This is a genomic window from Frankia sp. AgB1.9, assembly GCF_016786355.1.
GTDB lineage: Bacteria > Actinomycetota > Actinomycetes > Frankiales > Frankiaceae > Pseudofrankia.
Genome location: NZ_JADWYX010000052.1, coordinates 1 through 57,671 on the forward strand (window position 1 = coordinate 1; position 57,671 = coordinate 57,671).

Sequence of the window (57,671 nt, forward strand, 5' to 3'; positions counted from 1 at the left end):
GGGGGGCCAATCCACTCCCCCCCCGCGGGGGGGGCCCCCGCCGCCCCCGCCGCGCCGCCCCCCCCCCCACGAAGAAGGGGACCCGATGGCTGCGGAAGAGCTGAGCGCCCTGCTGAAAGGCGCCGACCCCGCGATGATCGTGGTGACCGCCGCGGCCGACGGGGAACGCGCTGGCTGTCTGGTCGGATTCCACGCCCAGTCGAGCATTACGCCGCCCCGATACTGCGTGTGGCTGTCGAAGGCGAACCACACCTACCGGATCGGGCTACGTTCGACGCATTTCGGGCTGCATTTCCTCGACGCCGACGACCACGCGACGGCGAAGGCGTTCGGATCGCTCACCGGCGACGAGACCGACAAGTTCGCCGGGCGAACCGTGCTCGCCGGGCCCGGAGACGTTCCGCTGCTGGCCGATCTCCCCCACCGCCTGGTGGGCCGGCGGCTGACCGTCCTGGACGACGGCGGGGACCACGTCTGCTTCACCCTGGAGCCTGTCGCCACGTCCACCAGCGGGCCGTTCACCCCGCTGCGGCAGTCCGAGGCCCGGGACATCGCGCCCGGCCACGACAACACCGAACGACCGGCCCCGCCGACCGAGCGGGCCGGCCCACCGGCCTGACCCGCACAGCTGCCGGGCTCCGGCCTCGGGTTCCGTGACGACCTCGCGGGCGGAACCCGAGACCGGAGCCCGGCAGTCGTCGTCGCGGGCCCTACCCGTGCAGCTCGACGACGACCAGGCACGTGTCGTCGTCGGTGTCCGGCGTGCAGTGCGCCAGCAGGAAGTCGGCCCGCCGCCCGACGTCGGGCTGCGGCACCGCGGCGAGCCGCAGCAGGTCGCGCAGCGACTCGTCGAGGCCGGCCCGCCGTCGTTCCACCAGTCCGTCGGTATAGAGCAGCAGCGCGTCACCGGCGGTCAGCTGGATCTCCGCCTCGTCATAGGAGACGTCGGGAATCACGCCCAGCAACAGGCCGCTCGGGGGCGGCAGCGCCTGGGCTCGACCGGCTCGGATCAGCACCGGGGGCAGATGGCCCGCGTGCGCCCAGCGCAGGGTGCGGTCGCCCGGCTGAAAGAGGCCGCAGATGACGGTGGCGGTGAGGTCGTCGGCGAGGTGGCAGGCCACGTTGTTCAGCCAGCTCAGCAGCTGCCCCGGGCTCGCCCCGGTGATGGCCAGGCCGCGCAGGCTGTTGCGCAGCGTCGTCATCGCCGCGACCGACCGGATGCTGTGCCCGGCGACGTCGCCGACGGCCAGCAGGATCTGCCCGTCCGGCAGCTCGACGGCGTCGTACCAGTCGCCGCCGACGAGGCTCTCCTGCTCGGCCGGCCGGTAGCGGACCGCGGCGGCGAGGCCGCTGCCGGTCAGCAGTGGCGGGGCGTCCGGGATGATCGCGCGCTGCAGCGCCAGCGCGAGCTGGTGCTGGTCGTCGGCGCGCGCCTCGGAGTCGGCGAGCTGGCTACGGGTGGCGTGCAGGACGAGCTCGGTCCGGTACTGGTCGGTGAGGTCCTGGTAGACGCCGCGAACCGCGACCAGGGTGCCGGAGGGGTCGAGGACCGGCTCCGCGAACGTGCGCCAGTGCCGCAGCCCGCCGTCGGGCAGCAGGATCCGGAACGAGGCGGACGCCGCCCGGCCGACCAGGAGCAGCGCCTCCCGCAGGTGGGCGAACGCGTCCTGGTCCTCGGCCAGGACGAGCGGGTGCAGATCCTCCAGCGCGATTGGCGGCGCCGAGCGCGGCACCCGGAACAGGTCGTAGGTGTTGTCCGTCCACCGGATGGCGCCGGTACCGACGTCCTCCTCCCAGCCGCCGAACCCACCGAGCCGTTGGACGTGCGCGCCCAGCGTCGCGGGCGCGTCCGCCCCGTCGGTGAACCGCCAGCTGATCGCGACCGAGTCGGCGTGCCGGGTGAGCCGGATGTCCGTCTCGCGGCTGACGATGACATCGCCGACGAGGCAGAGCAGCACCGTTCGATCGGCCGCGTACGGCGTGCCGGTGCGCAGCACGTCGACCGCGTGGCCGAACAGGCCGTCGTCCGCGCCCATCAGCGGGTAGAGGTCCAGCAGCCGGGCCCCGCGCACCTCGTCGGGCGACAGCCCGATGGGGTCGACGAAGTCGCGGTTGACGTAGCTGACCGTGAAGTCGACGATCTCGCCCTGGTCGTCGCGTACCGCCCGGGCGAGCAGGACCGAGCCGGCGAGCCCGTCCAGCAGCGCCGGCAGCCAGGCGTCCAGCCCGCGCCCACCGCTGGCTCCCGGGCCGCCGCCGGCCTCGTCGTCGTGCAGGCGCAGGGCTCGCCGGCAGAGGTCGGCGAGCGCCACGAGCTCGCGCAGCAGCCGTGCGCCGTCGGAATCCATCGGCGTTGCCCAGCAGATCTCGACCGCCCCGACCAGGGTGCCCGCGGCCAGCAGGGGCAGGGCGGCCCTGGCGCCGGTCCAGGCACCCAGGGCCGCCGGCGGCTGCCGTCCGGCGGCGTCCTCGGGCGGCGTTCCGGTCGGCCACCAGACCGGATTCCCGTGGGCCACCGCCCTGGTGGCCGCGCAGTCCAGCTGCGGCGGCACCCGCTGCCAGCGGCTGGCGTCGAGGGCCGTGAGGCCGTGCTGGCCGACCAGGGTGAGGGCGCCGTCGGGTTCGAGCGTCCACAGCGCGAGGGCGCACGCCTGGTGCGCGGCGAGGCCCTCCCGCAGGACGGCCTGGGCGATCGCGTCGCCGTCCGCGGCGTTGCCGGCCGCGGTCGCCGCGCGCCAGAGCCGATGCCCCAGTCGGTCCTCGACGGGGGAGGCAAGGGAGTCGGGCCGCGGTTCCGGCTCGCCGAGCAGCTCGGCGGCGAAGTCGACCTCAATGACGCCGGCGGTGCGCGCCAGCAAGCGGAACTGGTCGGCGGCCTCGGTCGGGCTCAGCCGGAGCCGCTCCGCGAGGACACCGACGGCCAGGTCCACGATCCGCGCGCCGGCGGCCGCGGACTCCAGCTCCAGGATGCGCTGCCGCTGCCGGATGACGATGTCGAGGAGCCGGTTGCGGCGCTCAGGCGACTGTTCCGGCTCCTGCGGCGTCCGGGCCACCTTCTCCTCTTACCTGGCGGACCGTGGAGCCACCTGGCACCCCGTCGGTACTCGCGAACTGTCTTCCCACCGAGCTTCCGACGAGCTTCCGAACAGGTGCCGGCCTGGCGCCGCTTACCCTACTGGGATGGTATTAGCGGCATGCTGGCCGCCGGCACGCCCCCGCTGTCGCCGCACGGCGACGGCGGCGCGACCTGCTTCCGGAGGACGTCGGTGACCGACACCCTGGTTCCCACGACCGCATCCCGTGCCAGGCCCGATGACAGCGCGTTGCGCCAGCTGCTCGCCGGTCTGACGGCGGTACGCGGCGGCGACTTCGGCACCCGGCTGCCGCAGGTGGGCGACGAGCTGATGGACGAGATCGCCCTCGTCTTCAACGGCATGATCGGCCAGCTCGGGCTCTTCACCTCCGAGGTCACCCGGGTGGCCCGCGAGGTCGGCAGCGAGGGCAAGCTCGGCGGCCAGGCCGAGGTACCAGGCGTGTCGGGCTCCTGGAAGGACCTCACCGACAACGTCAACGCCATGGCCGGCAACCTCACCGGCCAGGTCCGCGACATCGCCCAGGTCGCCACCGCCGTCGCCCGCGGCGACCTCTCCCAGAAAATCACCGTCCAGGCCCGCGGCGAGATCCTCGAACTCAAGAACACCATCAACACGATGGTCGACCAGCTCTCCTCCTTCGCCGACGAAGTCACCCGCGTCGCCCGCGAAGTCGGCACCGAGGGCCAGCTCGGCGGCCAGGCCGAGGTACCAGGCGTGTCGGGCTCCTGGAAGGACCTCACCGACAACGTCAACGCCATGGCCGGCAACCTCACCGGCCAGGTCCGCGACATCGCCCAGGTCGCCACCGCCGTCGCCCGCGGCGACCTCTCCCAGAAAATCACCGTCCAGGCCCGCGGCGAGATCCTCGAACTCAAGAACACCATCAACACGATGGTCGACCAGCTCTCCTCCTTCGCCGACGAAGTCACCCGCGTCGCCCGCGAAGTCGGCACCGACGGCCGGCTCGGCGGCCAGGCCGACGTGAAGGGTGTCTCCGGCACCTGGCGTGACCTGACCGAGTCGGTCAACGTCATGGCCGGCAACCTGACCGACCAGGTGCGCTCGATCGCCCAGGTCACCACGGCGGTGGCCCAGGGCGACCTGTCGCAGAAGATCCGCGTCGACGCCCGCGGCGAGATCCTGGAGCTCAAGGAGACCATCAACACGATGGTCGACCAGCTCTCGGCCTTCGCCGACGAGGTGACCCGCGTCGCCCGCGAGGTCGGCACCCAGGGCAACCTGGGCGGACAGGCCAACGTGCGCGGGGTGTCCGGCATCTGGAAGGACCTGACCGACAACGTCAACGTGATGGCGTCGAACCTGACCGCGCAGGTGCGCTCGATCGCCCAGGTCGCCACCGGCGTCGCCCGCGGCGACCTCTCCCAGAAGATCACGGTCGAGGCCAAGGGCGAGGTCGCGGCGCTGACGTCGACCATCAACACGATGGTGGACACGCTGGGCGCCTTCGCCGACGAGGTGACCCGGGTGGCTCGTGAGGTCGGCACCGACGGCCGGCTCGGCGGCCAGGCCAGCGTCAAGGGCGTGTCGGGCACCTGGAAGGACCTGACCGACAACGTCAACTTCATGGCCAACAACCTGACCAGCCAGGTCCGCAACATCGCCCAGGTGACCACCGCGGTGGCCCAGGGCGACCTGACCCGCAAGATCGACGTCGACGCCCGCGGCGAGATCCTGGAGCTCAAGGAGACCATCAACACGATGGTCGACCAGCTCTCCTCCTTCGCCGCCGAGGTGACCCGGGTGGCCCGCGAGGTCGGCACCGACGGCGCCCTCGGTGGCCAGGCCGAGGTCGAGGGCGTGTCCGGCACCTGGAAGCGGCTGACCCAGAACGTCAACGAGCTCGCCGGGAACCTGACCCGCCAGGTCCGCGCCATCGCGGCCGTGACCAGCGCCGTCGCGACCGGCGACCTCACCCGGTCGATCACCGTCGACGCGCAGGGCGAGGTGGCCGAGCTCAAGGACAACATCAACGCGATGGTGCTGTCGCTGCGGGACACGACCCGGATGAACCAGGAACAGGACTGGCTGAAGACCAACCTGGCCCACATCGCCGGCCTGATGCAGGGCCACCGCGACCTGGCCACCGTCGCGCAGCTCGTCATCGACGAGCTGGCCCCGATGGTCGGTGGTCAGCACGGCACGTTCTTCCTGGTCGACTCCTCGGTCGACACACCCGCCTTCGACCTCATCGCGAGCTACGGCTACCAGCCGGCGGCGACGACGCCCCGCCGCTTCGGCCTCGGCGAGTCCCTGATCGGCCAGGCGGCCAGGACCCGGCGCACCATCGTCGTCGAGAAGACCCCGCCCGACTACATCACGATCGGTTCGAGCGTCGGCCGGGCCGCGCCCGCCGCCCTGGTCGTGCTGCCGATCCTGTTCGAGGACCAGGCGCTGGGCGTCATCGAGCTGGCGTCGTTCAACCCCTTCACCGCAGTGCACCACGCCTTCCTCGACCAGCTCACCGAGACGATCGGCGTGAACGTCAACACGATCGTCGCGAACGCCCGCACCGACGCCCTGCTGGAGGAGTCCCAGCGGCTCGCCGGCGAGCTGCGGGCCCGGTCGGAGGAGCTGCAGTCCCGCCAGGAGGACCTGCAGCGCTCGAACGACGAGCTGGAGGTCAAGGCCGACCTGCTCGCCCAGCAGAACCACGACATCGAGGTCAAGAACCGCGAGATCGAACAGGCCCGCCAGGAGCTGGAGGAACGGGCCCGCCAGCTCGCGCTCGCCTCGAAGTACAAGTCCGAGTTCCTGGCCAACATGTCCCACGAGCTGCGCACGCCGCTGAACAGCCTGCTGATCCTGGCCGGCCTGCTGGCCCGCAACCCGAAGGGCAACCTGACCGCCAAGCAGGTCGAGTACGCCCACGTCATCCACTCGGCCGGCTCGGACCTGCTCCAGCTCATCAACGACATCCTCGACCTGTCCAAGGTCGAGGCCGGCAAGATGGACCTGCACGTCGAGCCGGTGGCGCTCGCCGCCGTGGTGGACGACCTGCGGGCCACGTTCGCCCCCGTCACCACCGAGAAGGGCCTGCGGCTCAAGGTCGAGATCGGGCCCGACGTGCCCGACCGGCTGCTCACCGACCGCCACCGCCTGGCCCAGATCATGCGCAACCTGCTCTCGAACGCGGTGAAGTTCACCGAGCAGGGCCGGGTCGAGCTGACGATCACGATGACGACGCCCGCCTCGGGCCGGCCGGGCGGCGAGCACGTCCTGTTCGCCGTCACCGACACCGGGATCGGCATCGCCGAGGAGAACCTCGACCGGATCTTCGGCGCCTTCCAGCAGGGCGACGGCACCACCAGCCGCCGCTACGGCGGCACCGGCCTGGGGCTGTCCATCTGCCGCGAGGTCGCCACCCTGCTCGGCGGCGAGATCCGCGCACGCAGCGTCTACGGCAGCGGAAGCACCTTCACCCTGGATCTGCCCACGAACCCGCCGGCCGAGCTGACCAGCCCCGAGCTGCCGCGCGACACGGTGGGCTCTGGCCTGGCGGACGCCATCTCGGCCGGTGCCAGCGGGGCGGGCGCCGTCGCCGCGAATGCCGTCGCGACCACCCTGGCCGCGGCCGTCGAGACGGTCGCCGCCGTGCCCGCCGCGGACCCGGCCCAGGACGCCGTCGAACGCGCGACTACCGACGCGACCCCCACCCAGCGCAGCCGCGCGACCGCCGAACGAGACTGGGCGAACGCCGAGCGAGACCGAGCGCCCGTGGCACGGGACCGGACGACCGCACAACCGTCCGGCCCGCGCGCCGATCGGCCGAACGACGGCCCGCCGCGCACCGGCCGGCCGGGCGTTCCTGTTTCCTCTCCGGCTCTGCTGGGAACGGCAGGTCCGGCTCTGCTGGGAACGGCAGGTCCGGCTCTGCCGGGAACGGCCGGGGAGCCGGCGGGCGCACCGGACGAGGAGGACATCCTGGTCGGGCGCTCGGTTCTCGTGGTGGACGACGACGTCCGCAACGTCTTCGCCATCACCAGCATCCTGGAGTTCTACGGCGCGTCCGTGGACCATGCCCCGGACGGCCGGAAGGGGATCGAGAAGCTACTGGCCAACCCGTCGACCGACCTGGTCCTGATGGACGTGATGATGCCGGAGATGGACGGCTACACCACCATGGCCGCGATCCGGGCCATGACGCGGTTCACCGAACTACCGATCATCGCCGTCACTGCGAAGGCCATGCCCGACGACCGCCAGAAGTGCTTGGACGCCGGCGCGAACGAGTACGTCACCAAGCCGGTCGACGTCGACGAACTCCTCGCCCGAGTCCAGGACGTCCTGACCCCGCCCGCCGCCGACACCTGGCTGACCACCCGCTGACGGCCGACCGCAGGTCCCTGGCCAGAACCTGACCATCTGATCGCCCGGCCATCACCTCCCCGCCATCGCCGCCCCGGCTGATCCGAGGCGCCGACTTGCCTGCGCAGACGCCGATCATCCGGCTAGCTGGGCAAGCTGCCACCCGTTGATCGAGAACTGCGCAGGAAAAAGGCGACAAATTGGGGCGTCGAACGCCCGCCTGCCTACGCAACAAGTGATCAAGGGGTCCCGAGGCTTCCTTGATCGCTGGCTGCGCAGGGGAACTTGCAGCCAGCGGGGCCGGGCGTAGGACCGACCCGGCGGCCGGCCGCGTTCCGCGGAACGCAAAGATCGACACGCGACACCCGTTGGCTCGCATCTCACCGGCGCGCATCTCACCCGCCCACGTTCCGCGGAACGCGGAGATCGACACGCGACACCCACCGGCCGGCGACCTCCGTTCAGTCCAACGCTAGGGCCACGCTTACGCATTGTTGGCGGCCGCGGCGTAGGACTCTCGGTCTGGTCGCGACGACAGGTGGCTCGGAACCTCGGCCAGCGCTCCGCTGGGCGGCGCGCTGGCGCCCTCGACTAGCTGGGCCGTGTCCCGTGGATCTCCAGTTCGGTCGGCGCGGCCAGATTCCATACCCAACTGGCGATCTTCGGCCGTTTCCGTTCACCGGAACCACCATGATCGCGAACCCGGTATGGATAAATGAGACATACAGGACCCGGGGTGCCGGATTGAATACCTGGTCCGCGATCATCGCGCCGACGAGGACCACCACCGGTCGGTGATCGCCAGTCTGGTATGGAATTCGACCCGACAAGCCGCCGCGAGGAACGAGCTTCGGTGCTTCCCATCGATCCTCGGTCAGCCATCTTGATCCACGGGAAAGTCCCGAGTCCCCCTCTCGCCCTGGCGCCCTCGCGACGGCCTCATTGCCCGGCACTCTCGTCTTACGCCCTCACTCTGGCGCTCGCGCCGATACCTCGATCGCCGGAGTGCTGATCGTGGGGCTGCCGTAGGGGCGGGTGAGGATCTCCATGCCGTGGCCGGCCGGATCGAGGAAGTAGAGTCCGCGTCCGCCGTGGTGGTGGTTGATCTCGCCCGGGTGCTTCAGGCCTGGGTCGGCGTAGTAGGCGATCCCGTCCCGCTGAATCCGGGCGTACGCCGCGTCGAACTCGTCGTCGGCGACAAGGAAGGCGTAATGCTGCCGAGCGATCGACTCGGCCGGGACACTGGCGAAGTCGAGCGCCACGCCGTTGCTGGTAGAAACCGGAATGAACGGGCCCCATTCGGCCCCGACCTCGAGGCCGAGAATCTCCGCCAGGAACTCGGCGGATTCCCGATTGTTCCGGGCATGAACGATCGTGTGGTTCAATTCGACTGACATCTGCGGAATGCCTCCGTAAGGCATATCGCGGACGCCTCCATGCCTCACCCAGCCGGTGACCGACACGCGGCGCCGTGCCCACAATCTACCCAAGCACCGCCGACGTCGTCGAGCGACCTCAATACGGCTTCGCGTCCCAGCGGCCCGCCGGTTGCCGGTTGCCGGTTGCCGGTCAATGCTGGCCGAGCCGGCTGGCCGTCCGAATCTCCGCCTCGACACCTTCGGGTAGGTGATCCCGGTGGACTATCCGTTCAGTCCTACACCTGCGCGCGCGTCGCCGTTCTCGGCGAGCACTGTGTAGGACTCGCGAGCGGGTCTCAACTCTGGCTGGCCTGTTCGGCCGCGGCGATGAGGCTGGACTCTACGAGGTCGAAGGGCGCCCAGTCGCGTTCGGCGCGGGCGAGGGCGACGGCGCCCTCGCTGGCCGCGATGGTGAGCGCCGCCAGCTGATGAGCCCGGTCCTCCGTCATTCCGCCCTCGGTGAGCAGCGCGGCGAGGTGACCGCGCCAGGCCCGGAACACCTGGCCGGCCTGGGCGAGCAGGTCCGCGTCGTCGGCCGCGACCGTCACCGCGAGCACCGCGCAGCCGGCCCGCAGCTCGGTCGCCGCCAGCAGCTGGCGCCACAGGGCCAGGAACTGCCGGACGACGACCGGGGCCGGCTGCCCACGCACGGGCTCCATCGCCGCGAGGGCATACTCGCCCGCCACGGTCAGCGCGGCGCCGACGAGCTCCGTCTTGCCGCCCGGGAAGTGGTGGTACGTCGAACCCCGAGGCGCCCCGGTCGCGGCGAGAACCTCGGCGAACGACGTCCCCTCCAGGCCTTTCGTGGCGAGCAGCCGAACCGCGCCGGCCACCATCCGTGCCCGCACATCGCCCCTGGCCATGCCCACACCTCCCAAACTATGCAGACCTACATAGTTTGTCGTTACTATGCAGACCACCATAGTTGGTAGTGATCGACGAGGAGCCCGCCGTGCCGATGATCGACGTGTACGCCACCGCCGGAACGTTCCCCGAGCCGCACAAGCTCGCCACCCTGCTCGCCCGGACCCTGATGGAGGTCGAGCAGGTGCCGGACATCCCGCTGTTCCGGGCCAACACCGCCGCCTTCATCCACGAGCTGCCCGCCGGAGCCATCTCGAACGTCGAGGGCGACCAGAACTACGTCCGCGTCCAGATCCTCACCAATGCCGGCGCCCTCGACCGGGACAAGCAGCTGGCCGCAGTACGCCGGCTGACCGACGCCATCGCCGAGACCGCCGGCGACCCCGGCCTCACCGAGCGGACCTGGGTGCTGCTCACCGAGGCCCCCGAAGGAGCCTGGGGCATCGCCGGCCACGCCAACACCAACGCCGAGCTGGTCACCCTGGCCCGCAAGCAGCTCGGCCGCTGAAGCCTCCACCCGGCGCCCGCCGGCCCAAGATCGCTGTTTTGGCCCTCGGGTGGTCGTGATCAGCGCATTTCCGCAACCACCAGAGGGCCAAGACTGCGATCTTGGCGTTCGACGGCCATGGATCGCGGGCCGGCGACGAGGGCTGCCGGAATCGAGCTTGCGGGCGGTCTGTGGCTCGTGGCGGAGATCCGGCGGGGCGGCCAGGGGGCGACCCCGGCTTGGTCATACCCGGGTGGACGGGGTGAGCTCGGTCAGTACCGCGCGGATGTACTCGAGCGCCTCGTGGTCGTCGAGGTCCGGCTCGGGCGGCCGGCTGCCCGCCGCGTCGATCGTCTGCCGGGCCTGCGCCACCAGCGTCGCCCAGTAGGGGGCGACCCGGTCCAGGTGCAGCAGGACCCGGTTCGCCTCGGCCAGCCGGTCGACCGTGGTCATCATGTTGACGAACTCGACGGCGGTGACGCAGATCGCCTGCATGTTGCCGCTGTCGAGCAGCTCGTCCACGTGCTCGCGCAGGATGTCGTACGCGCGGGCCCGGTCGCCCCGCCGGAAGTACGCGCGGGCCTCGACGCACCGGTTCGGCGAATGGGTGCGCGCGGGGACCTCGACCTCGACGGCCGCGCCCAGCAGCTCCTCGGCGTGGGCCGGCCGATTCTGGAGCAGCGCCGCGTACCCGAGCAGCAGCAGGGCCATGTTCAGCAACGTGGGCGGGCCGACGACGCGATAGCGCTCGACCAGCGCGCCGACCGTCGCGTCGCCCTCGGCGAACCGGCCGCCGAACACGTGCGACGCGCCGACGTCCAGCTCCAGATGCTCGGCCAGGTCATCGTCCCCCCGCCCGCGGAACCACGCGATCAACGACGGGGTCAGGATCCCGAGCGCCGGGAAGTCCTGGCGTACGGAGGCCAGCCCGTGCTGGACCGCCACGCCAACGATCCCGCCGGCCGGCGCGCCGGTGGACCCGGAGCCAACGGAGCTGGGCTCGGCGACGACGGGGACGGTTCGTGAGAGCAGCCGGTCGAAGGCGGCCGGATCCTGGGCGAGCTTGTACCGTTGTCCAGCCCAGACCAGCCCGAAGACGACGACGTCGACGTCCTCGGCCCGGGTCAGCGCGAGCAGCCGCTCGACCCAGTCACCCAGCTCGCCGCGGTTGCGGCGCGGGATCTCGGTGACGAGCGGCCGGACCAGCGCGTACGCGAGACGCCGGTCCGCGTGCCGGATGACCCAGTCGAAGGCCGACCGCAGGTTCGGCCACAGCTCGTCGAGATCGACGACACCCGCGACCTCGTCCTGACCCAGCAGCAGTCGGTGGATCGCGTCGACCCGGCTGGCGCACCAGGCCGCGTGCCGGTCGGCCAGGACGTCGGTCTCGCCAGCCTCGCCGAGCCGCTCGACGGCGAAGTGCCGGATCGGTTCGAGCAGCCGGAACCGCCGCCGCGCCGCGCCGGGCTCGGCGACGACCATCGACCGCGCGACCAGCCCAGCCAGCGCCTCGTCGACGTCGCCCGCATCGGCTGTCGCGTCGCCCGGCGTCGGAGCCGGACCGAACGGGGCCGGGCCGGCCGCGACGGCCGTGGCCGCGGGCAGGTCGAAGGCCCCGATGAAGACGGCGAGACGGCGCAGCAGCGTCCGCTCGGCCGGGGTTAGCAGGTCGTACGACCACTGGATGGTCGCCCGCATCGCGTGGTGCCGGCCCGTACCGGCCTGCCCACCGTCGACGGTGACCAGCAGCCGCAGCTGGTCGTCGAGCCGGGCCAGCACGTCCGCGGGGTGCAGCGTCGTCGTCCGCGCGGCGGCCAGCTCGATCGCGAGCGGCACACCCTCCAGCCGGCGGCAGATCTCGGTGACGGGATCGGGCGTCACCATCCCGGGCGGTTCGGCCCGCGCCGCGCCGTTCGGGCCCGCCGGGTCAGGCGGCACCGCCAGGGCCGCCGCGCGTTCCCGGAAGAGCTCCACTCCGGGACCATCCGGCTCCAGCGGCCCGACGGGGACGACCCACTCGTGGCCGCCACGCAGGCCGAGCCGCTCCCGCGACGTGACCAGCACCCGGGTGTGCGGGCAGCCGTCCGCGACCGCCTGCGCGAGCGCGGCGGCGCCGGCCAGCACGTGCTCGCAGTTGTCGAGGATCAGCAACATCCGCCGGTACCGCAGCGCGGCGACGACGGAGCTGGTCAGGTCGCGCCCAGCGCTTTCCTTGACGCCCAGCGTCGAGGCGACAGCGCGTGGGACGTCCGCGGCCGAGCCGGCCTGGACGAGGTCGACCAGCCAGGCGCCGTCCGCGTCGTCCTCCCGACCGGCCGCGGCGACGGCGAGGCAGGTCTTCCCGATCCCGCCCGGTCCGACCAGCGTGACCACCGGCCACGAGGACAGCGCCAGCCGGACGGCCGCCAGGTCCGCGTCCCGGCCGATCAGCCGTCCGAGCCGCAGCGGCAGGTTCCCCGGCCGGCCGGGGGCGGGTGCCGGGATGGCCAGCCGGGTGTCCTGGCCGAGGACCATCGCCTCCAGCGCGCGCAGCCGTGGGCCGGGCTCGACGCCGAGCTGCTCCACGAGGTGGCGGCGCGCGGTCTGGTAGGCGCCCAGCGCGTCGCCCTGCCGCCCGGTCCGGTACAACGCCGTCATCCGCAGCGCCCAGAGCTCCTCGCGGGCCGGGTGGCTCGCGGTCAGCTCGGCCAGCCGCCCGAGGGCCCCGGCCGGGTCGGTTTCGATCCGCCCGGCGAGGTCCGTCTCGACGGCGACGAGCCATCGTTCCGCCAGCCCGTCGGCGATGGCGGCCAGACCCGGCGTCACCCGCAGGCCGGCCAGCGGCGCGCCGACCCACTGCGCGAGCGCGGCGGCCGTGTCACCGGTCTCGACCAGCCGGGCGAACCGCAGGGCGTCGACGGCGTCGGCCGCCACCTCGAGCCGGTAGGCGGCGCCGACCGTCGTGATCGCCGCCGGGCCGAGCGCGCGCCGCAGCCGGGCGACGTACGAATGCAGGGTCCGCTCGGCGGTGCGCGGCCGGTCCGCACCCCACACGAGGTCGACGAGCCGGGCCACGGACAGTGCCGTCCCCGGCGACAGCGCGAGCGCGGCGAGCAGCGCCTGGCACCGCGGCGGGCCCACCTCCACCGGCTGGCCGTCATCGGTGCTGGCGCCGACGCCACCGAGCAGACGGACCCTGACCCCAGACCCGGTCGCGCCGCCGTGGGCCATCGCGCCGTGGGTCACCAGCGCGTCCACCGCCTTGTCACCCACGATCGCCTCACCCGGTACGGGCGGTTTTCGGCTCAACCATAACGCAACAGATCTTCGACCGAGGCCCGACGCCGGCCAGGGACCGTGGTCACCGGAGACCGAAACCAGGAGGCGCGATCGTGACAGGGCCCAGGTCGTGAAGGCCATCGTCCAGGACCGGTTCGGCCCGCCGGACGTGCTGCGGCTGGCGGACGTCGACGTTCCCCGGGTCGGTGCCGGCGACGTGCTGGTACGGGTGCGCGCGGCCGCGCTGAATCCGTACGACTGGCACATGCTGCGCGGCGACCCGTACGTCGCCCGGCTGATGGGCGGCGTCGGCGTGCGGCGGCCGAGGTCCCGGGTGGCCGGTCTCGACGCAGCGGGAACGGTCGAGGCGGTCGGCGCGGGCGTCGACGGGGTCGCGGTCGGCGACGACGTGCTGGCCTTCTGCCCGGGTGCGCTCGCCGAGTACGCGCTCGTCGGACCCCCTGGCGCGTGGGCGCCGAAACCGCCGAACCTGACGTTCGAGCAGGCGGCCGCGGTGCCGCTGGCGGCGCTGACCGCGCTGCGGGCGGTGCGGGACGCGGCGGGGCTGCGCGCCGGGCAGCGGCTGCTCGTCAACGGGGCCGCCGGCGGCATCGGTACCTTCGCCGTCCAGCTCGCGGCCGGCCTCGGCGTCGAGGTCACCGGGGTGTGCGGCTCCCGCAACGTCGAGCTGGTGCGTTCGCTGGGCGCGGCGCACGTCGTGGACTACCAGGCGCGGGACGTCCTCGCCTCACCCGAGCGGTACGACGCGATCCTCGACAACGTCGGCAACCTGCCGGCGCGCCGGCTGCGCCGGTTGCTGGCCGCGGGCGGGATCCTCCTGCTCAACGGCGGCGGCTCCCCGGGCAAGGTGTTCGGCGCCGTCGGGCGGTTCGCGGGTGGCGCCGCGCTCGGCCTCGTCGTCCGCCAGCGGATCCGGCCGCTCGTCGCCAAGCCGAACGGGGCCGACCTGCGCACCCTCGCCGGCCTGCTCGAAGCCGGCAGGCTCACCCCTGTCCTCGACCGCGTCTGGTCGCTGCCCGAGGCCGCGGACGCGCTGCGCCAGGTCGAGGCCGGCCACGTCCGCGGGAAGGTCGTCGTCACCATCGGCTGACCCGGCGACCGCCCTGGCCACGGTTCGTCAGGGCCAGGGCGGTCGGACCGGCTGAAGGAGCGGGCTACCAGATGCGGACCCGGTCGGCCGGCTCCAGCCAGAGCCCGTCGCCGGGGGCGGTGTCGAACACGTCGTGGAACTCGTCGAGGTTGCGCACGATGTTCGCGCGCAGCTCCGGCGGGCTGTGCGGGTCGGTGGTGAGGTACTGCCGCTCCAGCTCCAGCCGGCGCTTGGTCCGCCACACGTAGGCCCAGTTCATGAACAGCCGACGCCGGTCCTCGCGGGCCGCGGTGCCGCCCTGGGAGATGACGTACGCCACGTGGGCGATGGTCAGGCCGCCGAGGTCGCCGATGTTCTCGCCGACGGTGAGGGCGCCGTTGACCTTCTCCCCCGGCAGGTTGCGCGGCTCGAACCCGTTGTACTGCTCGACCAGGGTCTTCGACTTCACCTCGAAGGCGGCCTTGTCTGCCGGGGTCCACCAGTCGTTCAGGTTGCCTGCGCCGTCGTACTGCGCACCCTGGTCGTCGAAGCCGTGCCCGACCTCGTGGCCGATGACCGCGCCGATGCCGCCGTAGTTCTCGGCCGGGTGGGCGTCGGGGCTGAAGAACGGCCTCTGCAGGATGCCGGCCGGGAAGCAGATCTCGTTCGTGCCCGGGTTGTAGTAGGCGTTCACCGTCTGCGGCAGCATGAACCACTCGTCGCGGTCGACCGGGGCGCCGATCTTGGCCAGGTCCCGGTCGGTCTCGAACGCGGAGGCGGCCTGGGCGTTGCCCATCAGGTCGTCCCGGCGGACCGCGAGCTTCGAGTAGTCCCGGAACCGCTCCGGATAGCCGATCTTGGGCCGGAACGTCTCGAGCTTCTCGTACGCGCGTTCCTTGGTCTCGTCCGTCATCCAGTCCAGCCGGGAGATCGACGAACGGTAGGCCGCGAGCAGGTTCGCGACCAGGTCGTCCATCTGCGCCTTGGCGCGCGGCGGGAAGTGGCGGGCGACGTACTCCTTGCCGACGGCCTCACCGATCGAGCCCTCGACGAACGACACCGCGCGCTTCCACCGGGCCCGCAGCTCGGGGGTGCCGGACAGGGTGCGGCCGTAGAAGTCGAAGTGCGCCTCGACGAACGGGTCCGACAGGTAGGGAGCGGCCGAGCGCAGCACGTGGCTGACCAGCCAGTCGCGCCACACCTCGATCGGCGTGTCGGTCAGCACCGTCGAGAGATGCTCGAAGTACGACGGCTGGCGCACGCACGCCTCGGCCAGCGTCGCCCCCGGGCCGGTCAGCGAGCCGCCGAGGTTCGTCACGTAGACGTCCCAGTCGAAGGCCGGGCACAGCGCCGCCAGCTCTCCGGCCGTCTTCAGGTTGTAGGTCTTCTGGACGTCCCTGGTGTCGGCCCGCTCCCAGTGGCCCTTCGCGAGCAGCGTGTCCAGCGCGAGGACCCGCTGCGCGGCACCCGCCGGGTCGGGATGCTCGGCCAGCCCCAGCACGCGGGTCAGGTAGTCGACGTACTTCGCGCGGATCTCGGCGAACTTCTCGTCGCGGTAGTACGACTCGTCCGGCAGCCCGAGACCGCCCTGGAGCAGGTGGAACAGGTACCGGTCGGAGTTGCGGTCGTCGGTGTCGACGTAGGAGCCGAACAGCCCGCTGCCGCCGATCCGCTCGAACGTCCCGAGGAACGCGGCGAGGTCGCGGACGTCGAGCAGCCCGCGGGCTGCCTCCAGCAGCGTCCGCGCGGGATCCAGCCCGAGCGCCTGGATCGCCTCGGTGTCCAGGAAGGAGTTGTAGAGGTCGGCGATCTTCCGCGCGTCCTCGGCCTGCGTGGCCGGGTCCTGCGCGGCTAGGTCGGTGATGATGTCGCGGACCTGCTGCTCGGCGGCATCGGCCAGCTGGACGAACGGGCCCCAGCTCGAGCGGTCCGACGGGATCTCCGCCTCGACGAGCCACCGGCCGTTCACGTGGCCGAAGAGGTCGTCCTGCGGTCGTACGTCGAGGTCCATGCCCTCGCGGGCGTCGTCGAGGATGCTCACAGAACGGAAGTCTCCAGTCGATTAGGCCGTCAGGGAAGCGTCACGCGAAGAACTGTCCGGTCAGGAAAGGGTCTCAGCGCGTGCGGCGGCCGGCGCTGAGAGCTTCGACGGTCTTCGTGATCCGGGTCTGGCGGGTTTCGGGCTTCTTCGCCTCGACCACCCAGCGGACCCATTCCTTGCGATGGGTGAACGCGAGCGCGTCGAAGGTCGCCTGCGCGGGGGGCACCTCGGCGATCGCCGCCGCCAGGTCGTCCGGCACCTCGACGACGCGAGGGGCGACGTCCAGAACCAGCTCCACCTCGACCTCGTCGCCCGCGGCGACCTTGGCGGCGCGCCGGTTCTCGGCGGACAGCGGAACGAGGTACCGGCCGCCCATGGGGGCGACGGTGGTCTGGTACGAGTGCGGCCCGATCGTCACGGTGACCTTCGGCCGCTTGCCGCTGTTGAGCTCCGCGACCACGTCCGCTGGCACCTCGATGCCCGTCGCGGTGGCGCCGTGGAGCTCGACCGTCGTCCGGAATCTCACCTGCCCAGTATGGCCGTCCCGCGGTCACCCGGTGCCCAGGTCGCCGTCCGGGCACCGGATGCCGGCGGGCTCGGTTCACTCAGCTGCCGTGGCCGCCGGACTGCCCGGTTGAGGGACCACGACGCAGCAATCCGCGGGCCAAACGTCGTAGGGGCCTCGGGGACGAGCCCCGAGACCCCTACGCGATTCGGCCTGACGCGGACGCGTCAGGTGGCGGGCGAGACGGTCTTACCGGCGACCAGCTCGCCGCAGACCGGATCCGCGCCCTTGACGAGCGTGAACTTGCCGGCTTCGAGCTTCGTGACCCACGTGCAGTTGTCCGGGCCGGCCACGACGTTCGTCCGGTCGTTGATGTCGACCTTGTGGCCGCCGAAGAGGCCCATCGCGTCCCAGTCATGGATGTTCGACAGGGCACTGATCAGCGACGCCTGAGTCGGAGTCGCGCCGGCGGCCTTCAGGGCCCGGACCAGCAGGCCGACCGAGGCATAGCCGTTGTAGGACGCGTACGTCGGCGCGGTGGTGATCTTCGCGCTCGCGAAGTCGGCCGCGAGCTGCTTCGTCGCGGCGGTCTTCATCTCGACGGGCTCGTAGCCGAGCGTGAAATAGACACCCTCGGCCTGGTTCAGCGCGCCCGGGCCAGCCTGCAGCAGGTCACCGCCGTACCCGGTCGGCAGGAACGCGGCCTTGAGGCTCACCCCCTGGTCACGCAGGCCCTTGATAAGGGAGAACGCGGTGCTCGGGTCCACGGCGGGGTAGATCCCGTCGATGCCGGCCGCCTTCATCGCCAGCACTTCGGGGCCCACGTCGGTGCTACCGAAGGGGAACTTGGCGTTCAGGTAACCGGCCTTGACGCCCGACACCTGCGCCGACAGCGCGGAGGAGCTGGCCGACTCCGAGGAGACCGGCGAGGCGCCGTATCCGAGCGCGGCCAGGTTGGTGACGCCCAGCTGGCCGAGGAGCTTGCCGAAGGTCGTGGCCACCTTCGTCTGCTGGAGCGCGCCGGTAACCCCGAACATGTTCTTCGAGGTGGTCCACTCCGGCCCGTCGGAGGCACCGCCGATGACGGGCACGTTGTGCGCGGTCAGGTAGTTCGAGGTCGTCAGGAGAAGGGCCGACTGGGCCAGCACCGCCAGCACGTGGTCCCGGGTGACGAGCTTCTGAGCGGCCGTGAGGGCCGTCGTCGGGTTCGTCGCGGTATCCGCGACGACAATTTTGATCGTGTAGCCGTTGCGGGACGCAAGGTACGTCCCCGCCTTGACACCGTCGACGAACGTCTTGCTTCCCGACGCCGCCGGGCCGGTGAGGTCGGCGAGTACGCCGATCGTCACTGTTCTGTTGGCTGTGCTCTGCGTGCCTGTGCCGCCCCCGCCGATCGATGAGCCGCAGCCAGCGGCCAGCAGCACCGTCGCGGTCGCCAAGGCGCCCAACGCGATGCGTCGCGTACGGATCATTGCCTCCCAATCCATTTTGATTGCAAGCGTCGACAATGGATGTGACCGCGCCGTGCTAGGGCGCCTCAACCCATGGCCTTGGGTTCTCCCCGCTTGCCGGTCTGTCTCGCACCGCGAGCTGTCGGTTGTCGGCAAGAATTGCGTCCGAACGCCGCTGGAAGGCCCGTTTGATGCAAGACGGCCGGGTTGAATTCAACATCGACAGCCGATTGCATGTTAGCCAGGGCACCGGGTCCCGTAGCGGCAGGGTCCGTTGAGCCGCAGGAGCCCGGCCGGGTGACCGGCCCGCCGCTTCCCTCGCCGTCCAGGCCATGGACCAGCGGCGCCGTCCGAATCCGCGGCGGCGTGTCGCCGGCCACAGGAATCCGTTGACGGCTCCCGAACGGCCGCGGCTTTGTGTTCCCGACCACAGGAGTCGGTTCTCAAAACACGGCCAACAATCAGGCCTGGTGTGTCGTGCGCCACAGGAATCCTGGGGGCGGGGGGTAGGAGGTCCCGGGCCGATCCGCCGGGCAACACGCAAGTCGACACGCTTCGATTTCCCCTGGTTACCGGGTGAGCAGCGGGTCGCCCTTAGCGCAGGGGCAGCCCGGAGCGTCTCGCCAGGCTGTGATACTGCTGAGGATCACAAATGCCGGCAGCGAAATTCATTCTTCACGCGATGACGAGGGAGCCCGGGAGTGACGAGACACGGTCCCGCGACCAAGGCCGGGTCGCCGGCGGCGCCGCGCGAAGCGGCCCACAGCGGGGCGCCGCGAGCCGCGGCCCGCGACCGCCTGCGGGCCCGTACGGCCGCCTCGGCCGCCCTCCTGGTCGTCGCGTCGACCATGGTCGCCTGCGGTTCCGGATCGTCGCACTCGGCGGGGCCCAACGCGTCGTGCCCGGCCGGAATACCCGGCGTAACGCCCAATTCAATCAAGATTGGGCTCGTCCTGCCGGACACCGGTGGCCCGGTCGCTGAAGCCTTCCGGCCGGCGCGCGGCGCGGTGGACGCCCGCATCGCCAAGCAGAACGCCGCCGGCGGGGTGAACGGCCGCCAGATCGATGTCACGTGGCAGGACGACGAGGGAGACGCGGGCGTCTTCACGCACGCCGTGCAGACCCTCGTCCAGACCGACCAGGTCTTCGGCCTGATCGCGCAGACGGTCAACCTCACCGACCAGTCCGCGAGCTGGCTCCAGCAGGCCGGGGTGCCGGTCACCGGCCTGCCCACCAGCCCCATCTGGAGCAACTACAGCAACGTCTTCCACCTCGGCTCCCTGTTCAACAAGGGCGGCGCGGTCGACACCTACGGCCGGTACATCAAGGCTCAGGGCGGCACCAAGGCCCTCATCGTGATCGACCCGAGCGCGCCCACCTCGGCGAACCTCGCCGACCAGATGGCCCCGAGCCTGCGCAGCCAGGGGATCACCGTGGTGGGGCAGACGTCCTACTCGGAGAACTCGTCCAACCCGGCCAAGGTGGCGACGCAGCTTCGCCAGGAGGGAGCCGACACCCTGGTCGGCGCGGTTCAGGCCGACGCCTTCATCGACATCTACGCCGCGGCCCGGGCCGCCAACGTGAACCTCAAGGTCGCCCTCAGCTCCAGCGACTACGGCCCCGCCCAGATCAAGCAGCGGGGCAAGGCGATGGCCGGCATGTCGATGACGATGGCCTTCCAGTCGTACACGTCGAACTCGCCGGCCATCAAGGCGTACCAGGAAGCCATGACCACCTACTCCCCCGAGACCGAGAGCCCCTTCGACGACCTCGCGATCGTCTCCTACGCGGCGGCCGACGAGATGATCAAGGGCCTGGAGCTGGCCGGGGCCTGCCCCACGAGGCAGTCGTTCATCACCAACCTGCGGAAGGTCACCAGCTACGACGCCGGCGGTCTGCTCGCCCCGACGAACCTGAGCAAGCCGCACGACCCCGTCTCCTGCTTCAACTTCCTCAAGGTGAGCGCGTCAGGCGACAGTTTCGCGACGGTGCCGGGCAACAGCCCGAGCGGCTTCTGGTGCGGCGACCCGGTGCCCGCCTCGGCCTCCGGCTCCTAGAAGGCTCGGCCTTCGTCGCGGGCCGCCGCACCCGTCATGATCGCCGTTTGGGCCCTGGGGTGGTCGTGGAAACGTCCCCGATACGACCACCTCAGGGCCAAAACCGCGATCAAGGCCGACGCAGCGGATGGCCGAGCAGGGCGCGTGCCACGCCTCAGCGGGTGAGGCCGTCGATGACGAGGCCGAGGGCGTTGATCATCTCCGTTCGGGCGGTCTCGGTGTCGGGGGCGCGGGCGATGTAGAGGGCCGCCTCGTCGCTGGCGCCCATGAGGACGTGGGCGAGCGGGTCGACCGGTTGGCGCCGGATGCGGCCGATCTCCATCCCCCAGACGAGCACGTCCCTCACCAGGCCGAAGACGTGGCGTTGGCACAGCTCGCGCCATTCGGCCCAGCCCAGCACCGACGGACCGTCGAGCAGGACTATCCGGTGGACCTCCGGCTCGACGCAGATCCGCAGCCAGGTCTGGGCGGCCAGCCGCATCGCCTCGATCGGGTCGGTCGAGCCCGCGGCGGCGACCTCGTCCGCGATGCGGGCCGCCACGTCCGCCTCGACGGCCTCGACCACCGCGGCGAACAGGGCGGTCTTGTCGGTGAACTGGTGGTAGAGCGCTCCCCTGCTCACCCCCGCGGCCGTCACGATCGACTCCGTCGCGACCGCGGCGAAACCCTCCGCGGCGAACAGTCGCCGGCCGGCGGCGACCAGGGCCGCTCGGGTCGTGGCTGAACGATCCACCTGACGGCGCCGCGGCGGCGTCGTCGGTTCTGGGCTGGGCAACGAGGGCACAGCCTGATTCTCCTCCGCCGTCACCGTTGTTTTACATACAGTCTGTCGGTATGTTTCTCCGCATGGAAGCCTCAGCGCTCAGCGAAGTGATCGAACTGCCCCAGGGTCGGATCCGGTGCCGAGCGGCGGGCCCGGCGGCGTCGGAGCGGCCGTCGGTGGTGTTCGTGCACGGAGTGCTCGTGGACGGCGAGCTGTGGACCCCCGTCGCCGACCTGCTCGCCCAGCACGGCGTGCGCAGCTACGCCCCGACCCTGCCGATGGGTGCCCATCAGACGCCGATGGACGCCGACGCCGACCTCACCCCGCGAGGCGTCGCCCGGCTGGTGCTCGACCTGATCGCCGCGCTCGACCTTCGGGACGTCACCCTCGTCGGGAACGACACCGGCGGAGCGATCACCCAGTTCGTGCTCGACACCGACCCGGATCGCATCGGCCGGGTCGTGCTCACCAACTGCGACGCCTTCGACGCCTTTCCCCCGCCGCCCCTGACGCTGCTCGTGCGCGCCCTGCGCCACCCGGGCATCGTCGCGGCGATGGTCCCCGGCCTGCGGTCCACCCGGCTGCGGCACGGGCCGCTCGGCTTCGGGCCGCTTTCGAACGGGCCCCTCGACCCCGCGTTGACCGGCGCCTGGGTCAGGCCGCTGGGCGACGCGAGGATCCGCCGCGACCTGGCCAAGCTGGCCCGCGGCATCGACCCGGAGGACCTGCTCGACGTCTCGACCCGCCTGGAGAAGCTGGGCAGGCCGGTCCACGTCCTCTGGGGCGACGACGACCGCTATTTCGACGTCGAGCTGGGCCGGCGGCTCGCCGACGCCTTCACCGACGCGACCTTCGAGACCGTCGCCGGAGGACGCACCTTCCTCCCCCTCGACCATCCCGACCGCGTGGCCGCCGTCATCCTCGCGGCAGCCTGACCCTCGAGGCGCGGGCCCTAGTCCAGCGCCGCCGGGAAATAACGGGTGGGCGGCTTCCCAGGACTCACGACGAGCTCGGTCCCGGGTGCACCGTCCCGCAGCAGCCCGACAATCGCCGCCGCGACGTCGTCGGCCCCGAGCATCGGGATACCGGCAGCCTGGAAACGATCGCGCGCCGGCTCGGTCAACGGGGTGTCGACCAGCCCGGGGCACACCGCACTAATCCGAATACTCTCCCGGGACAGCGGCCCTGCCAGGGCTCGGACCAGGCCGATAACCGCGTGCTTGGTCATCGTGTAGATCGGGTCCTGCTCGATACCGCGCAAAGCGGCATGCGACGCGGTGACCACGATCGAACCGCCGCCGCCCGCGCGCATCACCGGCAGCCCGGCACGCAACCCATAGACGACCGAATGTTGGTTGACCCCCACGACGGCCTGATAGCGGCCAAGGTCCAGCGTGGCCGGATCCTTGTCGACCGAGTTGATTCCCGCGTTCAGGACGAGCAGGTCCAACCGCCCGCCGGCCGCGGCGACCATCCGCTCGGACAGTTCCGGGTCGGCCAGGTCACCAACGACCGCTTCCCCACCGATCGAGGCGGCCACCTGCTCGACCTCGGGCTTGCGGTCGACCAGGACGCAGCGGACCCCGCCGGCGGCCAGCCGCCGGGCGACCGCCGCACCGATACCGCCCGCAGCCCCCGTGACAACCGCGACCTCACCCATCCACCCCACCCGCTCCGTCTTGTCCGCTACGACCGCTGGCAGGTTACGTCCATATCAGGGCGCCATACCCGGCGTTCGAGGCTCCACTGGCTACGCCGGCCAGCGGAGGTCGGCCCGGCGCAGTGCGACGCCGCTCCTCCCGGGCAAGGAGTGGCCGCCGGCTTCGTAGACTTCGAGGGACCTGTCACCGGCTGATGAGGGCCCCCGCCGTGCGCGCGCTGCTGCTAGAGAACGTCCACCAGGATGCCGCGACGATCCTCGGGACCGCCGGGGTCGACGTCGAGACGATCGATCGGGCCTTGGACCCGCAGGCGCTGATCGCGGCGCTGGATGGCGTCCAGCTGCTGGGGATCCGGTCGAAGACCGAGGTCACCGAGGCGGTGTTCGACGAGGCGCCGGACCTGCTCGCCATCGGCGCGTTCTGCATCGGTACCAACCAGATCGATCTCGCCGCCGCCCGTGAGCGCGGCGTCGCCGTGTTCAACGCCCCGTTCTCCAACACCCGCAGCGTGGTCGAGCTCGCGCTCGCGGAGATCATCGCGTTGACGCGGCGGTTGATCCCGAAGAACACCGGCATGCACGCGGGCGTGTGGGACAAGTCTGCCGAGGCGGCCCACGAGGTCCGCGGCCGGCGGCTGGGCATCGTCGGCTACGGCAACATCGGCGCGCAGCTGTCGGTGCTGGCCGAGGCGCTCGGCATGAGCGTGTACTTCTACGACACCGCCGACAAGCTGGCGCTCGGGAACGCGCGGCGCTGTGGCAGCCTCGACGAGCTGCTCGCGGTCGCGGACGTCGTGACCCTGCACGTGGATGGACGGGCCGGCAACAGCGGGATGTTCGGCGCCGAGCAGTTCGCCCGCATGCGGCCCGGCAGCCTGTTCCTCAACCTCTCGCGCGGCTTCGTGGTGGACCATGCCGCGCTGCGGGCGCAGATCGAGAGCGGGGCGCTGGCGGGCGCGGCCGTCGACGTCTTCCCGCACGAGCCGGCCGGGCGCGGCGACGAGTTCCGCTCCGAGCTGCGCGACCTGCCGAACGTGATCCTCACGCCGCACATCGCGGGCTCGACCGAGGAGGCCCAGCAGGACATCGGCCGCTACGTCGCGGGCAAGCTGCGGGACTACCAGTTCGACGGCGGGACGGCCATGAGCGTCAACCTGCCGTACCTCTCGCTCCCGCCGCGACCGGGCGGGCGTCGGATCGCGCACCTGCACCGCAACGTGCCCGGCGTGCTCGCGAAGATCAACAGCCTGCTCGCGGAGCACAAGGTCAACATCGATGGCCAGCTCCTCGACACCCGCGGCGACTACGGGTACGTGCTGACCGACATCGGCGTCGACTATCCGGCGGCCGTCCTCGACTCGCTGGCCGCGATGCCGGAGACCGTCCGGGTAAGGCTGCTGGGTTGAGCTCGGCCCCTGCCGGACGCGATCCTGCTCAGCACCGCCCGGCCGACAGCCGCGGACTCGCCTTTGAGGGCCTGCTCAATTTTGAGGGCCTGTTCAAACCGGGAGTCCTGCTCGATTCGGCCTGACACGGTCGAGTCCTCGGTTGGCGGGCGCCGCCGACCGAGCCGAGGACGGGCGGGCGTATGGTTGCGGCGGTAGCGCGCCCGCCGGCCGGCTTCGACCGTTGGAGACATGATTTTTCTGACGGGAGCCACGTCGGCCTTCGACGCCCCGTCCGCCCTTGAGGCTGGATCCGGCGAAATGGACCCGCGGGTGGACGTCAGGCTCCCCAAACCCACGATGATCGCGAGACACGGGCTGCCTCATCTCATCGAGGCGACGATCATCCCCGCGGGTCTTTTTCTTATCGTTCTGCACTTTTCCAGCTTCACCTTCGCGGCGTTGGCGGCGCTGGCGTGGGAATTCGCCGCGGTGAGCCGGCGGGTGGCCGCCAAGCAGCGCATCCCGGCACTGCTCGTGTTGTCCTCGGTCGGGCTGACCGTGCGCACCGTGGTGGCGATCATAAGCGGCAGCGCCTTCATCTACTTTCTTCAGCCCGTCATCGTCGCGGGAGTGGTGGGAATGATGTTCCTGCTGTCCGCCCTTTCGCCGCGGCCGCTGGTTCACCGGCTGGCCCGCGACTTCTGCCCGCTGCCTCCCGGCGTGACGGCCCTGCCCGGAGTGCGGAAACTGTTTCTCGGGCTCACCCTCCTGTGGGCGGCGGTCAACCTCGGGAACTCCGCTTTCACATACTGGCTGCTGACCTCCCAGACGACCGACGTCTTCGTCGCCGTCCGCGGGATCACCGGCACCGCCCTGCCCGTCGTGGCCACGCTGATCACTGTCGCCTGGTCGTGGCGCGTCGCCGGCCGGGAAGGCCTCCGGGCAGCCCGCACGGCCTGATCTCTGACAGCTCGCGGCCGTCGATACCTACCGCTGCGGATCGTCCTCGATGTGCGCCGGGTCGTAGGAGACCTCGATGGTCTCGAAACCCTTGCTGCGCTGGGCTTCGGCCTGCCCGGTGTAAGACCGTTCGTCGCCGCGGGTGAGTTCCACATTGTCGGTGAACGGCGTCAACAACGCCCGCGGATGGAGACGGTCAACCTTCACGACGTTGATTTCCACGCAGACGACGACCACGGTGGCCGTGAGGTAGAGGAAGGCCAGCAGGCCGAGCACCAGGGCGAAGACGCTGTTGGTGGCGCTGGCGTTCTTGACGACGTGGTCCACGTAGGCGACGCCGAAGGTCTGCAGCAGCTGCCACGCGACAGCCCCGATGACCGCTCCAGGCGCGACCTCGCGGACAGTCAGCCGCCGCGCCGTCGCCACCTTGAAGACGAAGACGAAGATGATCGCGTTCAGCAGCACTGAACCGATCAACAGCACGCCCTTCATGACCGTGCCCAACGCGCCCGCGTTGCTGCCACTCAGCGTGGACAGCACGGTGGTTCCCAGCAGTGCCAACCCGGCCGTGGCGAGGAGAGCCAGGCTGCGGCCCCGTCCTTTGAGCGGGTTGGGCCGGTTGTTCCGCGGAACGGCCCAGGCGGTGTTCATCGCATGCTGGGCGGCCTGCGCGACCCCCAACGCGCCGTACAGCGACCCGAGGATTCCGATGACCAGCCCGAGCGTTCCCCCGCCGATGCTGTGTGGATGGCCGAGCTGATCCCCCACGACCGGGATCTGACGCAGCGCCGACGTCTCGATGCGGTGCTCGAGGGAGGCGTTCCCGGACAGCACGATGCCCAGCACGGTCGTCAGCAGAAGCAGCAAAGGAAACAGCGAGACGAAGGCGTAGTAGGCCATCAGGGCCGCCAGGTACCCGCCGAAGTCGTCCGCGTATTTGTAAGCCACGGCGATCGGGAAGCCCACGCCCGGAAAACGACGTTGCAGGCGATCGAGCCGCTGGGTGAATGACACGCCTCAGTATGGCCGCCGGCCAGTCCGACAACCGTGACCTGTGCTCAGCGCACGGTGTCAGGTCGGTGGTGTCAGGTTGGCGGGGCGGTGGGGCCGGTCGCCACGATCAGTTCGATCGTGTCGCCCTGGTGGGCTCCGGTGTCGGGGTTCGGGCTCTGCTCGACGACACTCCCGAGCGGTGCCCAGGCTCCGGGCGAGCCCTTGACGGTGTACTTCAGCCCGTGCTTGGTCAGATCCGCCTCCGCGTCGGCGAGCTGCTTGCCGATCTCGTCCGGGACGCTGATCACGGGGTCGACCACGTACAGGGTCACCACGCTGTCCCTCGGGGCCGTGTGGCCGGCCGGTGGGTCGGTCCGGACGACTGTGCCCGGCTTCTGGCCGGCGCTGCCGGTGGCGGCGAGGACCGAGGTCGTGAAGCCGGCCTCTGCCATGGCGAGGTCCGCGCCCTGCTGGTCGCGTCCGACGACGTTGGGCACGACGACGTTCGGCACGACGACGGCCGGAGCCGTGGCCACCGTAAGCGTGATCGCGGTATCCGGGCGCACCGAACTACCGGGGGCTGGGTCGACGGCGGTGACGGTGTCCGGTGTGGCGTCGGCTCGCGGTGCCCGCTGGACCCTGACATCGACGAAGCCAAGGTCGGCGAGACGGGTCCTGGCCTGGGCCACCGGCGCGCCGAGGAGATCGGGTGGGATCCGTGTCAGGGCAGCCGGCTGGCCGGCGCTGAGGAGGAGAAGGAGTCGTGCCCCCGGGTCGACCTTGGTCCCGGCCCGTGGATCGGTGCCGGTGACGGTGCCGGCCGCGGTGTCACTCGGCTCCGCCCGGGTGCCCGAGACGCCCAGACCGCCCCGCCTGAGCGCGGCCGTGGCCTGCGCTGTCGTCAGGCCCGTCAGATCGGGCACGGTGACCGCTGCCCCGAGCGAGAGAACGAGGGTGACCCGTCCGCCGCTCGCGAGCCGCGTGTTACTGCCGGGGCTCTGGGAGACGACATGGTCCCGCTGAATCTCGGCGCTGACCACCGCGGTGCCATACGCCCAGGTGAAGCCCGCGCGGCGCAGCGCGGACTCGGCGTCGGCCTTGTCCAGGCCGGCGAGCACCGGGACGGTCGTGGTCGCGTCCGCGCGCAGCAGACTCGGGACGGTCACGATCGCCGCGACCAGAGCCGCGATCGCGACCAGTCCGCCCAGCGTCCACCACAGCGGACGGCGGGAACGGGCGCGCCGGGCCTCATCCCCGGCCTGGCTCGCGGGCCGGCTCGGCTCGCCGGATCGACCGGAATTTCGACCATCGGCCGGTCCGGAGGACGCCACCGATGCGTGCGGATCGGGATCTCTGGACGCGCTGGCAAAGCGCCCGGACTCAGCCAAGTCGCGAGGTGCGGGACTGCTGGCGCCCGCGGGCAGGTCCAAGGGCCGGAACGGGCCGGCGACGGGGACAGCGACCGGGCTGAGCAGGTTCGTCGCGGCATCGTCGGCCGATCCCAGGTCCGCGCCGCCGTGGTAGGCGGCGGGCGCCGCGGCGCTGGCAGCCGCCAGGCCGACCGCGGCGTCGCGAACGTCGTCGTCCAGGCGCAGCGGCAGGCCGGCCTGGGTGAGCCAGCCGGGTCCGAACGCTGTCGCGGCCGCCGCGGCGAGGTCCCGCGCGAACGCGGTGGCGGACGGGTGGCGGTCGGCCGGCTCCTTCGCCATGGCCCGCAGCACGACCTCGGCGAGGACCGCGGGCACGCCCTCCGGCGGCGCCGGCAGCACGGCCACCTGCTGGTACCAGATGGCGTGCGGGGACGAGGAGGCGTCGAACGGAGGCCGGCCGGCGAGCAGCCGGTACATCAGGACACCGAGCGAGTAGATGTCGCTGGCCGGTCCGACTCTGCCGCCGAGCACCTGCTCGGGCGCCATGTACATCGGCGTGCCGACCTGCCCGCCGGCCGTCGTCGCCGTGCCCTGGAACATCTTCGCGATCCCGAAGTCGGTGACCTTGATGTTGTCCGCGGCGTCGAACATGACGTTGTCCGGCTTGATGTCGCGGTGCACCACACCCTGCCGGTGCGCATGCGCCAGCCCGGACGCGACGCCCAGGCCCACCGCGCAGGAAGCCCGCGGCGAGATTTCGGCCAGCCGGCTGGTGAGCGTGCCGCCGGCGAGCAGCTCCATCACGATCAGGCGCAGCCGGCCGGTCTCGGCGTAGTCGAACACCCGGACGACGTGCGGATGGTCCAGGCGCGCGAGCAGCTGGGCCTCGGCCGCGAACTCTCCGTCGAGGTCGCGCTCAGCCGACAGCACCTTGATCGCCACGTCACGCCGAAGCCCGCGGTGCCGGCCGGCGAGAACCAGCCCGAACGCACCCGCGCCGAGCTCGTCGCCGATCTCGATTGCCGGCAGCGCGCCCGCGACGAGATCCCGGTCAACAAGCATCTGACTCCGCCCGGCGAGAAACGGCCTCCGACACACGGATCACTCCGTTATCGGCATTGAGGTGCCGAAATCGTAGGCGCACGAGTGTCGGCGGCGGCGGTTCGATCGCTTTCCCGACAGGACCGCAACGTCACGGCCGCGCCGCGCGTCGCGTACGGCCCATCGCGAGACCTGGTTGGCGACGGGGCGCGGCCGGCGCCACGTGACCTACTTCTCTGTTCAGGGTGTCGCTGTTCAGGGTGCCGGATAGGCGGTGGTGAGCGTGCCGGCCTGTCCCTGGAAGGTGAAGGCGACGCCGAGCGGCTGGCTGATGACCTCGGGGCGGGCAAAACCAATGGGGTAGGCGCCGGTGGCGTCCGGCAGCCCGACGGAGAACAGGACCTGCTCGGCGAGCGGCACGTCCGCGTTAATGAGCACGTAGTTGCCGACGGCCGGGTGGCCGAAGGTGCGCAGGCTGAGCGCCACCGTCGCTCCGGTGCCAACTCGGCGGAAGACAAGCTGACCGTCGATCTGCGCGGTTATCGTGCCGGCGCCGCGTTGCGCGGGTTCAAGCGGGAAGGTAAGTCTCGCCGAGATCGGGTTCAGGCACACGCTGGTCTGGCCCGGCGCGGTGGCGTAGGTGATGACGCCGGCCTGGGCAAGTGCCAGCAGGAATTCGCGGTTGAAGGAGAACTGCGCGGTTCCGACCCCCGGCGCCGGCGTCGTGGGCCGGGTCGGTGAGCAAAGCGGCGCGGATGTGGCGCTGGCCTGCGCCGACAGGGTCCTCGCCGCGAGATCCGGCGCGGCGGCCGCGTTCGCCGCTGTCGACGTCGCGGCGAGCATGGCCAGAATGGATAACAGGCCCGCCGTGAAGACTGTGATCCTGCCTCTGATGGTCATGGGCCATCCCCTCTGCAGCGCTCACGCACTATTGGCTGACACGCTAGATGGCCCGGCCCGTCCGTGTTTCGTGAACAGCCGAAACTTCGCCGTAACGATGGTTGCGGCGCGTGACGATTGGGCCGTGACCGAGCACGGCCTGATACGACGTGGGAGTCTCCGAGGTGGAGACGACGGGCATTCTTGTGCTGCCGCCCGTGACCGCTTACGACGCGGCGACGACCGCGATCTCGAGCAGCCAGGACGGCTGGGCCAGGGCCGGGACGGTCACCAGCGTGCTGGCCACCAGGCGGCCGCCGAGGAACTCGTCGCGTGCCGCCATGGCCTGCGCCAGACCGGGCGTCTGCTCGGACGCGACCAGGTAGGTGGTGATGCTGACGATGTCTCCGGCCGTCATGTCGGCGGCGGCCAGAATCGCGGCGATGTTGGTCCACACCTGGCTGGCCTGAGCCGACACTCCGTCCGGTACCGAACCGTCCGGTGCCACCGGCACCACTCCGGAGGTGTGCAGCCACCGGCTGGCGTTCTCGACCAGGACCGCGTGGGCAAAACGGGCCGCCGGAGGGGCCATGCCGTCGGGGCTGATCGTTCGGCGGGCGACGGAGTCGGACATGTGTAGACCGTATAGCCCGCCGCGAGGCAGCTCGCCGAGCCCGGACTCGGTCCGGGCGAACCCCCCTTCGGGGGATCTAGGGCTTCTGGCCCACGGCGGACCAGACGATGTTGCCGCCGGCCTCGGTGGCGGGATCACCAGCGGAGGCCGGGTCGTCGGGGCGCCACAGATGCAGGGGGACGATCCCCGGCGTAATGAGGTCGAGGCCCTGGAAGAACTGGGCGACCTCGGCCTGCGTACGGGCGGTGACGTCGATGCCCTGGGCCCGGTAGGCGCTGACGAGTTTGGCGACCTGGTCGGGATTGTGGTCGGCGGTCAGGTACGACATCGTCAGGTAGCTGCCGGACGGGAGCGCGTCGACCAGGGTGCGGATGATGCCGTACTGGTCGTTCTCGACGGGGACGAAATGCAGGACGGCGATGACCGACAGCGCGACGGGCTGGGTCAGGTCGATGGTGTCCAGGAGTTCCGGGGCGGCCAGGATGCGGCCGGGGTCGCGCAGGTCGGCGTCCAGGTAGGCGGTCCGGCCCCGCGCATCGCTGGTAAGCAGAGCGCGGGCGTGGGCGAGCACGATCGGGTCGTTGTCGGCGTAGACGACTCGGGACTGCGGCGCGACCGCCTGGACGACCTCGTGCAGGTTCGGCCTGGTGGGAATGCCGGTGCCGATGTCGAGAAACTGGCGGATGCCGGCCTGCGCCAGATACCTGACCGTGCGCACGAGAAAGGCCCGGTTCTGGACGGCCGCGGCCGGGGTGTGCGGGAACGCCGCCTGGATCTGCGCCGCCGCCTGACGGTCCGCGGGGAAGTTGTCCTTCCCGCCGAGGAAGTAGTCGTAGATGCGCGCGGAGTGCGCGACGTCGGTTCTCAGGTCGACGGTCGCCCGGGGGCCGTCGACCAGCGACTCCTGCAACGAGGAGAACTCCTCCGGCTCGCTGTCCGCCACCACAGCCCGCTCCCCACCGCCCGAATTCCCCTTTTTTGCAGGCTAGCAGCCACGATGGCCGTTTTCGGTAGCGCATGCTGGGGTGTCATCGGCCACCAGCCGGTCAACCTCACCCGCCCGCCAACCTGCCCCCTCTGCTTGCGTAGGGAGGCGTTGTGGGTGGAGGACTGGGCCCCACCCGTCCTCTACGAGCGACCGTTGAGCCCGGCGACCTGGCCAGTCTTCCGCCGGCCAGTCTTCCGCTGGCCAGTCCCGGGACCGGTTCGGCGTCGTCCTCGACCGCGTTCCCAGCCCCGTCGCTGGCACCGGGGCGGCTTCTTGAATCACTCCGCGCACCGACGCCGCTCCTCAGGAGAACCCGGCCGCCGGCGGCTCCCCGTGGGCGGATCACAGCCCGGTCGCCAAACCTTCGGCCCGCCGCCGGTCGGGTCCGGAGCGTCTGACCTCCCGGGTCGGTTACCTTGACGGCCAGCGCCTACGCTGAGTTCGGCGCATCGTCCCAGGTAGGACCGGACACACACGCGGAGGAGTTCGCCATGCCCTACGCCGTGGACTTCGGCACCGTATCGACCGTGGGGCTGGAGTCGTCGCCGGCCGCGGCGGCGCTCGCTGGTCTGCGCGCGAACGAGGCCCGGTACTTCAAGAACAAGTACGACCACGTCTTCACGGTCGAGCCCGCGAGCGACGCCGGGTCGACCATCGACTGGGTGAGTCGGATCCTTGAGGAAGAACGCGGCATCGTCATCGCCTCCCCTCCGCTCGAGGCGACCGCATTCCAGGTCGAAGACCTGAAGATCGCGTACGTCTTCTACGAGAACGGTCTGTCGATCAACGTGATGTACGCCCTCGACGACCTCGGGAAACGGGCGGTCGGTTTCAAGCTCTCCGACGGGATGGAAATCCCCGAGGAACTCGCCTCGTTCAAGTTCGCCCGGCAGAAGTCGAAGCTGGCCGGAACCATCCGCGGCTCCTACTTCGTCATCAAGAAAAAATACTGACCCGGGGCCCCGGCAGGTTTGCGACGAGCGGAATACCGGCGCCGTGCGGTTTTCCGGTGCACTGCATGGCGCGACCGGACCCGGGGTGATCGGCCTACCGGGACAGCCCGGCCCGCTTGCCGCGACGCATGTTCCCCGCCGGTGTACCCGCGGACGCGGTCATCGGCCTACTTCGCTGGGTAGTGGGCCGTGGCTGGCCACGACGCCGACGGTTCCGTCCGCGAGGCGGTAGGACAGTCCGACGACCGCGCACCGCCCCGCCGCGACCTCGCTCGCCAACAACACCGACCGTCCCAGCAGGCCTTCGACCGTCCGCTGAATATGGGTCCGCACGAACTCGTCGATGCCCGTCGCGCCGGCCGCGCGGGCCTCGAGGATGCTCGGCATGACCCGTTCCACCACGTCCCCGATATAGCCGGCTGGCGCGACCCCGTCACGGTCGGCCTCGGAAGCCGCGGTGACGGCGCCACAGGAGTCGTGGCCCAGGACGACGACGAGGGGCGCTTTCAGCACACCGACGCCGTACTCGATGCTGCCCAGCACTTCAGGTCCCGCGACGTGACCCGCGGTCCGAACCACGAACAGGTCTCCCAGCCCCCGGTCGAAGATGATCTCGGCGGCGAGGCGGGAGTCGGAGCATCCGAACAGCACCGCGAACGGGTGCTGCCGCGGGGCCACCGCGGATCGACGATCGGCATCCTGATTGGGGTGCAGCCGGTCCCCATGCACGAAACGCGCGTTGCCCTCCAACAGGGCCGCGTACGCATCGGCGGGCGAGGCGGGGTCGAGGTCGGGCATGCGCAGCAACGTACCTGACCAGCAAACGAGCGCCAGCCGCTTCACTCCAAGGATGGAAAACGTCACGTGAGACCGCACCGAAGACGCCTCGCGAGGCAAGGCAGGCCAGGCCCGAGGGACTCTCCCGCTCTCCGCGTGCGGCGACGCAGGCGTCGGTCAATTCGTCAACACTCGTCTCGATTGCCGCGTTGGCCCTCTGGCGTCTGCGCTCGCGGGGTATGCGCAGAGTGCCTTCCGGACCCCATGCGATCTTTCTGAAACGATGGGCCTCACGATTTGCCGTGGCCGGCCGGTCAGGGACCCGGTGGGATCGTCGACCACGGGGCGGGCCGCGCGATCCCGGCGGGTAGCCGGGTGGTCGCGTCTCCGTTCGCCACGTCGAGTTGTCCCTGGGTAAGGCCGGTGGCGCCGGTGAGGTCGGCTCCGGTCAGCTTGGCGTCGGTGAGGTTCGCTCCGTCGAGCCGGGCGTTGACGAGGAATGCGTTGGTGAGGTTCGCGCCCTGGAGGCGTGCGTCGGTGAGGTTCGCTCCAGCGAGCCTCGTGTCGGTGAGGTTCGCGCCGGCAAGCCTCGTGTCGGTGAGGTTCGCGCCGGCGAGCCAGGTGCTGTCGAGAGTCGCTCCGTCCATCCAGGCGCCGGTGAGAGTCGCCCCGTCCATCCAGGCGCCGGTGAGATTTGCCTTGTCGAGTCGGGCACCGGTGAGGGTCGCTCCGCGTAGTCGGGCGCCGGTGAGGTCGGCCTCGCGTAGCCGGGCGCCGGTGAGGTTCGCCCAGCTAAGCCGGGCGTAGATCAAGTTCGCTCGGCGTAGTCGGGCGGCGATGAGGGTCGCTCCGTCTAGCCAGGCCCCATCGAGGGTTGCCTCGTCCAGGCGGGCCCCGGTGAGGGTCGCACCGTCGAGCCGGGCGTCGGTGAGGTCGGCTCGACCGAGTGGGACTGCGCGCAGGTCGGCGTTGGTGAGGTCGAGGTGGGCGAGGCTGGAAGCACCGGTGAGGTCGGCGCCGGTTAGGTCCGCCCGCGGGACGCCGGGCAGCCGGGGAAGGCGTCCGAGGACTTGCACGGCAGTACGGACGTCGGTGGCCTCCCGCACCGGTGGCGGGTCCGTTCCATCGGTGGGCGCCGGCGGGCGCAGCGCCGGGTCGGTGCTACGGGAGCGTACGAACGCCGAGAGCATCTCGACAACGGTGTGCTGGTCGTTAGGGGAGTCGACCGCGATGCGCTCCAGCGAACGGATTCCGTTGAGTCGGATCGCGGGATTGTCCGGGTAGTTGAGCAGCTTCGCCGCCTCGACGTAGAGCTCGCGGGTGTGGGGGGTGTTCGTGTTCGCGGGCTCGGCGTCAGTCAGCACCGCGAGACTGTTAACGGCCTTGAGGGCTTCGTCGAGTTCCGCGGACTGGGGTGACGGCGCGAGCATGCGCATTACCCGGACGACCGCGCGGTCGTGGCCCGTCTGGATGACAGTGCGTCGCCACGCGGCGAACCACGCTCGCCGTGCGGCCTCGGGCACGTCGCAGACCTCGAGGATGGCCTCCAGGGTGTGCTCGGACGGCCTGCCGCCACTGATCGCGTCGTGGGCCGTCTGGATCGGCAGCGTGCGCGGTGGGGTCCACGACCGTGCCCGCCGCTCCATGTCACGAAACGACAGGCCCCTGCTACGCCGAAGCGCATCGAGCGCGCCGGCAAGATCTTCGGGCGTCCGCACGTCCTCCGGCCGTGGCACTACCACCTGCGCCTGACCCGGCTGGCCGCCAGGAGCACGTCGTACCCAGGCCTTGTGTCCGCGGGCGGCGGTCTGGTGCTCGTCGCGCCAGGCTTCCTGCTCCTCGTCGGTCACACCGCACGCCAACAGGTAGGCCCAGGCCACAGACCAGGTCGGAACCTCCCGTCCGGCCGCGGCGGCGGCCAGTGTCGGCTTCGAGTAATGCGTCATGCGTGCCATTCGGTCGAAGGTCAGGCCCGGTGGCCGCTGCGCTCGCAGACGCTTCGCGAACGCGGCAGCCGGACCGCCCTCGGGGTCGATCGGCCGTTCGGGACGGCCAGGACGACGCGGGGCAACGTCCCTTGTCACCGGGTCAGGCCGCCTGCTCAACGCCGCTCAGGATTTGGCGCACGGCGCCCGCGGCCGTCGCCGCGATCAGCCCGAGCGCCGTGACCGGGTCGTAGCCGTAAGGCCGCAGCACCATGACGAGCAGGACGAACACGAGCAGCACGAGCAGGTGAAGCAGGACAGTCCACCAGAGGACCTGCTCACGGGAGACCACGCGCCGCACGCGCGGTCCGCGGATGGTGCCTGTGCTCACGACACAGCCTTTCGACGACGGATCGGTCCGGACGGGTCTTGCAGATGCCGTCACGTCGAGGTCCGCCGGTAGCCAGCCGGCGACAACGTGGCGTCTGGGCAAATCATGCGACGTGAACAGCCACCCGTCGGCGACGAGGCCCACCCTGTTTGTCTGTACTTCTCCCCACTCATGCCGGAACAGACCACCTAACAATTCGGATCAGGCTTGGAGTTGTTAGGCAGAGCGTCCGCCATACAACCCGCTGACCTGCGCCTTCATCTTTTCCTGCTCGATAGCGTCCGAAGAGTTGGCCGGACAGGAGTCCCGTGCCGTCTACTGGTTCCCGTAGCCGTACGCCGCGACAGAGCGGCTGGCTGCCGAGGCGGCGTCTGATTGGTCCGGACGGGCGACTCGGCGGAGAGGTGCCCACCACCAGCCATGGGGGGCACCTCTCCCGTGTAACCCGCGGATCCATGGCCCATGGGCCCGCGGGTGTGGGGTCTGCGGGTGTGGAGTCCGGCGAGGGATGGTGCGCGGTGGGAGAAGACAGCCCCGCCAAGTCATGACGCCCGCTGGTCACGGCGGTGCAGTATGCCGGTGCGCAACACCCGACGGCAGGGTCGACCCCACTCGCGCTGCCGGACAGCTTCAACTCCTGTCCAGCGATGACAGCGGCCGGCCTGCCGCTGTCCGGCGGGCGCTCTTCAGAGGACCGCCGCGCTTCAGACGCACGCTGTTCGGCGGTCCGGCCACGAGACCGACGCGGCCGGCCTGCCTCGCGGAGTCGCTGCCACCCCCAGGACGCAGCCATTTCGACACCCGGTGCCATTGTTATTGCGGCACGCGATGCCAAAGTAGATTCGACATTGGTGTCAATCTCGACAGGTCAAACAGGCATTCGATTTGACGACCCTGCGCACCCCGGATGTCAGTTGGCGCGATCGGGTCGCGACCTGGAATTTCTGTCAGACAGCAAACCCGCGAGGGACTCGAACGAGTCGCCTACTATGGGCCGACTACGTGGCGAACGTCCCATGGAGGGACGATGCGTGGTGTCTCGCTTGCCGACGTCTTAATGGTGTGCGTATCGTTGGATCTGGTCGAACTGGCGGGAGTACCACGAGACCACGCCTCATCTACCCGCCACTCGCTACTCAGCAACAATCGATGGCGCCGGGAAGAGACCCGGCGCCTTGCTGTACCTATCCCAAAGACAGGACCGACGATGTCCCCTAGCCCCTAGCACCGCCAGGCCCGCACGCCGCCGGCGCGGGCGAGTCATCCGCCTCGCGCTCGTCTCCCGGACGCCAGCCCCCACGCCGTGCACGGCGCCGGCTGAGACCGGACGCCGTCGCCGGAGCACCAGGGGTCTCAGCGTCCTCCGAGAAACTCGGTCACCGGCTAGTGGTTGAGCGGTGTCACCACCAAGCTGACCAGCAGTGCCGCGACCATCAGGGCAGCGATCAAATACACCGCTGCCGGAATACGGCCCGCGAACGGCAGTCCCGCCAGCAGGGCATCGCCGTCGAGGTCTGCGTCCATCGCCTGACCGCCTTCGCCACCGGTCGAGGCCTGCTCGCCGCTCGATCCGCTGTACTTCGGTGGAGCCGATTTTATGGATGTCCCTGCCATGACTGCTCTCCCCCGTAAAAGTCCTCGCGAATGCCAGCCACGCCGAGGCCCCTTTGCCGCAGGTCCAGTTTGCCAGACAAACAGCCCGGGGTGCAAGGACAACTACAGACAGTATTCGAATTCCGGTCGAGCCTGCGGCCAAATGGGTCGTGCCAGCGGCGACTGCCATACCCCACAACTTGCCGGCTACGTGACGTGATCAGATTCGATCTTGATCCACAGCTGAGTCGCGGCACCGCAGGCCCTGTCCCACAGGCGATGTCGGCGCAGCGGCGCACGTTCATGATCTCCTCGGGTCAAGAGGTGGATAAGAATGAGAAATGATGCGCGGCAAGTGGACTGGGCCCGCGTGCGTGAGGTGATCGTCTTCATCTTCACGATCGGTACGAGCGTCGCGGCACTCAGCGGCTTGACCGGCGGCGCAGCCCAGGTGGTGCTGCGCGTCATCGCCGCGGTGTCCGCCGGATACCTTCTCTCGGTTCTCCTTCGGTACTTCAGGCTCACTCGGGACGGAATTCACGCCTCAGTCAGCAGTCAGCTTCGCCAACGTGAAGAGGACATCGAGGACACGTTCAGCCGACAGGCCGAGGCCAATGAGGAGAAGGTGCACGTCCAGGCAACCATCGGCCTGGACGACACAAGCGACAAGGTCGAGGAGACCGTCGAGGTCCATCCGAACCGGCAGCTTGTCGCTCGGATGATCCGTCCGATCACCACCTCCGACCGACGGCTACCGAAGACGCTGTCCGACTTCGCCTTCCGCGCATGGGTCGACGACAGCGCGAACGGGCCGGCCTGGATCCGCTCAACGGTTCTGCGGATCAAGGGCCGGCTCTACGTCTGGCTGATCTTCACCCCCACGCTGACCAAGCCGGTGACCTGGCACTGCAGCTACGCACCGCGGGGGCTGTGGGCTGACCTCCGCAAAAGCGGCCACGACAAGCTGATCTGGAACGACATCATGCCCGCGAACGGACGCTCACCCATGACCGACTTCCGCGTCTCCTTCGTCTTCAAAGATCCGCGCTTCGCTCCAAACGTCCGCGAGAAGAACGGTTTCGGCGCCTGCTCGCCATCCCGCCGCGTGAACGGCGGATCCTGGGTCATCGAGTGGCACGACCCTAACCCCCAAGGCAGACGCTACGAGTGGGAAGTCTCGCGCCGGGCGGATCCGACCGACTGACGGGCCCCGAAGGATAGGTTGACCAACACGGTGAAAGGAGACCGATCATGAAGCACCGCGACCGTGTCCTTCCGGCCGGAGGAGAAGGGGGCACTCGCGCTGTCGGGCACCCCGACGTCCCCGCTGCAGATAGGTCCTGACCTGCAATCGATGAGCGCGGCAACCCCGCGCTCATCGATGCAGCAACCAGCCTGGTCGGGCTACGGCTCTGGTGGCGGTGTGCGTCGAGTTCCAGCAGGTCGGCGAGGTGGCTCGGCGACCGGAACGCCGGCGGTGGGGCCTGGTTCAGCCCACTCGCTACTTCCCGCGTTCGAAAGGTACAGCGGGCTTCGGAGCCGTGACCCCGTTCGGGGGCACGAATTTGCCGTTCAGGTCGACGTATCCGGAGCGCTTCGTCGGTATCGGCAGCGCGGGGTCCGGGCAGGGCGTGTCCGTGTTGTATCCGCAGATGCCGCCGTTGAGGTAGGAGCGTTTCTGCACGTCCTGCGGCCAGGCGTTGGCATGCAGGCCGATCCATTGGGCGGGGAGGTTGTAGCAGACGAAGAAGCAGGCGCTGCTGGCGGCGAAGATGGCGAGGAAGCGGACGGACTGCCGCCGTACCACGCCGCCGCGGATGGCCTCCAGTCCGCGTTCGGGTATGGTGCGGCCTTGCTCGTCGGTGAAGAACCGCAGGCAGCACAGGGCGGTCTGGACACCGCCCCACATCAGCCCTTCGTAGAGCGGGTACTGGTGGTAGGTGCCGGCGAAGAGCGACACGGATCGGATCGCGCCGGGGTAGCTGTAGAACCCGATCGGCATCAGGACCAGGCCCTCCATGACGACGTCGAAGAGGAAACAGATCACGAAGGTGATGCCGATCAGCCGCAGGTTGCCGATGCCGGGCCACCGGGATTTGATCTTGTGCATGGCCGCGCAGAGCGAAATCGTGAGGACCAGTACGCCCCAGGTATACCCGGGCACGTTCGTCAGGATGGGGGCCGGCACCTGCCGGCCTGGTGCCTCGGGGGAGATCCAGCCCGGGATGAAGTGGGACCACGAGCCGCGGTTGAACAGCCAGGTGTTGTAGACGCACCAGGTGTTCGTGTAGTTCAACAGCGGGTCCTGGAAGCCCATCAGCCCGAGGCTGGCCAGCAGCATCCCGTCCAGGGTGATCCGGCGCTCGCGTAACCACGGCCTGACCAGGAAGTGCCAGATGGCGATCGGCAGGCCGATCCACATCGCGGCGGCGTCCACCACCAGCGGGATCTTCATGTACAGCGGGGGGGCGCTCGGGCCCTGCGGGACGCGCGCGAAGTAGGGGCTGCTGACCCAGCGGATCCACACGTAGAGCTGGACCAGGAGCAGGACGCCCCCGACGGCCGACCAGACCCGGACGGCGTTGCGGGGGCGCGGGCGGTTCTCCGAATCTGGTCCCGGCGTTCGCTGGACCTCGGTCAGTGGTGGACCGGACGTCACCGAGTGATCGCTCATGACACTGCCTCCCGCGGTGCGACCGGCCCGCTTAATAGATCGACCGATCGATTCATTACGGGATTGTGTTGGCTGCCTGTCGGACAGTCAAGATGGGTGTCATCGGGCTGGTTGCGAGAGGAGCGCGATGGTGTCGGAGACCGCATCGACGCTGGGGCGGCCGGTGGGCTCGCGGGGCGAGGACACCCGCCGCCGGATCGTCGCTGCCACCATGCGGTGCGTCGCCGAGATGGGATACGCCCGGGCGACGATTCGCGAGATCGCCCGGGCCGCCAACGTCACCAGCAGCGTCCTGTACCACTACTTCCCGAACAAGGCCGAGATCGTCAAGGCGGCGTACGTCGACGTCAGCGCAGCGGCGATGCCAGGGCTGCTCGAATCGGCCGAGCAGCCGGGCGGACTCGTCCACAAGCTGGTCGCGGTGATGCACCGAGGCGGCGAGATCGTGCAGGAGTACCCCTACGCCCTGGCGTTCGACCGGGCAGTACGCGCGCCCGGCGTCGCGGACGCCGAACTGGCGAGCATAGGAGAGACGATCTTCGCGTCGTTGCGCGGTCTCGTGGAAGAGCTGGTCTGGCAGGCCCACCGCGACGGCGAACTGAACCCCGACGTGACGCCACCGGCAGCCGCCGAGGCTGTGTTCGCCCTCATGCGCGGGCTCTACGACCACGCCTCCCTCGCGACCCCCGACCAGTTCGCGACCACCGTCCACGCGGTCAAGCTGCTGCTGCTCGGAACCCTGATGACCGGCGACAACCGGAGCCGGAGTGCCACGCCGACGAGTCCCGCTACATCACCTCATTCGCCCCAGCCGCCAACACCGGGCAACGCCAGCTTGTAGCGGTTCCCGCTGCCTTCGGCCTGCCGAGTGAGCGATGGAAGATCGCTGGTCGCCGTCCCGGCGTGGCGGTCGGGCTCCACCGCGACCGCATGGCCATGGGGTCGTTGCTGAGGTTGGCGCCGGCGAGGCGCGCCAACAGGTCCACTGGGGTGGCCGCCTCGGGTGGGTAGTCGGCTCCCTGCTCGACCACTCTGGCCCCGTCGTAAGGGGAACTGTCGACGCCCGCGCTTTCGGCAGCAGAATCCCGACCGGGGACCGCGGCGAGTCCGAGCCGCTGGCGTGGAATGGCCAGGCCGTCGGCGAAGCGCTCGAGCGTGTCCGGCGCGGTGACCTGGCGGCGGCCGTTGAGGATGGCGCTCACGGACGGCTGGTCGATACCGACAGCGTTGGCGATCTGCGGCTGTGTCGCGCCGGTCCACTGCTGGTAGATGCGCAGGATCGTCGCCATGTCCCGAGCACTGAGGGCGGCGACCATTTCATGGCAGTCCCCACAGGTCGAGGGGCGCTGCGGGGAGGGTACGACCTGTGTCGGCAGGACCTGCGTCGCGCCTTCGCGTCGGTGCTTTTCACGAGGGCGTCCGGCCCAGAGCGTCATGGAGCTGCTCGGCTACTCCACGATCCCGCTAACTACGAGCATCTACACCCACGTAATGCCCGAGACCCAGCGCGATGCCGTGGCCAAGCTCGGCTGCCGGTTCGACGGCGACCAAGATCAGACTGACCGGGACGACACGGACGATGACGACACGGGCCCGGGCGGCGATGACGCGGTGGACGGCAAGACGGCGTGACCGACCGTGGCGTCAGAGGCGGTTCGGTTTCCGGGTCCGTCCACTCACCGTGACCGCACTCCGAAGGCCCGCGCTACGGGCGGGGACGCCGCCGGATGGGTGGGCGCGAACGGTGCTTGACCTGCCGTGTTTCGCGATTGTGGGTCCCGTGACGTATCGCGTCGAACCCACGCCGACCGGGTGGCTGTAGTTGCGGGTTCCGGGTGCCCCCGCCCCGACCAACCCGTCGGCGAGCTGGTAGAGTCTGCTACGTCGACGCGGGGGAAACCTGTTCGACACCAGCAGGACCCAAGCACGCGCAAGACCTCAGGAAGCATGCGCCGCTAGCTCAATGGCAGAGCAGCGGACTCTTAATCCGCGGGTTCGGGGTTCGAATCCCTGGCGGCGCACCCGTTCTGACCTGGCCGTATAGCCTCTGGCTATACGGCCTTCGTCGTCCGTGGGGCACGGATGGGGCACACCTGGGTCACGGACGTGCCCCATCTCGATCGGCCTCGGGCGACCGTGCCGGTCGGCGGGTGGTTGTCTCGCAGGCGTTTGACCTGCGGGAACCTATTTCTGGCAGTAGCCGGAGATCTCGGCGGCGTCCGGAGTGTGGGTCACAGTCCGCCGGGCGCGTCTGTCTCCTGGGGGTGTCCGCGCGATGGTGAGGATCATGTCGGCGGTGGCCTGGGCGGCGTAGTGGGCGGTGTCGGGCAGGACGCTGGTGTAGGTGTCGGCGGTGGTGACGATGCTGGAGTGGCCGAGCATCTGCTGGATGACCTTCAGATCGGTGTGTGAGGCCAGGGCGATGGTCGCGGCGCCGTGGCGCAGGTCGTGCAGCCGGATCGGTGGCAGGTCGAGCTCTTTGACGATCTGGCGGAACCGGTGGGACAGATACTCGGGTCTGATCGGCCGGCCGTCTGCGTAGGTGAACAAAGGCTGCCCTTGGCGCCAGCCAGGTCCGGTGCGGCCACGGGAGTCGCTACGACGCTTCACCGTGCCATCGGCGTCGAGCGCTTCGGCGGCCTGCCGCAGTGCGTGGGCGGCGAGCTGTCGGGTCCCGGTCTCGTCGAGCGCGATGGTCCGATTACTGGCCCGAGACTTCGGCGGACCGCAGTACAACTCGCCAGGTAAAGCGAGCAACTGGCGGGTGATCGTCAGTTCGCGTGCTTCCGCGTCCAGGTCGTCGCGGTGCAGGGCGACGGCCTCGCCGCGGCGCAGGCCGCGCAGCGCGATCAGCCACCACAGGGGCGCGAGCCGATCCTGCTCGACGCCGGCCAGGAAGGTGCCCAGCTGCCGTAGCGTCCAGACCGCCACTGGCGGGCGGATGCCGTCGCGCCGCCAGGTGGCGACGCGTTCGTCGGTCCACACGACCGGATACGGCCGCGTCGGCTTGTCGAGCCGGACCTGGCGCAGCGGGTTGCCGGTGATGAGCCCTTCGCGGACGGCGGCATTCAACGCGGCACGCAACGTGGCACGAACCCGATCGACCGTCGACGGGGCGATCCGCGTCCCGCTGCGGGTACGCCGGCGTGCCAGCTGGTCGAAACAGGCCTGCAGTCGTCTCGGGGTGAGGTCGGCCAGGGTGATCCGGCCGACGGCCGGGATCAGGTAGCGGTCGATGTGATCGCGGTAGGCGTGCACGGTGGAGGGCCGTAGGTGTGGTTCGGCCTGGTCGAGCCAGTAGCGCAGCCATCTGGCGACCGTCCATGCTCCCGCCGCCGCGTCCTGGGCCGGCGCCGTGAGGATGACCTGCCGCGCGGCGTTCGCAGCCTCGTAGGTCGGGAAGCCACCTCGGCGGTAGCGGGCCCGCCGGCCGCCGATGGTTGTCACCTGCACGGCGAAGTACCAGCTGCCATGGCCCGGCTCGACGAGCCGGGGGCAGCGGCTGCCCCGCTGCCTGCCGGTGACAGCGTCGATACATCCGCACCGCTTGAACACGGTGTCCGGCCTCGCGCTCATGACGTACCTCCAGGTGTAGCAAACGATCCCTTCATCTGACCCGATCTCCACCGCCAGCACAGACCCGTACGGCACCGCGTGATCAACCCGCGCGACGACGCCTTGGGCTCACAGTCGAGAGTCGAACCGACACCGTCCGAGACTCCCCATCGGATGTGCATGCGCGGGGGAAGGTCCGCTGCATCAAGGGCGCTGGCGCAGCCGCTCAGGACCGCGGCCGAGACCCGGGATCAGACTTCTCGCGCGGCCAGGACGCGGCTCCGAAAGCTAGGCGGCACGACCCGGTTGTCGCCCAGTGCCTCGGACGGCGGTGCAACTTGGCCGCGGCGTCCGGCGTCTACCGGTTGGAAGCGGAAGGCGCGGACTGGCCGGGTGGGGCTGCTGTAAGGCTGCCGCGTTCCGGTGGATGCGGCGGATGGCGTTGGACCGTCCGGCGAGCGTGCGCGGGGGTCGGATGTGGGACGACGCAGTGTGGCTGTCGGGCCGGCGGGACGTGCCTGGTGATCGTCAGTGAGGAACGGATCGCCGCCGCGCTGCCCGGCTACGTGGTCGGCGGGCAGCTAGGAGCGGGTGGGTTCGGCCTGGTCGTGGCGGGCTGGCATCGACGGCTGCACCGTGACGTCGCGATCAAGGTGATTCCAGCCGGGACCACAGGCGGCGGTAGGGGATTCCTCGCGGAAGCGGAGCTGCTCGCCAGTTTGGATCATCCGCATATCGTGCGGATCTACGACTGCCTCGAGGTCGACGGGCTGGACTTCATCGTGATGGAGTTGCTGTCGGGTGGGACGTTGGCCGCGCGGCGTGAGGCCTTGGGGCAGCGCGGGGCGTGCGCGGTCGGGCTCGCGGTCGCTGCCGCGCTCGGTCACGCGCATGACCGTGGCGTTTTGCATCGCGACATCAAGCCGTCGAACATTCTGTTCGACGATGTGGGGACGGCGAAGGTCGCTGACTTCGGAATCGCGCGGATGTTCACCGGTTCGGGCGTGAGCGGCGGCGGTCTGGGGGCTGGAACTCCGGGCTACATGGCACCCGAGCAGATTGTCGGCGGTCGGCTCAGCCCAGCGACCGACCTGTACTCGCTCGGGGTTGTGCTCTACGAGTTGCTGACCGGCGCACCGCCCTTCGACAGTGCTCTACCACCGCATGCGCTGTGGGCGCGGCAGCTGACCCATCCGCCCCGCTCCCTGCCCGCAGAGGTGCCCCGCCGGGTCGCGGACGTGGTGGTGCGCATGCTCGCGAAGAACCCGGCTGACCGCTTTGAGGACGCCACCACTGCCGCCCTCGAGCTCGCGGCGGCGGCGCTCGCCAGCTACGGCCCAAACTGGCAGGCCAAGAGCGCGCTGTACCTGCATCTCGACGATTCGGATCACCGCCCGGCCGCACTCCCTCCACCGGCGATGGCCCCCGACCCGCTGACGGGGACCAGGCACACCGCTGCCCGCGGCTCGATCGACATGCCGCCGGCTAGCACCGTGGCTCGGCGGGCCGGCCGCCGCCGACGTGGGAGGCGGCGAGTGGGAAGGCGCCGCCTAGTGCTGGGCGCCGCGGTGTTCATGGTCCTCGCCGGTGTCCTGCCGCTCGCTCTGCTGCCCGGCGGCGACGGCCCGCGCCTTCAGGCTGTCATCCGGGGCGAGGTTCTGGGGTTCAGTCCCAACGGGAAGCTCACCGCCCTCTCCGGCTGGTACGACACGACCACGCTGTGGGACACGGCGACCCTGGGGACCGCTGCCAGTCCGGTGGCGATTCTCGGCCACGACTCGGGCGGCCCGGTTCTGTTCAGCCCGGACGGGACGCTCCTGGCGACCACCGCCTCGGATGGCAGCTTCCTGCTGTGGAACGTCATCGCCCGCAACACGGCTGTCGACCAGCCTTTCACCACTTTCACCGACCCCAACGACCTGATCCAAATGGTGTCGTTCAGCCCCGACGGAAGCCTGCTCGCGACGACCGATCTTGACGACTCGGTCCTGCTGTGGGACACCGAACGCCAGGGCACCGCCGCCAAGCCCGCCGCGATCTTCAGCGCCAACGACGACCACATCGGCGCATCGATCGCTTACAGCCCGGGCTGGAAACTCCTAGCGACTGGCAACGGAGACGGCCGAGTCCGGCTGTGGGACACCGCCAGCCGCGGCACCCCCCAGCCGATGGCCACGATCCCTAGCACCCCGAGCGACGACCAGACCGACACGGCCGACAACACGACCCCGATAGTGATCATCGAAGCCACCGCGGCGATCAGCCCGAACGGGAAAATGCTCGCCACAAGATCCGGCCACACGGCCCGCCTGTGGGACATCACCGACCCTCGCCGTCCCCAGCCACTCGCCACGCTCACCAACCAGGCCGAGGACCTCTCGTTCAGCCCAGACGGCAACTCCCTCGCCACGATCAACACCAATCACACGATCCAGCTGTGGGACACCACCGGCCGGACAAAGATCCAACCCGTCGCTACCCTCACCGGCCACACCGGCGACATCTGGGACACCCAGTTCAGTCCAGACGGACGGTTCCTCGCAACGACCAGCGCCGACCACACAACCCGGCTCTGGAACACCGCGAAACGCGGCACCGTCCGCCCGATCCTCACCCTCACCGGCCACACCGCGAACGCCTCGAACATCGGTCCCGACACGGTCGCCATGTTCAGTCCGAACGGGAAACTCCTCGTGACCGGCGAAGCCGACGGCACCACCCGGCTGTGGAAAACGACCAGCCACGGAGACATCAAACCCGTGGCCACCCTCACCAACAGCCCCGGCCCTATTCAGTTCAGCCCCGACAGCTCACTGCTCACCATCGCCACCCAAGACGGGAAGACCCGTATCTGGAACACCAGCGCAACCCAATAACCGCAGCCGACCTCCGACCGGGCCGTCCAGGTCATCACTATCGACGATCCGGCGATCTTTGAAGTCCAGACACAGCCCGAGGCAGCCCCGCCGGCTGCCTGACCTCAAGGCAATATCTTGACCGAGAAGCCTCTACAGCCCGCTGAAAGCCCCGCGCCACCAGGAAGGTGCAGCTGGCGCCGATGGAGGTGGACGCACGGCGACCCTCGGGTCGCTCCGGCGCAGACTCCCACCACCCCGGGACCCAGCTTAATCTGACCCGGGACTCACACCCTGGGGTGGTGGGCACCAGCTCCAACCCCCCGGCGAGGCGCGCCACCGCTGGCCGCACGTCACCCAGCAAGCCCGCCAGTGGCCCTCTGGCCGTTGCGATGGCGGGTAGGCGCAGGCCGAGCGCGAGAAGCTCCTTCGAAGGCGGATACGCTACCGGTGTGGCGAACGGGGACGACGAGCCCACACGCTTGACAGCGGACACTGCGCCAAGAGCCGCGTCGGGAGCGTGGCACTTCTTCGTGTCGTATGCGGCGGTTGACGAGGCATGGGCCGAATGGATCGCCTGGCAATTAGAAAGAGACCAGCACAGAGTTCTCCTGCAAGCCTGGGATGGCGTGCCCGGCTCGCATTGGATGAACCAGATGAACATGGCAATCCACCAGAGCGACCACACGATCGCCGTCGTCTCGCGCGCCTATATCGAATCTGTCTTTGAACAAGAGGCGTGGCAAGCAGTATTTCGACGCGACCCAGAAGGGCTCGCCCGCCGGCTCATACCGGTGTGCGTCGAAGACTGCTCCAGGCCGGGTCTGCTCGGCAGCATAATCCCCGTCGACCTGTCCGCCAAGCCAACCGTGATGGACGCACGGAAGACACTTCTCGAAGGCATCCGAAATGCCACCGCTGGACGCGCCAAGCCAACGGCTGAACCCACATACCCAGGCCTGCTCGGCGAGGCCGATGTATCCTCGCCGAGCCCTTCGAGTAGGGAGACCGCCGCCTCGGTCTTTCCGGGAAAATTCTCGGGATTGCGTCCTGTTCAGCGCCACATCGAAACCGGCGACCGGCAGCTGGACCCCGACGAGGTTCTCGTGGCTCACCTCCGGGCTCGACACGCAACGGGCGACTGGGCGGTGGTCGTAGCGCTGGGCGCGATGCTCGCGGACCGTCGCCCCGACCTCGCCGATCCTGACGGGCTGGTGTCGGACGCCAAGACCGCAAACCAGGAGGGACGGCTACCATTCCTTTCAATGGGCGAGCACGCCCTTGCCAGCGTGCGCCCCCACTGGGCCAGCGAGTTGCCAACGCTCTGTCTGCTGCCAGTCCTCCTCTCTATCGCGATCGCTCTCCTCGCTGTGCGGACCCGCGGTTGGCTCGGATGGGCTGAGTGGGGTCTCGCGGCCCTCGCGGTCGCCACGATGACGGTCCTCGCAAGGACGGTCGTGCGTCGCGCGGTAACCCGTTTTAGCGAACAGATAGTGATCACCAACTCGCGGATCGTCTGCGCATCAGGAATTACCGACCAAAGCGTGATCGGCGCAACACTGGAACAAATCAGCGATATGACCTATACGCAGTCACTCCTTGGTCGTATTTTCGATTTCGGCACGTTCGTCCTCGAATGGAAGTCGACCGACGGTACCGTACTCACCCAAATTCCACATATCCCATGTCCGGACGTATTCTACATCATATTGCTAGATTCAACCTTCGGTTCTCTGCCATCAGTCTAGAAGAAAGCTTCTTCCATTCACTGTGGGACCACCAGTCGCCCCTCGAAGCCCTTCCGGCCATCGTCGGCCGCGCCGGGACCCGCGAGACCCGCTGCGGACCGCTCGCAATCACCTGACTTACGCGTCGCCGGCGCTGCGAACCTTCGCAATGCCGCGACGAGGCGTGCTCGTCGGGGGCTGCCAGGCATGTTCGTTGCGGCGGTGCAGCTGTGAGGTGGCCTTGAGGGATTCGAGTGGCCCCACCTTCCGACTTGAGCCACTCGGCGCCATTCGGTTGACCACCGGGGCGGGGTCGACTCGGCTCCGCGGCGACCTGCAGATATTAGAGACAAAGGTCGGGGCCGATCCCATGCTCGTGCTCCAGGGCATCGACTACCTCGTCTGGGCCAACGTGCCCGCACACCGGGAACGGCTCGCCGCCCGCCTCGACATCCATCCCGATGTTCCGATCTCGTTGCGCTTCGTTGTCGGCGCGCCCTCCACGGGCAAGGCCGGCATCAGCCCGCACACGGCAGCACAGGTCCGGTCCCTGCGGAAAACTGTGGCCTGGCGGTTCAGCACCGTGACCGGCTGGCAGACCGACCAGCCCCAGACACGCCACGAGCCCCCGCGCACCATCCCGAGCCTGTAGCAACGGTCGGTAGCCCGGGGTCCCTGGAATCATTAGCCCGAGGAGCACAGTACCTCTGAGGTCACCCGTCCAGTAGCTGGCGACTGGCGATACAGGCCGTGCCGAGCTTCCGGTCCTTCGGCTCGGCGGTGATAAGCGCCGCCATTCTCGTTGTGTGAGACGGCCGGGATGGTGTCGGAGGTATGCGCCCAGACTCGCGACGTGGCTTCCTTTCCGCCCTTACGGCAGCGTCTGAGCTTGGCCGCTCAGGAGGCCAGACGAGACCGGCACGTGGGCCCGCGCACAGGGCCTGACAAAGCGCGCCTGAACCCGTTCCGGCGTGATTCCTCGCTGGCCCGGGGTCACGCCTACCCGGCCAGGATGGCGGCGAGCCCGTCGTGGGATGCCCTGGTCAGCGGGTGGTCGGGGCCGAGTGCGCGGGTGCAATCTGTGGCGGCGGAGCGGTATTGTATATGTGCCTCCGCGATGTTGCCCGCGGACTGGTGTGCGTGCGCGAGGTCGTTGCGGCTGCTCAGCGTGCCGGGGTGATCTGGGCCGAGAACGTTGGCTCGTTCGGTCAGCACCTGTTGGAAGAGCGCGATGGCCTGGCTTATACGTCCGGACGCCTCGAAGGCGTGGGCGAGACCGCGGCGAGAGTCGAGGGTGTCCGGGTGAAGCGGACCGAGGATCTGTTCCCGCTCTTGCAGAGCCCGTTGATGAAGATCTGTGGCCTCCTCGATACGGCCTGCGGTAACCAGCGCTCGGCCAAGGTCGTGGCGTGAGGTCAGAGTGTCAGGGTGGTGGGGGCCTAGGATCCGTTCACGGTCGGCCAGAACTTGTCTGTCCATCTCGACGGCTTCTTCGATGCGGCCGGCGAGTTCGAGCGCGCGGGCCAGGTATTTGCGGGTAGTGAGTGTCTCGGGATGGCCTGGCCCGAGGACACGTTCGCGGGCGTCGAGGGTCGGGGTGAAATGGGTGATCGCATCGGTGACTCGGCGGGCGGTCACGTAGACGCGGGCCAGGTAGGTGCGGGTGATCAGGGTGTCCGGGTGCTCCGGCCCGAGGACGCGTTCGCGGTCGGCCAGCGTGCGCTCCAGCAGAGCGATCGCTTGGGCCAGCTGTCCCGTGGCCCGGTGGGCATAGGCGAGATCGTGGCGTGAGCTGAGCGTGTCGACGTGGTCGGGACCGAGAACGCGTTCGCGGGCCTCGAGTGTCCGTTCGTGCAGGGCGACGGCTTCGGCGACGCGTCCGATCTCTTCGTAGGCCTTTGCCAGGTTCCGCTGGGACATCAATGTGTACCGGTCCTCGGGCCCGAGGGTGCGGGCCCTGTCGGCGGCGTTGGCCTCATGCAGTCTGATCGCGTCGGCCAGCCGGCCAATGGAGACATAGCCGTTGGCGAGATGGCTCCGTGACGTCAAGGTGTCCGGATGATCGGTACCCAGGACGCGCTCGCGGTCAGCCAGCGTTCGCTCGTAAAGGGTGATCGCATCGGCGAACTGGCCGTGTTCCGCAAGAAACGTCGCAGTGCGGTCGGCAAGCCGGCAACTGTCGTCGAATGCCTGCCCGGTTAGCAACCGGGCGCGGCTCGCCACCGCCAGGGCGTGCGGTAGCAACTCGCGCCAGCGCGGCCAGCCGGCGGGATTCCCCCGGACACTCGCGGGAAGCGCCGCAACGAGGCACGCAGCGAGGTGGCCGAGACGGGCGGCGTACCGCTCGGGGGCCATCGCACGGCGGGACGCCGCCGCGATGAGGCGGTGCACGATCAGCGTCTGGCCGTCCCGGCGGGCGAGGTTGTAGCCGACGAGCGCTCCGACCGTTGCCTCCCAGGCCGCTGGATCTGCCGCGATCGCCGCGACCACGCTTCCGCCGAGCTGCTCAGGCCGTTCGGTGAACAGATTCAGGGGAACAGGTTCCGGGTCGCAGAGCGCGCAGAACTCCAGCAGCTGCGCCGCCGCTGGCTGGCTCACACACAGCCGATCGACAGACAATGTCCACAGCCCGGCGATCGTGCGGGTGGGACCATCCACGGCGTCGGTGGCGTGGCCTTTGTCGAGCATCGCGTCGAACCGGTCGGCGAGCAGCCCTTCGTAGATCTCGGCGGGGATCAGGGTCTCGTCGATGAACCCCGCTGCCTGGTCGATCGCAAGCGGAAGATCACCAAGAAGGTCGGCGATCCGATTGCCCGCCGCAGCGTCCAGGTCCGGCACACGCGCAGTGAGAAGCTCCACCGAGGTACTTCGGTCGAAACCCGGCACCGAGATCGCTCGTCCCAACCTCCGCGCGGCCCGTGACCGCGACGTCACCAGCACACGGCCACCGCCGCTCGGCCGGAACCGGGCGACAACTGTCGGGTCCTCAACATTGTCAAAGATCACCAGCCATGAAGGGACGGTGGCCAGCACCGACCACACCCGGTCCGCGCCCGTCCCCTCGGGCAGACCCAGCGGGACGGCAAGCCCGGCGAGGTGCTGGCCCACCAGTTCCGGCTGCTCAGCGGGCACCCACCGGACCACGTCGAAGCTGGCTGCGTGCCGATGCGCGAACTCGATCGCGAGCGATGACTTCCCAACGCCGCCCATACCCTCCAGGACAGCCACGCCAATCTGCGCCGGCTCCGCAAAGATACTGGTGATCATGGAGAGGAGGTCTTGTCGGCCGACGAATCTCGGCAGCCGTCCGGGCAGGTTCCAAACGATCGGCCCCAAGGGGCTCGCCCAGGCCCTCGACGGCGCCTGGGCCAATGCGGTGTTCCCGGGGAATCGCCGCGCGGCGACGGCGAGCAGACGGGAGGTGCCGTCGATCACGGCGCCGTTGGCCAGCGCTCGTGACACGGCCGACCAGAACACCAGCGCGGTCGGTGCGCTGAGCGGAACATGACCGGCAGGAAATCCCGCCTCGTCGAGAATCTGGCGGGCCGCAGCCGGATCGACGAGAAGCTCGGCAAACGCCGCGACCTGCGCGCCCGTCAGCCCCCCATCCACGTGACGCTCCCGATCAACTCAGCTCGAGCCCCGCGCCAGCATGAAGGTGAGCATAGCCGCGCCCGGTGACCCTCCGTCTCGAAACAGCGACGCCGCGGACCAGCCGCATAGACACCTCATGCAAGGCCTGCCCCGACGTGTCCACCTGGCACGACGGCACCTGACCCAGCGACCACTCCGCGAGTGTCAGCGCCCCGCGCGCCGCGACGACATCCGGAAACTGCCGCCAGAGTTCCCGGACCTCGTCGTCCGAGTGGCCCTCCGCCACCGGACGCCACCTCCGCACCGAACCGCCACCGGCTCCCGAGCACCGGAATCTCATCCTGACGGCGCCCAGGCACCTTCCGGCACTTCCGTCGGATGCGAGCTGCCGAGCCGCGTCGAAGCGAAGATGTAGGCCTTGAGGATCATCGAGGATCAAGCTGCGGTAGCAGCCGTGGTGGTCCCGGGAAGGTTCTCCGCCCTGATCGGCGCCTGAGGGACCACGGACGGCATTTTGGCCGCACGTGCCTTTTGCGACTTTTCGGAGCGTTTCGGCGGGGTCAATAGCCGTTTGAAAGACACACATGGGCGGCAACGGCGCGACACAATGCGATGGTGGCTGCCGCGAACGCGAGAGACCAGGCCAAGCAGGAACGCGAACGCGAGGCCGCGCGGGGGCGCGAACGCGCGGCGGCGGTCACCCGCGCCCTGGAGTCGCGTCTTATCGGTCTCAGGACGCTGCTCAGGGGCGTTCTCGATGAGGACCCGTATCTGCCGTTCGACAGCTTCAAAGAGCCGCTGTCGGTGACCGAGTACAGGCCGCCGCCGAGGCTGTCCACCCCAGTACCTGAGCCGAACTGGGAATCGTTCCTGCCGGCACCTCTGACCGGATGGAGCGTGCTGTCACCCGGCCGCCGCCGCGAATACGACGCCGCCCTGGCGAAAGGCCAGGATGACTACGCTCAGGCCCTCGCCGCGCATGACGAGGACGAGCGGCTCCGCAAGGAGAACCTGGCGCGGGACCAGGCGGCGCACGACCGGGCGGTCGACCACGAGCGGGAGCGGGTCGCCCGCCAGCACCGCGCCGTCGACCAACTGGCCGGCGACTTCGCCGCCGGGAAGCGGGCGGCGGTCGCCGCCTACTTCCGCGAGGTACTGGCCGTGCAGCGCTACCCCAGCGACTTCCCCACAGGCGTCCAGGCTTCCTACTACCCGACCGGACGCCAGCTCCGGGTACGCGTCGACCTGCCACTGCTGGCGGCGATCCCCGAGTTCGTCTCCGCCGAGTACCAACCCATCAAGAAGGAGCTTCGACACAAGAAGCTCAGCCCGACCGACCGCAAGAAGCTCTATCAGCTGGTCGTCGCGCAGATGGCGCTGCGCACGGTGCGCAGCGTCTTCGCCGCCGACCGGTCGGGGATGGTCGACGACGTGGTCTGCGACGGCTACGTGGACACGGTCAACACCGCGACGGGCCAGGACGTGCGCTGGTGCCTGGTCAGCGTGCAGGTGCCCCGCGACGAGTTCGCGGTCCTGGTCCTCGACGCCGAGCAGTTTGACCCGGTCGAATGCCTGGGCTACCTGCACGCGAAGGTCTCCCAGACCCCTGAGAAGTACCAGCCGGTCCAGCCCGTTCTCGACTACCCCTGGGACGACCTGCCCTACGCCGCGGAAACGGACGCGACCGCCGACCTCGACCAGGCGCAGAACCTCGTAGGTATGAACGGCTACGAGTTCGAGCGCCTCGTGCTCAGGCTCTTCAAAGCGATCCCTGAGTTCGACGAGGTGCGCCCCACCCAGGAGCGGCGCGACGGCGGGATCGACCTTGTGGCGGTCAACAAGACCCCTTTCGTCGGCGGTCGGGTCGCCATCCAGGCCAAGTGCTACGCACCGCACCGCAAGATCGGCGTCCCCGCCGTCCGGGAGATCATCGGATCTGTCACCCAGCGGGAGTTCACCAAGGGGATCATCATCACGACTTCCGGTTTCACGCCAGCCGCGCGCGAGGAAGCCGAGCGGCTAGGCGTCGAGTTGTACGACGGCGAGCGGTTGCTGTGGCTGCTGCGCCACCACCTGCACCGCGAATACACCATCGTCGACACCGAACGGCGTAGGGCCCCGTTCAAGTCCCCGCCCGCGGGGTAGCGATCATTACGCCCACAGTCCGCGGGAGTGCGCGGGCGCACCGGCGCTGGCCCCATGGCGCTGCTCGTCCACGCAGCTGGGACGAGCGCTATCTTGCCTCAGTGGGATGCAGCTGGACGGTCAGGGGCGCTGAGCTGGGCGATAACCCGCCATGGCTGACGACGGATCGAGATGTCGACGGTGGCGTTCCTTGCGGTCGCAAGCTGCTCGCCATGGTCGGCCCGGGTGTCGGACCCTTTCCGCAGGGTTAGGGCCACCATTGCCGGGCGCGAAGAACGGAGGTTGCTGATTCGGCTTCCGCGTCTGGGTGGGCAGCGGCTGCGAGGATCGTCGGCAACAGATCGAGGACGTGGCCTCTGCCGCTGATCGCGGCGGCCTCGAGTGCGTGTCCGAGGAGGTGGTCACGTTGTTCTGCTGGGAGATCGGCCACGAGAGCGGACTTGATGGCCACGGACGCCGGCGGCGAATAGGAAAGGCTGCCCGCGCTCATCGACTGAGACGGCCGCAAGGTCGGCAGTAGCCCAGCGGGTGGTGACTCCAGCCATCGCATGGCTGCCTGATGGCTGGACCGGCTGGCAGCCGGCGGCAGTCGGCTGCCCGGCGCCGGTATCGACTTCTCGCCGTCTGGCAACAGCGCCTGGGATTTGATGCGGGCGAAGCTTGCCGGGCTGTCGATGGCGGTCGCGGCGGCTAAGGCGGCCTCCAGGAGGTCAGAGGGAAGATATGGGGCCAGGCCAGACAGCGCCAACGACCGGCAGTTGGCGTCGTTCAGGGTGCTGACAACGCCGAGCGTCTCGTCCAGGAGTTCGGTGGTCAGGTGAGGTGCGAGGGCGGCGAGAGCTGCCGCGCGCTGGTAGTCGTCGTCGATGGCGGTCGCGGAGGCTAGTGCGTGGGCGAACACCGGGGTGCGCTGATCGGTGGGTAGCTGCAGCGCGAGCGAGAACAGTGCTTGAGCCCGGTCTGGAGCGGTGGGGATCGCCATGGCTCGCGGCAGGACGTCAGCGAGTTCGACGTCGCGTCTCTCGTTGAGACGCTGCGATGTGTCTGCCGGGGCCTCTGGGCCGGGGCGCGGCGTGCCGGCGGCGACAACCGCGGCTGGGGTTCGGATGAGAAGGTGCGCCGGCAGGCACGGCACGATGGCGGTAAGCGCATAGATCTGGTCTGCGGACTCGTCGATCGTGAGCGCTGCTCTCAGAGCGTCGAGCAGCTGATCGGTAGGCAGGTAGGGAGCCAGGCTCCTGAGCGCCACGGACCGTCCGTAGTCGTCGCGGATGTCGATGGCGGCGGTCAGCGCGCGGCTTGTGAGTTCCGCGGGCAGTAACGGTGCGAGATCGGACAGGGCTTCTGCTCGACTGAGTTCGTTGGTAATCGTGGCGGCTGCGGTGAGCGCTTGATCCAGTACGTGAGTGCGCTGCTCCTGCGGCAGGTGGGGTGCTAGTCCTGACAGCGCCCGCGCCCGGCTCGTCGACTCGGGTATCAGCTGGGCGTAGGCGAGCGCATGGTGAGGCGTCCAGATTCCAGCCTCGACAACGCGGAGCAGGAGCGATGGGGGGATGGTGGCCGCGCGGCTAGTGACAGAGCCGATGTAGAGCGCGTAGCGAATTTGCCTAGCGAGTCCGCTCCGGTCGTTGGAAGCGAGACGTGCCTTGGCGTCCTCCCAGGCGGCGCGGACAGCCGCCAGGTAATCGCTGGTTCGACCGAGCTTCTCATGGACCGCGTACCAGAGGTTCTGGGGGCCGTGCACGGTGGACAATTCAAGCTCGAGCAGTTCATCGACGAGGTCCGGGCGGCCAGCGTCGAGCAGGTGACCAACCAGCTCTGAAATCCCGTAGAGAGCTACATCATCGATTTCCGTCGTTCTCGGCAGCAGCGGCAGCCCGGCGGACAGTCCGCCCCAGTGGGCAAGCAACTGGTCTGCGAGGATCTCGTGACGTTCGGCGAGTGCGCGGGCGCCGAGACGGCCGCGGGCGTAGTCGAACAGCAAGTCGTGCAACGTGACGGTCCGACTGATCGGGTCCCGCTGGACGAGCGAGCGCTGGACGAGCAAATCCAGCAGATCGTCGGCGTCGAGGTCGTCGATCTCACCGGTCGCTTGCCACAGCAGGAACACGGCCGCTGCTGGTATGGGTCCGCGTCCCTGGAATACGGCGAGATCGAGAAAGCGGGCGGCGTGCTCCCGCGAGAGGGCGCGCACCGAGGCGTCAAGCGCGGCCAGGAGATCGAGATGCGGGTAGTGCTCGAACTGCGCGGATAGCCTGGCGAGGTCAGCGCTGCGGAGTCGTTGAACGGCCGTCTCCCAGCGCCGTCCCTCGCTGACCATGCCTCCGATAACAGCGAGTGCGAGCGCGAGGCCGCCGCAGCGGTCCACGATCGTCGTCGCGATGTCCGGAAGTTCGCTGATCGACCGGCCGCTGTACGCAGCGAGGATCCTCCGCGAAGTCTGGTCGTCGGCGGGGGCGAGCTCGTGAACGTCGGCGTCAGTGAAAAGGGTGCCGCGGTCCCGGGTCGTCACCAGAAGCCGCGTGCGGGCGGGCATCCGCAGGAACCTCAGGACGTCGATGCTCCAGACGTCATCAAGCACGATCAAGCAGTAGGCCCCGGCCAGCACCGACCGTAGCCTGCGGACCGCCTGGCCCGTCTCGACGACGGGTTGTCGGTCTCCAAAGGCAGTGAGGATCAGCGAGGCGATCGACCTCAAGTCGGGCTGCTGACCCACGTCGATCCACACGATCCCGTCGGGAAACGCGCGGCGAACAGCCTCATCGCACACCACTTGGCGGGCCAAGGTCGACTTGCCCGCGCCCCCCATCGCGACCAGACCAACAACCCGTGCTCCGCCGCGATCACGCTCAGGATCAAAGTGAGGGCCGGCGAGCAGAGCACGGACAGCCGCCGCGTCTTTCGGCCGAGGCACCAACCGGTGCGGTAGCGCCGGCAGGAGATGCGGATCGGGGCACCGCCGCCACGATGGCCCCTGAGCGACGGCTGCGGCGAAGGTCCGATTGCCAGGGAACTCGATCGACGCCGCCGCAAACAGCCTTCGTCGTCCCTCGACCAGCTTTCCATGTTTGATCAGCTGGGCGACCTGCGACCAGAAGCTCTCGGCATCGAGGGCCGACCACGCAGGCTGGCGTCGAGCGGGAAGACCAGCGGCCTCCAACAACCGGCGGGCCGACTCCCGATCGGGAAACGCGTCGGCGAGCGCCTCGATCTCGTCACGGGTCAGGTCGTCCACCGAGAGCCACCCCCGTGACACACGCCAAGCCCACCCGCCGGACATGAACATTGTCGCATCGCGCAAGGGGCGAGGGAACGGATTCCACGTATTATCAACCGTTCCTGGAGAATGGGTCCGGTAACGATCTTGTGGTGCCCTAGGTGTGAGGTGCCAGACCGCCGATGAAGGCGGCGTCGAAAACGACGCTGTGAACTTCGCGTCGCGGTCGCGGATGAGGAACCGGAACGGTGGCCGCGGGTGGCAGAGCGTTCTACCCGGCGGTGGGCAGGAGTTCTGGATCAATCGACCGGTCGGGGAGGCGGCTCCGGCTGTCGGCTCTGAGTTGTACGACGAGCTCGCGGGCGGTGCGTGCGCCGACGTGGAGGCGCTTACGGAGGGTCTCTGCGGAGATCGGGCGGTGGTGTCTTTCCCAATGGCGGGCGTCTTCGGTGCGGGCGCGGCGAACAAGGTCCGGATCGGAAGCGCCTGTCTGGCGCACGCGTGGACGGCCGCCTACTGCTGTCCCTGCGGGCTGCGCCGGAATGTTCCAGGCTCGCGTGGCGCGGCGGGCGCCAGAATCGGCCGGGGCGTCGATCGGGTACTTAGGAGCGGGCAGGTCAATCGGATCTGGAGCGGCCGTCGCGGTCTGCAAGCCTTGGAGGAGGTCAGGGGCGATGTGGGACCAGCCGATGAGCAGGGTGCAGCCGACGGCGTCGAAGGCGGCGCGGCCGTAGTGGCCGTCGAGGATGGGCTGTGCGGTGTTCAGAGCGAGTGTGACGAGGCTACAGAAGATCAGCAGATGCTGCGCTGGGCGGATCTGCGCGGGCTTGGCACCAGCCAGGGCGAGTTGGCGAGTCGCCACGAGCAGGGCGACAACGGAGAGATCAACTGCCGGCGCGACCAGAGGTGCGATGTAGCCGGGGACGCCGAGTCGGAGACCCAGTGCCCAGACGTTGCCGAGCCCGAACAGGAAGCTCAGGGCGACGACCACGGCGAT

The 57,671-nt window shown here is 69.6% G+C and carries 40 protein-coding genes and 1 tRNA gene (1 of these 41 running past the window's edge); 17 read left to right on the forward strand and 24 right to left on the reverse strand.

Annotated elements, in window-relative coordinates:
• Positions 1-85: 85 nt before the first annotated feature.
• Complete coding sequence (locus I6A60_RS21265) at positions 86-619, forward strand: flavin reductase family protein (protein ID WP_203014833.1); 534 nt, start codon at positions 86-88, stop codon at positions 617-619.
• A gap of 91 nt (positions 620-710) precedes the next feature.
• Here I6A60_RS21265 and I6A60_RS21270 read toward each other — a convergent pair whose 3' ends face one another.
• A complete protein-coding gene (locus tag I6A60_RS21270; RefSeq protein WP_203014835.1) occupies positions 711-3,053 on the reverse strand; it encodes a PP2C family protein-serine/threonine phosphatase in 2,343 nt (780 codons plus the stop codon).
• A gap of 213 nt (positions 3,054-3,266) precedes the next feature.
• Here I6A60_RS21270 and I6A60_RS21275 point away from each other — a divergent pair, with 213 nt between their 5' ends.
• A complete protein-coding gene (locus I6A60_RS21275) occupies positions 3,267-7,442 on the forward strand; it encodes a HAMP domain-containing protein (RefSeq protein WP_203014838.1) in 4,176 nt (1,391 codons plus the stop codon).
• Positions 7,443-8,389: 947 nt separating this feature from the next.
• On the opposite strand, the gene I6A60_RS21280 is transcribed toward I6A60_RS21275, so the two are convergent.
• Positions 8,390-8,818: a VOC family protein gene (locus I6A60_RS21280; protein WP_203014840.1), complete on the reverse strand. Its 429-nt coding sequence runs from the start codon at positions 8,816-8,818 to the stop codon at positions 8,390-8,392.
• Between the two features lie 317 nt (positions 8,819-9,135).
• Entirely contained in the window at positions 9,136-9,702 is a 567-nt protein-coding gene (locus I6A60_RS21285) for a TetR/AcrR family transcriptional regulator (RefSeq protein ID WP_203014842.1), read from the reverse strand.
• A 68-nt stretch (positions 9,703-9,770) separates the two neighbouring features.
• Between I6A60_RS21285 and I6A60_RS21290 the strand changes: the two genes are divergently transcribed.
• The gene (locus tag I6A60_RS21290) at positions 9,771-10,211 is read left to right on the forward strand and encodes a tautomerase family protein (RefSeq protein ID WP_203014845.1); all 441 of its coding nucleotides are present in this window, start codon (positions 9,771-9,773) and stop codon (positions 10,209-10,211) included.
• A gap of 222 nt (positions 10,212-10,433) precedes the next feature.
• On the opposite strand, the gene I6A60_RS21295 is transcribed toward I6A60_RS21290, so the two are convergent.
• Entirely contained in the window at positions 10,434-13,400 is a 2,967-nt protein-coding gene (locus I6A60_RS21295) for a BTAD domain-containing putative transcriptional regulator (RefSeq protein WP_238435913.1), read from the reverse strand.
• Between the two features lie 178 nt (positions 13,401-13,578).
• Here I6A60_RS21295 and I6A60_RS21300 point away from each other — a divergent pair, with 178 nt between their 5' ends.
• A complete protein-coding gene (locus I6A60_RS21300) occupies positions 13,579-14,559 on the forward strand; it encodes an NAD(P)-dependent alcohol dehydrogenase (RefSeq protein WP_203014848.1) in 981 nt (326 codons plus the stop codon).
• 64 nt (positions 14,560-14,623) lie between these two features.
• Here I6A60_RS21300 and I6A60_RS21305 read toward each other — a convergent pair whose 3' ends face one another.
• The 3 genes from I6A60_RS21305 to I6A60_RS21315 form a co-directional block, all read right to left on the reverse strand.
• A complete protein-coding gene (locus I6A60_RS21305; RefSeq protein WP_307873790.1) occupies positions 14,624-16,579 on the reverse strand; it encodes a M13-type metalloendopeptidase in 1,956 nt (651 codons plus the stop codon).
• A 73-nt stretch (positions 16,580-16,652) separates the two neighbouring features.
• Positions 16,653-17,105, reverse strand: a complete 453-nt coding sequence (locus I6A60_RS43640; RefSeq protein WP_203014850.1) for a YdeI/OmpD-associated family protein — start codon at positions 17,103-17,105, stop codon at positions 16,653-16,655.
• A gap of 206 nt (positions 17,106-17,311) precedes the next feature.
• Positions 17,312-18,556, reverse strand: a complete 1,245-nt coding sequence (locus tag I6A60_RS21315) for an ABC transporter substrate-binding protein (protein ID WP_203014851.1) — start codon at positions 18,554-18,556, stop codon at positions 17,312-17,314.
• A 680-nt stretch (positions 18,557-19,236) separates the two neighbouring features.
• Here I6A60_RS21315 and I6A60_RS21320 point away from each other — a divergent pair.
• Positions 19,237-20,592, forward strand: coding sequence for an ABC transporter substrate-binding protein (locus tag I6A60_RS21320; RefSeq protein WP_203014854.1), 1,356 nt, complete (start codon positions 19,237-19,239; stop codon positions 20,590-20,592).
• Between the two features lie 154 nt (positions 20,593-20,746).
• Here I6A60_RS21320 and I6A60_RS21325 read toward each other — a convergent pair whose 3' ends face one another.
• A complete protein-coding gene (locus tag I6A60_RS21325) occupies positions 20,747-21,376 on the reverse strand; it encodes a TetR/AcrR family transcriptional regulator (RefSeq protein ID WP_203014856.1) in 630 nt (209 codons plus the stop codon).
• A 62-nt stretch (positions 21,377-21,438) separates the two neighbouring features.
• On the opposite strand from I6A60_RS21325, the gene I6A60_RS21330 reads away from it, so the two are divergent.
• Positions 21,439-22,290, forward strand: coding sequence for an alpha/beta fold hydrolase (locus tag I6A60_RS21330; protein ID WP_203014857.1), 852 nt, complete (start codon positions 21,439-21,441; stop codon positions 22,288-22,290).
• 17 nt (positions 22,291-22,307) lie between these two features.
• On the opposite strand, the gene I6A60_RS21335 is transcribed toward I6A60_RS21330, so the two are convergent.
• Entirely contained in the window at positions 22,308-23,015 is a 708-nt protein-coding gene (locus I6A60_RS21335) for an SDR family oxidoreductase (protein WP_203014859.1), read from the reverse strand.
• A gap of 194 nt (positions 23,016-23,209) precedes the next feature.
• On the opposite strand from I6A60_RS21335, the gene serA reads away from it, so the two are divergent.
• A complete protein-coding gene (gene serA, locus I6A60_RS21340; protein WP_238435906.1) occupies positions 23,210-24,421 on the forward strand; it encodes a phosphoglycerate dehydrogenase in 1,212 nt (403 codons plus the stop codon).
• A 231-nt stretch (positions 24,422-24,652) separates the two neighbouring features.
• Positions 24,653-25,363 (forward strand): VC0807 family protein, encoded by a 711-nt coding sequence (locus I6A60_RS21345; RefSeq protein WP_238435907.1) that lies wholly within the window; start codon positions 24,653-24,655, stop codon positions 25,361-25,363.
• Positions 25,364-25,390: 27 nt separating this feature from the next.
• Here I6A60_RS21345 and I6A60_RS21350 read toward each other — a convergent pair whose 3' ends face one another.
• From I6A60_RS21350 to I6A60_RS21370, 5 genes are all read right to left on the reverse strand, one after another.
• Positions 25,391-26,377, reverse strand: a complete 987-nt coding sequence (locus I6A60_RS21350) for a YihY/virulence factor BrkB family protein (RefSeq protein ID WP_374113385.1) — start codon at positions 26,375-26,377, stop codon at positions 25,391-25,393.
• A gap of 71 nt (positions 26,378-26,448) precedes the next feature.
• Positions 26,449-28,788: a PASTA domain-containing protein gene (locus tag I6A60_RS21355; protein ID WP_203014862.1), complete on the reverse strand. Its 2,340-nt coding sequence runs from the start codon at positions 28,786-28,788 to the stop codon at positions 26,449-26,451.
• A 234-nt stretch (positions 28,789-29,022) separates the two neighbouring features.
• Positions 29,023-29,610 (reverse strand): hypothetical protein, encoded by a 588-nt coding sequence (locus tag I6A60_RS21360; RefSeq protein WP_238435908.1) that lies wholly within the window; start codon positions 29,608-29,610, stop codon positions 29,023-29,025.
• A gap of 262 nt (positions 29,611-29,872) precedes the next feature.
• Positions 29,873-30,280 carry a RidA family protein gene (locus I6A60_RS21365; RefSeq protein ID WP_203014866.1) on the reverse strand — a complete coding sequence of 136 codons (408 nt, stop codon included), beginning with the start codon at positions 30,278-30,280 and terminating at the stop codon, positions 29,873-29,875.
• 76 nt (positions 30,281-30,356) lie between these two features.
• Entirely contained in the window at positions 30,357-31,226 is an 870-nt protein-coding gene (locus tag I6A60_RS21370) for an SAM-dependent methyltransferase (RefSeq protein ID WP_203014868.1), read from the reverse strand.
• Between the two features lie 533 nt (positions 31,227-31,759).
• Here I6A60_RS21370 and I6A60_RS21375 point away from each other — a divergent pair.
• Entirely contained in the window at positions 31,760-32,221 is a 462-nt protein-coding gene (locus I6A60_RS21375) for a phage tail protein (RefSeq protein WP_203014869.1), read from the forward strand.
• A 159-nt stretch (positions 32,222-32,380) separates the two neighbouring features.
• Here I6A60_RS21375 and I6A60_RS21380 read toward each other — a convergent pair whose 3' ends face one another.
• The 4 genes from I6A60_RS21380 to I6A60_RS21395 form a co-directional block, all read right to left on the reverse strand.
• Positions 32,381-33,019, reverse strand: a complete 639-nt coding sequence (locus I6A60_RS21380; RefSeq protein WP_203014870.1) for a carbonic anhydrase — start codon at positions 33,017-33,019, stop codon at positions 32,381-32,383.
• Positions 33,020-33,312: 293 nt separating this feature from the next.
• Positions 33,313-35,082, reverse strand: a complete 1,770-nt coding sequence (locus I6A60_RS21385) for a pentapeptide repeat-containing protein (RefSeq protein WP_203014872.1) — start codon at positions 35,080-35,082, stop codon at positions 33,313-33,315.
• A 4-nt stretch (positions 35,083-35,086) separates the two neighbouring features.
• Positions 35,087-35,314 carry a hypothetical protein gene (locus I6A60_RS21390; protein ID WP_203014874.1) on the reverse strand — a complete coding sequence of 76 codons (228 nt, stop codon included), beginning with the start codon at positions 35,312-35,314 and terminating at the stop codon, positions 35,087-35,089.
• A 1,383-nt stretch (positions 35,315-36,697) separates the two neighbouring features.
• On the reverse strand, positions 36,698-36,928 hold the full coding sequence (locus I6A60_RS21395) for a hypothetical protein (protein ID WP_203014875.1): 231 nt from the start codon (positions 36,926-36,928) through the stop codon (positions 36,698-36,700).
• Between the two features lie 313 nt (positions 36,929-37,241).
• Between I6A60_RS21395 and I6A60_RS21400 the strand changes: the two genes are divergently transcribed.
• Positions 37,242-38,111 carry a hypothetical protein gene (locus I6A60_RS21400; protein WP_203014876.1) on the forward strand — a complete coding sequence of 290 codons (870 nt, stop codon included), beginning with the start codon at positions 37,242-37,244 and terminating at the stop codon, positions 38,109-38,111.
• A gap of 297 nt (positions 38,112-38,408) precedes the next feature.
• Here the strand turns inward: I6A60_RS21400 and I6A60_RS21405 are convergent, their stop codons facing one another.
• Complete coding sequence (locus I6A60_RS21405; RefSeq protein WP_203014878.1) at positions 38,409-39,581, reverse strand: spirocyclase AveC family protein; 1,173 nt, start codon at positions 39,579-39,581, stop codon at positions 38,409-38,411.
• 127 nt (positions 39,582-39,708) lie between these two features.
• Here I6A60_RS21405 and I6A60_RS21410 point away from each other — a divergent pair, with 127 nt between their 5' ends.
• On the forward strand, positions 39,709-40,422 hold the full coding sequence (locus I6A60_RS21410) for a TetR/AcrR family transcriptional regulator (RefSeq protein ID WP_374113386.1): 714 nt from the start codon (positions 39,709-39,711) through the stop codon (positions 40,420-40,422).
• On the opposite strand, the gene I6A60_RS21415 is transcribed toward I6A60_RS21410, so the two are convergent.
• Positions 40,370-41,017 (reverse strand): helix-turn-helix transcriptional regulator, encoded by a 648-nt coding sequence (locus I6A60_RS21415; RefSeq protein WP_203014883.1) that lies wholly within the window; start codon positions 41,015-41,017, stop codon positions 40,370-40,372. The genes I6A60_RS21410 and I6A60_RS21415 overlap by 53 nt on opposite strands.
• On the opposite strand from I6A60_RS21415, the gene I6A60_RS21420 reads away from it, so the two are divergent.
• Positions 41,016-41,213, forward strand: a complete 198-nt coding sequence (locus tag I6A60_RS21420) for a hypothetical protein (protein WP_203014886.1) — start codon at positions 41,016-41,018, stop codon at positions 41,211-41,213. The genes I6A60_RS21415 and I6A60_RS21420 overlap by 2 nt on opposite strands.
• Positions 41,214-41,530: 317 nt before the next feature.
• Positions 41,531-41,602 (forward strand) — tRNA-Lys (locus tag I6A60_RS21425).
• 163 nt (positions 41,603-41,765) lie between these two features.
• Here the strand turns inward: I6A60_RS21425 and I6A60_RS21430 are convergent.
• On the reverse strand, positions 41,766-43,157 hold the full coding sequence (locus I6A60_RS21430) for a site-specific integrase (protein WP_203014888.1): 1,392 nt from the start codon (positions 43,155-43,157) through the stop codon (positions 41,766-41,768).
• A 500-nt stretch (positions 43,158-43,657) separates the two neighbouring features.
• Between I6A60_RS21430 and I6A60_RS21435 the strand changes: the two genes are divergently transcribed.
• The 3 genes from I6A60_RS21435 to I6A60_RS21445 all read left to right on the forward strand — a co-directional run bounded on the left by I6A60_RS21435 (position 43,658) and on the right by I6A60_RS21445 (position 48,370).
• A complete protein-coding gene (locus I6A60_RS21435) occupies positions 43,658-46,012 on the forward strand; it encodes a WD40 repeat domain-containing serine/threonine protein kinase (protein WP_203014891.1) in 2,355 nt (784 codons plus the stop codon).
• Positions 46,013-46,443: 431 nt separating this feature from the next.
• Positions 46,444-47,739 (forward strand): TIR domain-containing protein, encoded by a 1,296-nt coding sequence (locus tag I6A60_RS21440; protein ID WP_203014893.1) that lies wholly within the window; start codon positions 46,444-46,446, stop codon positions 47,737-47,739.
• A gap of 349 nt (positions 47,740-48,088) precedes the next feature.
• Entirely contained in the window at positions 48,089-48,370 is a 282-nt protein-coding gene (locus I6A60_RS21445) for a hypothetical protein (RefSeq protein ID WP_203014895.1), read from the forward strand.
• Positions 48,371-48,717: 347 nt separating this feature from the next.
• On the opposite strand, the gene I6A60_RS21450 is transcribed toward I6A60_RS21445, so the two are convergent.
• Positions 48,718-51,330 carry a tetratricopeptide repeat protein gene (locus I6A60_RS21450; RefSeq protein WP_203014898.1) on the reverse strand — a complete coding sequence of 871 codons (2,613 nt, stop codon included), beginning with the start codon at positions 51,328-51,330 and terminating at the stop codon, positions 48,718-48,720.
• A 597-nt stretch (positions 51,331-51,927) separates the two neighbouring features.
• Between I6A60_RS21450 and I6A60_RS43645 the strand changes: the two genes are divergently transcribed.
• Positions 51,928-53,457 carry a restriction endonuclease gene (locus I6A60_RS43645; RefSeq protein WP_203014900.1) on the forward strand — a complete coding sequence of 510 codons (1,530 nt, stop codon included), beginning with the start codon at positions 51,928-51,930 and terminating at the stop codon, positions 53,455-53,457.
• 247 nt (positions 53,458-53,704) lie between these two features.
• Here the strand turns inward: I6A60_RS43645 and I6A60_RS21460 are convergent, their stop codons facing one another.
• Both I6A60_RS21460 and I6A60_RS21465 read right to left on the reverse strand, forming a co-directional pair.
• Positions 53,705-56,692, reverse strand: coding sequence for an NB-ARC domain-containing protein (locus I6A60_RS21460; RefSeq protein ID WP_203014903.1), 2,988 nt, complete (start codon positions 56,690-56,692; stop codon positions 53,705-53,707).
• Positions 56,693-56,945: 253 nt separating this feature from the next.
• Positions 56,946-57,671: the 3' portion of a hypothetical protein gene (locus I6A60_RS21465; protein WP_307873792.1), read on the reverse strand. 60 nt of this gene lie beyond the right edge of the window; only the last 726 of its 786 coding nucleotides appear in the window; its start codon lies off the right edge, out of view; it ends in the stop codon at positions 56,946-56,948.

Coding starts and splice junctions, on each gene's coding strand:
- I6A60_RS21335 (WP_203014859.1), bottom strand. CDS start 23,015: ATGGGTGAGGTCGCGGTTGTCACGGGGGCTGCGGGCGGTATCGGTGCG.
- I6A60_RS21315 (WP_203014851.1), bottom strand. CDS start 18,556: ATGATCCGTACGCGACGCATCGCGTTGGGCGCCTTGGCGACCGCGACG.
- I6A60_RS21380 (WP_203014870.1), bottom strand. CDS start 33,019: ATGCCCGACCTCGACCCCGCCTCGCCCGCCGATGCGTACGCGGCCCTG.
- I6A60_RS21280 (WP_203014840.1), bottom strand. CDS start 8,818: ATGTCAGTCGAATTGAACCACACGATCGTTCATGCCCGGAACAATCGG.
- I6A60_RS21415 (WP_203014883.1), bottom strand. CDS start 41,017: ATGACGCTCTGGGCCGGACGCCCTCGTGAAAAGCACCGACGCGAAGGC.
- I6A60_RS21265 (WP_203014833.1), top strand. CDS start 86: ATGGCTGCGGAAGAGCTGAGCGCCCTGCTGAAAGGCGCCGACCCCGCG.
- I6A60_RS21285 (WP_203014842.1), bottom strand. CDS start 9,702: ATGGCCAGGGGCGATGTGCGGGCACGGATGGTGGCCGGCGCGGTTCGG.
- I6A60_RS21330 (WP_203014857.1), top strand. CDS start 21,439: ATGGAAGCCTCAGCGCTCAGCGAAGTGATCGAACTGCCCCAGGGTCGG.
- serA (WP_238435906.1), top strand. CDS start 23,210: ATGAGGGCCCCCGCCGTGCGCGCGCTGCTGCTAGAGAACGTCCACCAG.
- I6A60_RS21400 (WP_203014876.1), top strand. CDS start 37,242: ATGAGAAATGATGCGCGGCAAGTGGACTGGGCCCGCGTGCGTGAGGTG.
- I6A60_RS21430 (WP_203014888.1), bottom strand. CDS start 43,157: ATGAGCGCGAGGCCGGACACCGTGTTCAAGCGGTGCGGATGTATCGAC.
- I6A60_RS21360 (WP_238435908.1), bottom strand. CDS start 29,610: ATGCTCGCCGCGACGTCGACAGCGGCGAACGCGGCCGCCGCGCCGGAT.
- I6A60_RS21420 (WP_203014886.1), top strand. CDS start 41,016: ATGGAGCTGCTCGGCTACTCCACGATCCCGCTAACTACGAGCATCTAC.
- I6A60_RS21405 (WP_203014878.1), bottom strand. CDS start 39,581: ATGAGCGATCACTCGGTGACGTCCGGTCCACCACTGACCGAGGTCCAG.
- I6A60_RS21410 (WP_374113386.1), top strand. CDS start 39,709: ATGGTGTCGGAGACCGCATCGACGCTGGGGCGGCCGGTGGGCTCGCGG.
- I6A60_RS21355 (WP_203014862.1), bottom strand. CDS start 28,788: ATGCTTGTTGACCGGGATCTCGTCGCGGGCGCGCTGCCGGCAATCGAG.
- I6A60_RS21445 (WP_203014895.1), top strand. CDS start 48,089: ATGCTCGTGCTCCAGGGCATCGACTACCTCGTCTGGGCCAACGTGCCC.
- I6A60_RS21375 (WP_203014869.1), top strand. CDS start 31,760: ATGCCCTACGCCGTGGACTTCGGCACCGTATCGACCGTGGGGCTGGAG.
- I6A60_RS21345 (WP_238435907.1), top strand. CDS start 24,653: ATGATTTTTCTGACGGGAGCCACGTCGGCCTTCGACGCCCCGTCCGCC.
- I6A60_RS21365 (WP_203014866.1), bottom strand. CDS start 30,280: ATGTCCGACTCCGTCGCCCGCCGAACGATCAGCCCCGACGGCATGGCC.
- I6A60_RS21295 (WP_238435913.1), bottom strand. CDS start 13,400: ATGGCCCACGGCGGCGCGACCGGGTCTGGGGTCAGGGTCCGTCTGCTC.
- I6A60_RS21395 (WP_203014875.1), bottom strand. CDS start 36,928: ATGGCAGGGACATCCATAAAATCGGCTCCACCGAAGTACAGCGGATCG.